Origin of the sequence: Brevibacterium sp. HMSC08F02 (assembly GCF_001807555.1) — a bacterium.
Lineage (GTDB): Bacteria > Actinomycetota > Actinomycetes > Actinomycetales > Brevibacteriaceae > Brevibacterium > Brevibacterium ravenspurgense.
In genome coordinates this window covers 74773-131428 of sequence record NZ_KV789366.1, presented here as the reverse complement: position 1 = coordinate 131428, position 56656 = coordinate 74773, and the positions used below count along the sequence as shown (strand labels likewise).

The 56656-nt window shown below is 62.4% G+C and carries 53 protein-coding genes, 1 tRNA gene, 1 other RNA gene and 1 pseudogene (1 of these 56 cut by a window edge); 42 read left to right on the top strand and 14 right to left on the bottom strand.

All coding sequences use genetic code 11. The annotated features are described in order from the left end of the window. Positions 1–775, bottom strand: the 5' end (the start) of a protein-coding gene (locus HMPREF3172_RS09435) for a hypothetical protein (RefSeq protein WP_070517033.1). 908 nt of this gene lie to the left of the window's left edge; 775 of the gene's 1683 nt are visible here — the first part of the coding sequence; its start codon is at positions 773–775; its stop codon lies off the left edge, out of view. 193 nt (positions 776–968) lie between these two features. Between HMPREF3172_RS09435 and HMPREF3172_RS09430 the strand changes: the two genes are divergently transcribed. The 3 genes from HMPREF3172_RS09430 (at position 969) to HMPREF3172_RS09420 (ending at position 3689) form a co-directional block, all read left to right on the top strand. After that, positions 969–1562 (top strand): peroxidase-related enzyme, encoded by a 594-nt coding sequence (locus tag HMPREF3172_RS09430; RefSeq protein ID WP_070517031.1) that lies wholly within the window; start codon positions 969–971, stop codon positions 1560–1562. 163 nt (positions 1563–1725) lie between these two features. Further along, positions 1726–3249: an acetaldehyde dehydrogenase ExaC gene (locus HMPREF3172_RS09425; RefSeq protein WP_070517029.1), complete on the top strand. Its 1524-nt coding sequence runs from the start codon at positions 1726–1728 to the stop codon at positions 3247–3249. A 2-nt stretch (positions 3250–3251) separates the two neighbouring features. After that, entirely contained in the window at positions 3252–3689 is a 438-nt protein-coding gene (locus HMPREF3172_RS09420) for a DUF779 domain-containing protein (protein ID WP_070428337.1), read from the top strand. A gap of 66 nt (positions 3690–3755) precedes the next feature. Here the strand turns inward: HMPREF3172_RS09420 and HMPREF3172_RS09415 are convergent, their stop codons facing one another. Then, positions 3756–5261, bottom strand: coding sequence for a L,D-transpeptidase (locus tag HMPREF3172_RS09415; RefSeq protein WP_070517027.1), 1506 nt, complete (start codon positions 5259–5261; stop codon positions 3756–3758). A 238-nt stretch (positions 5262–5499) separates the two neighbouring features. Continuing rightward, positions 5500–5595: signal recognition particle sRNA small type (ffs, locus tag HMPREF3172_RS09410), an RNA gene on the bottom strand. Positions 5596–5787: 192 nt separating this feature from the next. On the opposite strand from ffs, the gene HMPREF3172_RS09405 reads away from it, so the two are divergent. After that, positions 5788–5873, top strand: a tRNA-Ser gene (locus tag HMPREF3172_RS09405). Positions 5874–6032: 159 nt separating this feature from the next. Continuing rightward, entirely contained in the window at positions 6033–6740 is a 708-nt protein-coding gene (locus HMPREF3172_RS09400; protein ID WP_070517025.1) for a DUF1345 domain-containing protein, read from the top strand. Here HMPREF3172_RS09400 and HMPREF3172_RS09395 read toward each other — a convergent pair. Continuing rightward, positions 6718–7212, bottom strand: a complete 495-nt coding sequence (locus tag HMPREF3172_RS09395) for a hypothetical protein (RefSeq protein ID WP_070517023.1) — start codon at positions 7210–7212, stop codon at positions 6718–6720. The genes HMPREF3172_RS09400 and HMPREF3172_RS09395 overlap by 23 nt on opposite strands. Positions 7213–7390: 178 nt before the next feature. Between HMPREF3172_RS09395 and HMPREF3172_RS09390 the strand changes: the two genes are divergently transcribed. Further along, on the top strand, positions 7391–7732 hold the full coding sequence (locus HMPREF3172_RS09390) for a cupin domain-containing protein (RefSeq protein WP_141741627.1): 342 nt from the start codon (positions 7391–7393) through the stop codon (positions 7730–7732). A 25-nt stretch (positions 7733–7757) separates the two neighbouring features. Here the strand turns inward: HMPREF3172_RS09390 and HMPREF3172_RS09385 are convergent, their stop codons facing one another. Further along, a complete protein-coding gene (locus tag HMPREF3172_RS09385) occupies positions 7758–8294 on the bottom strand; it encodes a type 1 glutamine amidotransferase domain-containing protein (protein WP_019174446.1) in 537 nt (178 codons plus the stop codon). Between the two features lie 313 nt (positions 8295–8607). Between HMPREF3172_RS09385 and HMPREF3172_RS09380 the strand changes: the two genes are divergently transcribed. Then, positions 8608–8790 (top strand): CsbD family protein, encoded by a 183-nt coding sequence (locus HMPREF3172_RS09380; protein WP_062020123.1) that lies wholly within the window; start codon positions 8608–8610, stop codon positions 8788–8790. A 99-nt stretch (positions 8791–8889) separates the two neighbouring features. Here the strand turns inward: HMPREF3172_RS09380 and HMPREF3172_RS09375 are convergent, their stop codons facing one another. Beyond that, positions 8890–9447: a hypothetical protein gene (locus HMPREF3172_RS09375; RefSeq protein ID WP_062020124.1), complete on the bottom strand. Its 558-nt coding sequence runs from the start codon at positions 9445–9447 to the stop codon at positions 8890–8892. A 136-nt stretch (positions 9448–9583) separates the two neighbouring features. Between HMPREF3172_RS09375 and HMPREF3172_RS10705 the strand changes: the two genes are divergently transcribed. After that, entirely contained in the window at positions 9584–9718 is a 135-nt protein-coding gene (locus HMPREF3172_RS10705; RefSeq protein WP_256173393.1) for a hypothetical protein, read from the top strand. A 96-nt stretch (positions 9719–9814) separates the two neighbouring features. On the opposite strand, the gene HMPREF3172_RS09370 is transcribed toward HMPREF3172_RS10705, so the two are convergent. After that, positions 9815–10288 carry a flavodoxin family protein gene (locus HMPREF3172_RS09370; RefSeq protein WP_331711530.1) on the bottom strand — a complete coding sequence of 158 codons (474 nt, stop codon included), beginning with the start codon at positions 10286–10288 and terminating at the stop codon, positions 9815–9817. 8 nt (positions 10289–10296) lie between these two features. Here HMPREF3172_RS09370 and HMPREF3172_RS09365 point away from each other — a divergent pair, with 8 nt between their 5' ends. The 15 genes and pseudogenes from HMPREF3172_RS09365 (at position 10297) to HMPREF3172_RS09300 (ending at position 26377) form a co-directional block, all read left to right on the top strand. Further along, the gene (locus HMPREF3172_RS09365) at positions 10297–11169 is read left to right on the top strand and encodes a Sir2 family NAD-dependent protein deacetylase (RefSeq protein ID WP_070517020.1); all 873 of its coding nucleotides are present in this window, start codon (positions 10297–10299) and stop codon (positions 11167–11169) included. A gap of 74 nt (positions 11170–11243) precedes the next feature. Beyond that, positions 11244–11861 carry a TIGR03085 family metal-binding protein gene (locus HMPREF3172_RS09360; RefSeq protein ID WP_019174452.1) on the top strand — a complete coding sequence of 206 codons (618 nt, stop codon included), beginning with the start codon at positions 11244–11246 and terminating at the stop codon, positions 11859–11861. Positions 11862–11911: 50 nt separating this feature from the next. Next, positions 11912–14794: a DNA polymerase III subunit gamma and tau gene (locus HMPREF3172_RS09355; protein WP_070517018.1), complete on the top strand. Its 2883-nt coding sequence runs from the start codon at positions 11912–11914 to the stop codon at positions 14792–14794. After that, positions 14791–15393, top strand: coding sequence for a recombination mediator RecR (gene recR / locus HMPREF3172_RS09350; RefSeq protein WP_070424007.1), 603 nt, complete (start codon positions 14791–14793; stop codon positions 15391–15393). Before HMPREF3172_RS09355 ends, recR begins: the two co-directional genes overlap by 4 nt. Positions 15394–15450: 57 nt before the next feature. After that, complete coding sequence (locus HMPREF3172_RS09345) at positions 15451–16746, top strand: aspartate kinase (protein WP_070517016.1); 1296 nt, start codon at positions 15451–15453, stop codon at positions 16744–16746. Further along, complete coding sequence (locus HMPREF3172_RS09340; RefSeq protein ID WP_070517014.1) at positions 16743–17774, top strand: aspartate-semialdehyde dehydrogenase; 1032 nt, start codon at positions 16743–16745, stop codon at positions 17772–17774. Before HMPREF3172_RS09345 ends, HMPREF3172_RS09340 begins: the two co-directional genes overlap by 4 nt. A gap of 160 nt (positions 17775–17934) precedes the next feature. Then, positions 17935–18942 (top strand): metal ABC transporter solute-binding protein, Zn/Mn family, encoded by a 1008-nt coding sequence (locus tag HMPREF3172_RS09335; RefSeq protein WP_070517012.1) that lies wholly within the window; start codon positions 17935–17937, stop codon positions 18940–18942. Beyond that, positions 18833–19486: pseudogene (locus HMPREF3172_RS10800) on the top strand (metal ABC transporter ATP-binding protein); the annotation flags it as partial. The gene HMPREF3172_RS09335 and the pseudogene HMPREF3172_RS10800, both read left to right, overlap by 110 nt. Positions 19487–19770: 284 nt before the next feature. Next, positions 19771–20685: a metal ABC transporter permease gene (locus tag HMPREF3172_RS09325; protein ID WP_070517011.1), complete on the top strand. Its 915-nt coding sequence runs from the start codon at positions 19771–19773 to the stop codon at positions 20683–20685. A gap of 11 nt (positions 20686–20696) precedes the next feature. Then, positions 20697–21599 (top strand): metallophosphoesterase, encoded by a 903-nt coding sequence (locus tag HMPREF3172_RS09320; RefSeq protein ID WP_062020133.1) that lies wholly within the window; start codon positions 20697–20699, stop codon positions 21597–21599. Positions 21600–21661: 62 nt separating this feature from the next. Continuing rightward, positions 21662–23818, top strand: a complete 2157-nt coding sequence (locus HMPREF3172_RS09315) for a transglycosylase domain-containing protein (protein WP_256173389.1) — start codon at positions 21662–21664, stop codon at positions 23816–23818. An 86-nt stretch (positions 23819–23904) separates the two neighbouring features. Then, positions 23905–24063, top strand: coding sequence for a Sp36 family protein (locus HMPREF3172_RS10550; protein ID WP_019174463.1), 159 nt, complete (start codon positions 23905–23907; stop codon positions 24061–24063). Position 24064: 1 nt separating this feature from the next. Further along, positions 24065–24529 carry a RidA family protein gene (locus HMPREF3172_RS09310; protein WP_019174464.1) on the top strand — a complete coding sequence of 155 codons (465 nt, stop codon included), beginning with the start codon at positions 24065–24067 and terminating at the stop codon, positions 24527–24529. Continuing rightward, positions 24501–25538: an NUDIX hydrolase gene (locus HMPREF3172_RS09305; RefSeq protein ID WP_141738881.1), complete on the top strand. Its 1038-nt coding sequence runs from the start codon at positions 24501–24503 to the stop codon at positions 25536–25538. Before HMPREF3172_RS09310 ends, HMPREF3172_RS09305 begins: the two co-directional genes overlap by 29 nt. Continuing rightward, entirely contained in the window at positions 25535–26377 is an 843-nt protein-coding gene (locus tag HMPREF3172_RS09300; protein WP_070517007.1) for an MBL fold metallo-hydrolase, read from the top strand. The genes HMPREF3172_RS09305 and HMPREF3172_RS09300 overlap by 4 nt, the downstream gene beginning before the upstream one ends. Before the next feature lie 99 nt (positions 26378–26476). Here the strand turns inward: HMPREF3172_RS09300 and HMPREF3172_RS09295 are convergent, their stop codons facing one another. Further along, entirely contained in the window at positions 26477–27154 is a 678-nt protein-coding gene (locus HMPREF3172_RS09295) for a Crp/Fnr family transcriptional regulator (protein ID WP_026022688.1), read from the bottom strand. 170 nt (positions 27155–27324) lie between these two features. Between HMPREF3172_RS09295 and nth the strand changes: the two genes are divergently transcribed. Both nth and HMPREF3172_RS09285 read left to right on the top strand, forming a co-directional pair. Further along, complete coding sequence (gene nth / locus HMPREF3172_RS09290) at positions 27325–28071, top strand: endonuclease III (RefSeq protein ID WP_062020215.1); 747 nt, start codon at positions 27325–27327, stop codon at positions 28069–28071. Beyond that, positions 28068–28751 carry an NUDIX hydrolase gene (locus HMPREF3172_RS09285; protein ID WP_231863255.1) on the top strand — a complete coding sequence of 228 codons (684 nt, stop codon included), beginning with the start codon at positions 28068–28070 and terminating at the stop codon, positions 28749–28751. The genes nth and HMPREF3172_RS09285 overlap by 4 nt, the downstream gene beginning before the upstream one ends. 115 nt (positions 28752–28866) lie before the next feature. Here the strand turns inward: HMPREF3172_RS09285 and HMPREF3172_RS09280 are convergent, their stop codons facing one another. Together HMPREF3172_RS09280 and acs are read right to left on the bottom strand one after the other, a co-directional pair. Next, on the bottom strand, positions 28867–29274 hold the full coding sequence (locus HMPREF3172_RS09280; protein ID WP_070517005.1) for a phage holin family protein: 408 nt from the start codon (positions 29272–29274) through the stop codon (positions 28867–28869). Between the two features lie 159 nt (positions 29275–29433). Continuing rightward, on the bottom strand, positions 29434–31392 hold the full coding sequence (gene acs / locus HMPREF3172_RS09275) for an acetate--CoA ligase (protein ID WP_070517002.1): 1959 nt from the start codon (positions 31390–31392) through the stop codon (positions 29434–29436). 255 nt (positions 31393–31647) lie between these two features. Here acs and HMPREF3172_RS09270 point away from each other — a divergent pair, with 255 nt between their 5' ends. The 8 genes from HMPREF3172_RS09270 to HMPREF3172_RS09235 all read left to right on the top strand — a co-directional run bounded on the left by HMPREF3172_RS09270 (position 31648) and on the right by HMPREF3172_RS09235 (position 40311). Next, a complete protein-coding gene (locus tag HMPREF3172_RS09270; RefSeq protein ID WP_070517000.1) occupies positions 31648–33516 on the top strand; it encodes a hypothetical protein in 1869 nt (622 codons plus the stop codon). Further along, positions 33516–34355 carry a Fic family protein gene (locus HMPREF3172_RS09265; protein ID WP_070516998.1) on the top strand — a complete coding sequence of 280 codons (840 nt, stop codon included), beginning with the start codon at positions 33516–33518 and terminating at the stop codon, positions 34353–34355. Before HMPREF3172_RS09270 ends, HMPREF3172_RS09265 begins: the two co-directional genes overlap by 1 nt. Before the next feature lie 180 nt (positions 34356–34535). Then, positions 34536–35552 (top strand): septum site-determining protein Ssd, encoded by a 1017-nt coding sequence (gene ssd / locus HMPREF3172_RS09260; RefSeq protein ID WP_062020151.1) that lies wholly within the window; start codon positions 34536–34538, stop codon positions 35550–35552. Further along, positions 35549–36775, top strand: coding sequence for a TadA family conjugal transfer-associated ATPase (locus HMPREF3172_RS09255; RefSeq protein ID WP_062020153.1), 1227 nt, complete (start codon positions 35549–35551; stop codon positions 36773–36775). Before ssd ends, HMPREF3172_RS09255 begins: the two co-directional genes overlap by 4 nt. Continuing rightward, positions 36772–37494, top strand: coding sequence for a type II secretion system F family protein (locus HMPREF3172_RS09250; protein ID WP_070516996.1), 723 nt, complete (start codon positions 36772–36774; stop codon positions 37492–37494). Before HMPREF3172_RS09255 ends, HMPREF3172_RS09250 begins: the two co-directional genes overlap by 4 nt. Beyond that, positions 37461–38135 carry a type II secretion system F family protein gene (locus HMPREF3172_RS09245; protein ID WP_141737954.1) on the top strand — a complete coding sequence of 225 codons (675 nt, stop codon included), beginning with the start codon at positions 37461–37463 and terminating at the stop codon, positions 38133–38135. Before HMPREF3172_RS09250 ends, HMPREF3172_RS09245 begins: the two co-directional genes overlap by 34 nt. A gap of 648 nt (positions 38136–38783) precedes the next feature. Further along, entirely contained in the window at positions 38784–39881 is a 1098-nt protein-coding gene (locus tag HMPREF3172_RS09240) for a DUF3238 domain-containing protein (protein ID WP_231863256.1), read from the top strand. After that, a complete protein-coding gene (locus HMPREF3172_RS09235; RefSeq protein ID WP_231863257.1) occupies positions 39868–40311 on the top strand; it encodes a hypothetical protein in 444 nt (147 codons plus the stop codon). The genes HMPREF3172_RS09240 and HMPREF3172_RS09235 overlap by 14 nt, the downstream gene beginning before the upstream one ends. An 87-nt stretch (positions 40312–40398) precedes the next feature. Here HMPREF3172_RS09235 and HMPREF3172_RS10795 read toward each other — a convergent pair whose 3' ends face one another. The 3 genes from HMPREF3172_RS10795 to HMPREF3172_RS09225 form a co-directional block, all read right to left on the bottom strand. Further along, positions 40399–40806 (bottom strand): peptidase inhibitor family I36 protein, encoded by a 408-nt coding sequence (locus HMPREF3172_RS10795; RefSeq protein WP_162131021.1) that lies wholly within the window; start codon positions 40804–40806, stop codon positions 40399–40401. A 135-nt stretch (positions 40807–40941) separates the two neighbouring features. Continuing rightward, positions 40942–41751 (bottom strand): hypothetical protein, encoded by an 810-nt coding sequence (locus HMPREF3172_RS09230; protein ID WP_019174481.1) that lies wholly within the window; start codon positions 41749–41751, stop codon positions 40942–40944. 169 nt (positions 41752–41920) lie between these two features. Next, complete coding sequence (locus tag HMPREF3172_RS09225; RefSeq protein WP_019174482.1) at positions 41921–42469, bottom strand: RNA polymerase sigma factor; 549 nt, start codon at positions 42467–42469, stop codon at positions 41921–41923. Between the two features lie 830 nt (positions 42470–43299). On the opposite strand from HMPREF3172_RS09225, the gene HMPREF3172_RS09220 reads away from it, so the two are divergent. From HMPREF3172_RS09220 to HMPREF3172_RS09200, 5 genes are all read left to right on the top strand, one after another. Next, positions 43300–43515 carry a DUF4244 domain-containing protein gene (locus HMPREF3172_RS09220; protein WP_019174483.1) on the top strand — a complete coding sequence of 72 codons (216 nt, stop codon included), beginning with the start codon at positions 43300–43302 and terminating at the stop codon, positions 43513–43515. A gap of 56 nt (positions 43516–43571) precedes the next feature. After that, the gene (locus HMPREF3172_RS09215; RefSeq protein WP_082790993.1) at positions 43572–43961 is read left to right on the top strand and encodes a TadE family protein; all 390 of its coding nucleotides are present in this window, start codon (positions 43572–43574) and stop codon (positions 43959–43961) included. Next, complete coding sequence (locus HMPREF3172_RS09210; protein WP_239232859.1) at positions 43958–44353, top strand: hypothetical protein; 396 nt, start codon at positions 43958–43960, stop codon at positions 44351–44353. Before HMPREF3172_RS09215 ends, HMPREF3172_RS09210 begins: the two co-directional genes overlap by 4 nt. Positions 44354–44446: 93 nt before the next feature. After that, positions 44447–46048, top strand: coding sequence for an SLC13 family permease (locus tag HMPREF3172_RS09205; RefSeq protein ID WP_062020159.1), 1602 nt, complete (start codon positions 44447–44449; stop codon positions 46046–46048). Positions 46049–46111: 63 nt separating this feature from the next. Further along, positions 46112–46915 carry a 3-oxoacyl-ACP reductase gene (locus HMPREF3172_RS09200; protein WP_244878104.1) on the top strand — a complete coding sequence of 268 codons (804 nt, stop codon included), beginning with the start codon at positions 46112–46114 and terminating at the stop codon, positions 46913–46915. Between the two features lie 92 nt (positions 46916–47007). Here the strand turns inward: HMPREF3172_RS09200 and HMPREF3172_RS09195 are convergent, their stop codons facing one another. Continuing rightward, entirely contained in the window at positions 47008–49485 is a 2478-nt protein-coding gene (locus HMPREF3172_RS09195) for a DEAD/DEAH box helicase (RefSeq protein ID WP_070516994.1), read from the bottom strand. A 171-nt stretch (positions 49486–49656) separates the two neighbouring features. On the opposite strand from HMPREF3172_RS09195, the gene HMPREF3172_RS09190 reads away from it, so the two are divergent. The 4 genes from HMPREF3172_RS09190 (at position 49657) to HMPREF3172_RS09175 (ending at position 56428) form a co-directional block, all read left to right on the top strand. Continuing rightward, on the top strand, positions 49657–51312 hold the full coding sequence (locus tag HMPREF3172_RS09190; RefSeq protein WP_256173387.1) for a DUF7059 domain-containing protein: 1656 nt from the start codon (positions 49657–49659) through the stop codon (positions 51310–51312). Positions 51313–51422: 110 nt separating this feature from the next. Then, positions 51423–54215, top strand: a complete 2793-nt coding sequence (gene topA / locus HMPREF3172_RS09185) for a type I DNA topoisomerase (protein WP_176746148.1) — start codon at positions 51423–51425, stop codon at positions 54213–54215. A gap of 124 nt (positions 54216–54339) precedes the next feature. Further along, positions 54340–54759 carry an ectoine synthase gene (locus tag HMPREF3172_RS09180; RefSeq protein WP_256173386.1) on the top strand — a complete coding sequence of 140 codons (420 nt, stop codon included), beginning with the start codon at positions 54340–54342 and terminating at the stop codon, positions 54757–54759. Positions 54760–55594: 835 nt separating this feature from the next. Beyond that, a complete protein-coding gene (locus HMPREF3172_RS09175; protein ID WP_070516989.1) occupies positions 55595–56428 on the top strand; it encodes a PDDEXK family nuclease in 834 nt (277 codons plus the stop codon). Positions 56429–56656 lie beyond the last annotated feature (228 nt).

The window sequence follows — 56656 nt, the reverse complement described above, 5'->3', positions numbered from 1 at the left end:
ACCCGATGGTCCGCTCGAGGCTTGATTTGACGGTCGCATCGGCTTCTGTGTCAACACTGCCGTTGGCCGAAACAGAAAGCTCGTTGACCAGAGTGACAGGGAAGTCATCGACGATGATCGTCACCGGCAGAGCCTGCTTGGTGAAGAGGTCTTTGTTCCAATCGCCCGGGTTCTGCAGCTTGAACTCACTGTCGAGGTTAAGGTCGGCTTTCGTCTCGAAGTCGATTTTGCCGTTTTCGGCGACCCTCATGTTGAGCGACAGGGTCAAAGATCCGGTGGCGTCGAGTTCGTCACCCGAATACGAAAAGATTTCCCCATCGCTCGCGGCCGGTGCCGCGTGTGCCGGTGCCGCGCCAAGCGGGTTCCCCTTGGACGGGCCGTGGTCGTCAAGCGTGTGATTGCCGTCCGGGTCGATGTTGATGTCGAGGTTGATATCGGCCTTTTTGATTGCATCAGTCAGAGCAGCCTGCTCAGTCTCGAGCACCATTCTGCCGTTGTGCTTTTTAACGGAGGTGACTTTGCGCAGGAAGCCGTTTTGAGAGGCTTGGCCTGTTCCTCCGGCGACGATTGCGCCTTCTGCGATCGAGCTGTCATCGTCGATAGTGACGCTGTCCTCGGTGACATCGTGGACGGCGAAGCCGTCTTTGCCACCGGCAATGTGCACGTTGGGCTTGAGCGTGAGTGTGGAGGGTTTCTTTCCGAGGGCGGCGAACATGACCCCGCCTACGACGAGTGCGACCACTGCCACGATCGCGATGATGATGCCTTTGCGCATGACCTTCCATTCCTCTGTGTGGACACGACGATCGCTGCTGAAAATCGCAGTTCAATAGTCAACAGTGACGGCGGCGAAGATTTCTGCGCGATACCCTTCCTCAATTCTATGCCAATTTCGAACCAAATGGCCCAGATCTCCGGATGTGAAACGTTGCCTTCCAAACCACGTGACCGCATGTAACCTGGCTCACATGACTGAGCGATTTCCTGACGCAGTTCTGACAGACCTGCCCGACGACATCCGACAGCGGATCGAAGCAGAAGCCGAAAAGTCCGGTTTCGTTCCCAACGTATTCATCAAACTGGCTCGCCGACCCGCAGAGTTCCGCGCGTTCTTCGCCTACTACGACGCGCTCATGGACAAAGACACCGGCAGCCTGACAAAAGCCGACCGCGAAATGATCGTGACAGCCACCTCGTCAGCCAACGGGTGCCTGTACTGCGTCGTCGCCCACGGGGCGCTGCTGCGCCTGTTCAAGAAAAGCCCGGACATTGCAGACAAAGTGGCCGTCAACTACAAGCATGCCGACCTTGAACCCCGCGAAGAGGCCATGCTCGACTTCGCCATGAAAGTCTGTACCGACCCCGCAGACATCAGTGAAGACGACTTCACCCGTCTGGCCGAGCACGGCTTCGATGACGAAGACGTGTGGGACATCGCCGCCATCACCGGGTTCTTCGGCCTGTCCAACCGCATGGCCACAGTGTCGGGAATGCGGCCAAACCCCGAGTTCTACACGCTCGGCCGGGTGCCGAAAGACGTCTACCAGCAGCTCAACAGCTGACCGAAGCGCACGAGGTGGGGCTCACCTAGCAAGGTGAGCCCCACCTCGTGCGTCTGCTGCGGATTCTGAGACACCTCTTGTCTGCCCGCGGGCAGGTGCGTAGTTTAGGGGAAGGACACCGATGTCCTGCAGCACTGCACCTGAGATCTCAAAGGAGAGAATCATGACGGTCTACGCAGCACCCAATACACCTGACAGCAAGGTGACCTTCAAATCCCGCTACGACAACTGGATCGGCGGGCAGTGGACGCCGCCGAAGGCCGGCCGCTACTTCGAAAACCCCTCCCCGGTCACCGGCAAAGTCTTCTGCGAAGTCGCGCAGTCAGACGCTGACGATGTCGAAGCAGCACTCGACGCGGCACACAAGGCCGCACCCGCGTGGGGCAAAACAAGCCCTGCTGAACGTGCGCTCATCCTCCACCGGATTGCCGACCGGATGGAAGAGAACCTCGAAATGCTCGCCGTTGCCGAAACATGGGACAACGGCAAAGCGATCCGCGAACCGCTGACGGCTGATATTCCGCTTGCCATCGACCACTTCCGCTATTTTGCCGGCGCAATCCGCGCTCAGGAAGGCCGCCTGTCGCAGATTGACGACAACACGGTCGCCTACCACTTCCACGAACCACTTGGCGTGGTCGGCCAGATCATTCCGTGGAACTTCCCGCTGCTCATGGCGGTGTGGAAGCTGGCTCCCGCTCTTGCTGCGGGCAACGCGGTGGTCCTCAAACCGGCCGAGCAGACCCCGGCCTCGATCATGGTGCTCATTGAGCTGATCGGCGACCTGCTGCCCGACGGGGTGGTCAACATCGTCAACGGCTTCGGCGTGGAAACCGGCAAGCCGCTGGCGTCGAACCCGCGCATTGCAAAGATCGCGTTCACCGGTGAAACGACCACCGGCCGGCTCATCATGCAGTACGCATCGCAGAACCTCATTCCCGTCACCCTGGAACTGGGCGGCAAGAGCCCCAACGTGTTCTTCGAAGACGTCATGGCAGCTGATGACACGTTCCGGCAGAAGGCGGCCGAGGGCTTCGCGATGTTCAGCCTCAACCAGGGTGAAGTCTGCACCTGCCCGTCGCGCGCATTCGTGCAGGAGAGCATCTTCGATGACTTCGTCGAGCTCGGCCTTGAGCGCGTCCGCAACACCAAGCAGGGCAACCCGCTGGACACGGACACGCAGATCGGCGCGCAGGCTTCGAGCGACCAGCTTGAGAAGATCAAGTCGTACCTGCAGATCGGCAAGGACGAAGGTGCCGAAGTGCTCATCGGCGGTGAGCAGAACCACCTCGACGGTGACCTCGCCGACGGCTTCTACGTCCAGCCGACGGTCTTCAAGGGCGACAACAGCATGCGGATCTTCCAGGAGGAGATCTTCGGCCCCGTCCTCGCTCTGACATCGTTCACCGACTACGACTCTGTCATCAAGGAAGCGAACAACACGCTCTACGGCCTGGGCGCTGGTGTGTGGTCGCGCAACGGCGGCATCGCGTACCGTGCGGGTCGTGACATTCAGGCCGGCCGCGTGTGGGTGAACAACTACCACAACTACCCGGCGCACGCTGCGTTCGGCGGCTACAAGTCGTCCGGCATCGGCCGTGAGAACCACCTCATGATGCTCGACCACTACCAGCAGACCAAGAACCTGCTGGTCAGCTACGACGAAAACCCCATGGGATTCTTCTGACAATGGCTGACGACATCACCGGAGACCAGGACGGCACCACAGTGACCGCGCAAGTCGAAGCGCGGCCTGAGATCGATGGTGAACAGCGCTCGCGCGTGGGGCTGAGCCCGGCGGCGGTGGAGCTGCTGCAGAAGCTCACACAGCAGCATGGCCAGCTGATGTTCCATCAGTCCGGCGGATGCTGTGACGGGTCTGCTCCCATGTGCTATCCGGAAGGTGAGTTTCTCACCGGAGGGTCGGACGTGCTTTTGGGCACGTTCACTCTGCCCGATGTGCCCGCAGAGTCTGCGGAGATCGGCTTCTGGATGTCAAAGGAGCAGTTCGAGTACTGGAAGCACACCTACCTGCTGGTTGATGCAGTGCCCGGCAGGGGCGGTGGCTTCAGCATCGAAAGCCCCACGGGGCTGCGGTTCCTCATCAGGTCGCGGCTTCTGGACTGACCCCAAAGCACGAGGTGGGGCTCACCTGGGAAGGTGAGCCCCACCTCGTGCTTTGTGTGGAGAAGGTCAGTCGGTGCTGTCCTCGGTGGCCGATTCGCTGGGAGCCGAGGTGCTCTCCGTGGAGGAGGCGGTCGCGTCAGCCGACGGTGATGCCGAGGCGGCGTTGTCCTTCATGGCTTCTTCGGCTGCTTCGCGCTGGTCAGCCGGGATGGCCGACAGGGCGGTCCAGTCGTCCCATTCGTAGGTCCAGTCCGCAGCATCTCCCGAGGCGGGGCTGAGCGAAACGCTAGAGCCCTTGATTTCGACGGGGTCGCCGTAGAGGGCGGAGTTGAAGTACTTCTGCGCGCTGCCCGGTGCGAGGTTGACACAGCCGTGCGACACGTTCGCCGATCCCTGCGAGCCGACCGACCACGGTGCGCCGTGGATGAACTCGCCGTTGTTGTGGATGCGCACAGCGTGCCTGGTGGGGGTTTCGTAGTCCCACTGCTGGCTGCGCATGACGTAGTACTCGTGCTTGGACATCACGATGTGCGTGCCGTTGTGGGTTTCCGTGCGCGAACCGGCACGGCCGAAGGACGCGGGGAAGTCCCACTTGGTTTCGCCGTTTCGCTTGACGACCATGCGGTGGGTCTTGGTGTTGCCCTCAACCACCTGGTTGCGGTCGACCGTGAACTTCAGTTCGACGTCCTTTTCGCCCTTCTGCCTCTTGCCCATGGGGACGTCCTTGAGGTTCATTCGAAGGTCAACGTCGGTGTGCTCGGGCCAGTATTCGCGCGGCCGATAGTGGATGCGCGAAATTCCGTCGACATCGGGCAGCCAAGCCCAGGAGCCTTCGATGTCGCGGTCGTTGCCGTCAGAGTCTTTGAAGGTCAGGCCCAGGCGGCTTTCCACGGTTGCGCGGAACTCCTCCGGCACGGTGCTGCCGAAATTCACGATGATGGGTGCACCGACGCCGACCTTCTGGTTGTCGCCGATGAGGGTGCGGGCGCTGATCTCGGTGCGTTCGAGCTTGTCGGTGTCGACCGTGCCGGTGAGGGTGTGCTCCTTGCCGTCAGCATCGAGTGCCGAAGCGGTCCACGTGTAGGTCGAATCGCCGGCCAGCCGGTAGGAAGACTCCCACGCGGTCTGCTGATCGTCGGAGGTTTCTTCGCCGGTTGAAGCCGAGGGGGCAGAGGATGCGTCAGCCGACGGGTCAGTGGACGCGTCTGCCGAAGAGTCAGCGGAGGGGGTGGCGCTTTCCGAAGCGTCCTCTGAAGATTCGTCTGAATCTTCGGCTGCGTCAGTGGCGCCGTCAGTTGGTTCTTCTGAGGCATCGTCTGAGGGGTCTTTGAACTCGCCCAGGTCGACAAGAGAGCCTTCGGCGTCGTCGTCGATCAGCTGTACGTTTTCGAATGTGCCATCAGTGACTTTGAGCGCGAGCTTCTTTCCAGGCGCGTCCGCGGTCACTTCAACCGTGGGCTTGGGAACCTCTTTTTTGGCGATCGGATTCGTTTCGTCAACAACCGAGCATCCGCTGATGAGCAGAAGAGCTGACGTTGCCGCTGCGGCAGCGGACAAGAGGCGAAAACGCACGCGAGACCCCTTCGGAAAAGCTGGTATAAAGCGCTGTTGAGCAGTGATCGGGCAACGCGCTGATGCTGCCCGAGGTACGGTTTTGAGCTTCCGCGATTCTACCTTTCGCTTTTGGTTGCAATGTTGCATCTTGATTGCGAAAGGGTCACAGGCGATGTGTGCCCACCACCAGCACTGGTCCGCGCCGTGAAGGGAAGTTATAAGAAAGTGATAGACCGCGGTGGGGCGCCTTGAAGACGATAAGGGCCCTCCGCGCACCCAGTAGAGCTTGCTTACCCTTGCTACCTTCCGGTCCTGGGGGAGTTCACAAGATGCTGCCACGCGAAGGGCCTAAACGAGTATAGGCCATGTGGGAACGACAAAGCGAACGCGCAGGGGTGGAGTGGGGGAGTGCGCGCAGTTTTTAGGACCTCTATAGGACAGGCCCTCTTTTCGGGGTGCGGGCAGTGCGGTTTGCGCAGGCTGTGTTCATCTGCGGTTTACGGCTGATTCGTCCTTCTGCACAAACTTCTGTATGCTGTCTTGCGGAGGATTCGCATAGCGGCCTAGTGCGCACGCCTGGAACGCGTGTTGGGTTAATAGCCCTCAGGGGTTCAAATCCCCTATCCTCCGCGCGATGAAGAAGGCCCCTGACCATTCGGTCAGGGGCCTTGTTCTTGTTCTGGTGGAGCGTGTCAGCTCTGATGGTGGGCTGTAGTTCGATTCCGTGGCGCTCTTGTCTGGCTACACTGTTCTCAGCGCCGAATCTGCGATGCGAATGAGGGTAAGCCGTTGAAGACTGCGACCGATGCCGTCCGCTACTCCGTTTCGACCGTTTCGGCGATCCTCCTGACCCTGCTGATCGAAACGGCCTGGATTCTCCTGCTGCGCCCCGACCCGACGGGCAGATCGCTGCAGACTGAGCTCCTCGTTCTCTTCTACCTGCTGTTCTGGAACCTTTTCGTCCTCATCTACGTCACGTGGACGATACGGTGCTACAAGCACCTAAGCGGATCGGCGCTCATCGGACAGGTTCGTCGCGAAGTTCGGATGCAGAGTCGCTGGTGGGCGCGGGCTTTAGGGTTCAGCGGTGCGACGAACTTCGCTGTCACCGCTGCCGCCTTCGCCATCTTCCTGACCGTCGTGCTTGCCCAGACTGAGATGGTGCGCCAGTCGCCGCTTTACCTCGCACTCGGCGTCGTCGCCGTTGCCGCCTCCTGGGTGTTCATGGTTCTCGCCTTCGCCTCCGCCTACACGCACCTCAACGTGCTCGACGTCGAGAGGCGTCACATCGACTTCCACAGCGAACCGCCTGAGGAGTTCGACGACTACCTCACCCTTGCAGTGCTCGTCTCGACAATGGCCGCCGGCGTCTCAGCAGAGATCCGTACGAAGGCTGCCTGGAGGCAGGTGCGCACCAATGTCGTCGTCGCCTTCGGGTTCAACTCGCTCGTGCTCGCGATGATCGTATCGGTCGTCATCTCCGCTTTGACTCGGTGACGCCACCGCCGCCGGAGACACCGGCTGCGGCGGCAGGTGCGATGAGTGCTCGAGCTTGTACCCAGGTGAAGGCGGCGAGCACAAAGAACAGTGCCGCGTCGAGGGCTATGTAGATGACATGCACTGAACTGCCCGCTTCTGCAGTGCCGGCGAGCACGGCTTCGGTGCGCGCATTCAAGAGCGGGCGCACGAGTGCGACCTTGACGATCAGCAGTCCGGCGATCGTCGCCAGCAGTGTCCAGGCCGGGCGGATGTGCCGGGTCGTGACGACGGCTGCAATGAGGATGAGCGCGAGCACGCCTTCGGCGATGTTCATCGCAGTGAACACAAGCCGTCCGATGCCCAGCCCCAGCGGGATCGTGATGCCGGGGGCTTGGAACTTCAGCGGCGCCTCAATGAGGTCGATGGCGATGATGAGGCCCAGCCAGATGGCAGGGATGACAAGCCGGGCAGTTAGAGCGGCAGAACGCATGGCCGTAGTCTACGTCCAGTCGGCGCCGCTGCCGTCAGCTGACCAGCATGCTCAACCGATGATCCCAAAACGGCAGCCGGCTTCCTGGCAGTGCTTGATGATCGTCGGCTGACATGCACTGTGCGATCGGCATGACACCACCCTAGGGGAGGGCCTGGACTCTTCTAGACTCATGGGCATGTCCTTCTCGATCATCGACGTCGGCAACGAGCTGCTCGAACGCGCCGCCGACGAACCGACGAAGCTGGCGACCAAACGGATCCCCTCGGACAATGCCGCAATCGTGCGCATGCTCATCGCGATGCGCGCGGGCGCGCAGCTGTCCGACCACCCCAACCCCGGTGAGGCGGTCATCACAATCCACCGCGGAGCCGCCACCCTGACCGGCGCATCCGGTGAGACGATCGCCCTCGACTCCGGTGAGACCGCGGACATCCCACAGGAGACCCACCGGCTTGATGCTGACCGTGACACGATCGCTGTGCTCACTCTCGTCCACCGCAGCCGCCTGCAGTCCTGAACCATGGCTGGTCAGTAGCTGAACGTCACTTCGAGAGGGCCTCGATGAGTGCGGCGTTGAAGACCTCCAGATCACCGGGGTTGCGAGAGGTGATGAGGTTGCCGTCGACGACGAGTTCGGAGTCCTCCCAGGCTGCCCCAGCGTTCTGCATGTCGACCTTGATCGATTCGTACGAGGTCAGCTTGCGTCCCTTGGCCAGACCAGTCTGGGCAAGGATCCAGGGAGCGTGGCAGATCGCAGCGACAGGCTTGTCGGCTGCGAAGAACGCCTCAACGAGTTTGCTTGCATCTGCATCAAGGCGCAGTGAGTCGGCGTTGAGCGTGCCGCCGGGCAGTACGAGCATGTCGTAGTCATCGGCATTGGCATCCGCGACCGGGACGTCGACGTCGAAGACCTCGGCGTGCTCCCAGTCGCCTTCCATTGCCTGCAGAGTTCCCTCGCTGGGGGACACGATGAATGTCTGGGCGCCGGCTTCGTCAAGCGCCTTACGCGGGCTGGTGAGTTCGATCTGCTCGACGCCGCGCGTGAGCAGGAATGCAACTTTCTTATCGGACAGGGCCATGGTGCTCCTTCCATTGGGTGCGTTCACCACATCTGGCACAACGGCGCAGCCCAGGCGGGTATTCCGCGCCCGAGGCAGTGCCCCGCCTCTGGTGCAGATTCACGCTTTAATGCCGAGTCACGCGTTGTTGCAGCGCATTAACGCGTGAATCTGCATTACCGCGCAAATCTGGCGTGTTTGGCCACAGCCTGGGAAAAGCCTTGGCGTACCGCCGCATCCAGCGACATCGCTTGAAAGCCGACCGCTTGTGCGAAAAGGTGGAAAGTACCAGGTGCCGTATCCTCGGCGCCGCTGACAGCTCAAGGAGAAGACTATGGGTCTCGGAGACGACATCAAGAGCAAGGCTGAAGAACTCAAGGGCCGTGCCAAGGAGGCTGTCGGCGCTGCATCTGACGACAGCGAACTCAAAACCGAAGGCAAGGGCGACCAGGGCAAGGCCAAGGTTGACCAGGTTAAGGGCGACATCAAGGACGTCGCCGACAACTTCAAGAACTGACCGGCTGAACACAGCCGCGGTGTTCATTACCGCCTAGATCACGAGGTGCCGCTCACCTGCGAAGGTGAGCGGCACCTCGTCATTTGGGGCGGGCCGGGATCAGGCCTCGGCGTACCACTCCGCGTTGCCCACAGCGGAACCGCGATCGGCGATGAGCATGCGCACGGGCGAAGCCGCTGCGTCGTCGGATGTGGGCGGGGTCGAGAAGAAATCGAATGAAAGATCGTCCGGGCGCTGGGAACCGTGCAGCACATTTGTGTGTGCCAAATAGTTAACGGCGGGACCGGTGATCAGATATGAGTGTGCGTTGGAAAGTTCGACGATGAGGACATCGGGATTGTGCCCGTGCACAGCATCGACATCCAGATGGGCAATCGGCGTCACGGCCTTGCGCAGGCGACGCAGAGGAATGATCCGCGCCAGGCCGATTTTGATGAAGTAAATGCCAGGCACAACGATCAGCAGCGACGCGAGCGCCGAAATCGTCTTGGCAGGGCCCGAAAGCGGCGAGGTCAGGACCGTGTAGACAAGACCGGCGGAGAAGAAGAAAAAACCGAAGCCGCTGATGAAGTTCCAGCTGGGCTGATTGATTTCAGAGGTGATCCACAGCTGGTCCTCCTGGCGCAGCTGCGGACGCTCCGCGGGATTCGTGGTCACAAGTGCCTTTCTACGGGGCTTCTGTGCAGGTCAGTTTATCGGGGTCTTCTCAGCTGAAGTTCACCTGCTGAGCTTTACAGGCCGGGGGCAGATGCGAAAGTGTGGAAGAGTAGTCGATACGAAAGGAGTCTGAACAATGGGACTCGGAGATAAGTTCAACGACGCCAAGGACAAGTTCAACGACGCGAAGGACACCGTCAACGAACACCAGGACGACATCGACAACGCCAAGGACAAGGTGAACGAAGTCAAGGACAAGTTCAACAAGTGACTTCGTTCGGAACGGTCCGGTAAGTCCGGACCTGTCCGGCAAACCAAAGGGCGACTGCGGTTATCCACCGCAGTCGCCCTTTGGTTTGCCCGTGGCTCAGCCCATGACTGATGCGGCGACAGTTGCCGCGGCCTCTGTCAGTTGTTCTCTGCGCTCGTCGGTGACGTCGCCGGTGAAGACAACCGCGGGCGCTGCGAGCTTCCATCCCAGGCCAGTGGTGATCTGCTCCATTGCCCTTTCAGCGCCGGTCGTGTCGAATCCGCCGCGGATCCAGTACGTGAAGGGGCGGCCCTTGGTGGGTTCGCGCACATCGTCATACACGGTGTCGAAGAAGTGCTTGAGCGCGCCGGAAATGTAGCCGAAGTTCGCGGTGGTGCCCAGCACGTAGGCGTCAGCGGCAAGAACATCGTCAACGGTCGCCTCGAGAGCCTGACGCTCAATGAGTTCAACGCCTTCCAGCTCTGGCATGCATATGCCCGCCCGTGCCGCCTCGGCAAGTGGTGTGACCGTGTCGGTGGGGGAGTGGTGGACCAAGAGTACGGTAGCCATACGGCCACTGTATCGCCGCAAGGAGCCACATGAGCATTATTCGCGACCCGCTGCGCGGGATCGTCCGCCCGGAACCCAGCCACACGGACGAAGAGATCCTCGACGTGCTGTGCTCCCGGCCGGTTCGCGACTGGGCCGTTCTCACTGGAGCCGGGTTCAGCACGGATTCGGGGCTGCCGGACTATCGAGGCCCATCGTCGGTCAATCGTCGTCCCATGACGTTTCAGCAGCTGACCGCATCCCGGGAAAACCACACCCACTACTGGGCGCGATCCTGGATGGGGTGGTCCTTCATGCGTGATGCCCAGCCCAATGAAGCGCATTTGTCGTTGGCTCAGCTTTCCCCGGCGGCACTCCTTACACAGAACGTCGATGGCCTGCACCAAAAGGCAGGTTCGCGGGGAGTTCTCGATCTCCATGGCCGCTTGGATCGCGTTGTGTGCCTGGACTGCCGGGCGATGTACGACCGCGAATGGGTGCAGCAGAGGCTCGATGAGGAAAACGCGGCCTTCCTGCGCGATCACAGGGAAGTCATCGACATGATTGAGATAGCTCCCGATGGCGATGTTCCGCTGAGGGACACCGCCGACTTTCGCATGATCGACTGTCCCGCTTGCGGAGGTCTGCTCAAACCCGATGTGGTGTTCTTCGGCGAAACAGTGCCCAAGGAGCGCTCCCTGGATGCCACTGCCGCGGCCGCAGCGGCGCCGGGCCTAATAGCGGCCGGCACATCCCTGGCTGTGATGTCCGGCCTGCGCTTTGTGCGCCAGGCGGCTAAAGAGGGCAGGCCGGTGGTTATCATCACCGATGGGCCGACCCGGGCAGATGAACTGGCCGACTACCGGTCGCTCAGTCGGGTGGGGGAATTCTTCCGGGCTTGGAAAGACAGAGTGCTTAGGTGATGCGCCGCTTTTGAATGGAGCTTCTGCGTCTTTGGGCGTATCCAAATCCGCACTGTGTGACTAGGCTGGGACACATGACGAATTTCGCCCGTTCCGAGAGGCTCACGCTCGCGGCTCTTCTCCGCGAAGTCGGCCCAGATGCCCCTACTCTCTGTGACGGCTGGAGCACGCGCGATCTTGCCGTCCACATCGTCATCCGCGACCGCTACCCGTCCGCCATGGCGGGCGAAGCGACCGAGACGACCGCCAAAATTCCGTTCCTGAGCAAGCGCTCTGAGCAGCGCCGGCGCGAACTCAGCGAACTCGACTGGAAGCAGCTGGTCGGGATGGTCGCAGAAGGCCCCGGGGTGCTGTCTCCGGTCGGCTGGGGTCCAGGTGAAATCCTTGCGAACACAGTCGAGTTCTACGTGCACGTAGAAGATGTGCGCCGGGCTCGCCGCGGGTGGACCCGCCGCAACATCCTGCCCGAACTCGAACAGCAGCTGTGGTCGGCGCTGCCGACCATGGTGCGCCTTCCCCCGTGGCGGCCGGAAACGGCAGTGAAGTTCATTGCCCCGGGAATTGGGGAGTTCTCGTTCGGCAAGACCGACGTCAAGTCGAAAGTCGTCTCCGGCAAGCCCTCTGAAATTGTGCTCTATGCGCTTGGGCGACAGGAGCAGGCTCAGGTCGAGGTGCGCTCGGAGAAGATCTGAATGGGGCCTGGCGCAGATCTCATGTCAGTGCCTCCCAGTAGGCTGTAGACGTGTCAACAGCTCTGTATCGTCGCTATCGCCCCGACACCTTCGACCAGGTGATCGGGCAGGAACACGTGACCGACCCGCTCAAGGCCGCTTTGGCCGGTGGTCGGGTCAACCACGCGTACCTGTTCTCCGGCCCACGCGGCTGCGGCAAAACCACCAGCGCGCGTATCTTGGCACGCTGTCTCAACTGCGCGGAAGGCCCCACGCCCACGCCGTGCGGTGAGTGTGCCAGCTGCCGCGATCTCGCCACTGGCGGTCCGGGATCGCTGGACGTCGTGGAAATCGACGCCGCTTCGAACTCCGGTGTTGACGATGCGCGTGACCTGCGTGAACGCGCTGTCTACGCGCCGGCTCGAGACCGCTACAAGGTGTTCATCCTCGACGAAGCCCACATGGTCACCCCGCAGGGCTTCAACGCGCTGCTCAAACTGGTGGAAGAACCTCCGGAGCACGTCAAATTCATCTTCGCCACGACCGAACCCGAAAAGGTCATCGGCACTATTCGCTCGCGCACGCACCACTACCCGTTCCGCCTGGTGCCGCCGGACACCATGACCTCGTACCTGGATCACCTGTGCCAGCAGGAAGGTGTGCCGGTGGGCAAGGGTGTGCTGCCGCTTGTTGTCCGCGCCGGCGGCGGTTCAGTGCGTGACTCCCTGTCCGTTCTCGATCAGCTGATCGCAGGGTCAGGGCCAGATGGAATCGACTACGGACGGGCCACGGCTCTTCTGGGCTACACGCCTGATTCGCTGTTGGGTGACATCGTCGATGCCTTCTCGGCGGGCGACGGTGCGGCTGTCTATCGCGTGGTCGATCGGGTTATCGAATCCGGGCAGGACCCCCGCCGTTTTGTTGAAGACCTCCTGGAGCGCATTCGCGACCTCCTGGTGATCAGCACCTCCCCGCAGAACGCTCGCGCCTTCCTGCCGCAGGCTCCCGAAGACCTCCTGGAACGGCTCGTCCAGCAGTCACAGACCCTCGGCCCGGCAGAACTGTCCCGCGCCGGCGACCTCCTCAATGCCGGTCTTTCAGAAATGACCGGAGCGACATCACCGCGCCTGCAGCTCGAACTCATCTGCGCGCGCATCCTGCTGCCGGCCATGGACGGCGCGCGCAGCTCCGTGCTGTCCCGTGTCGAACGCATGGAACGACGGGTGGGCATGCAGGCATCCGGAGCCGTTCCGGGTATGCCCCAGGCGACGGCTGGACAAGCCGCTATGCCGGCAGTCGAACAGCCGAGCGCCGAACAAACGGAAGCCGGCAGCCAGCAGGCTGGACAGCAGAGTACGCCTGCTTCGCAGAACGCTGTCCAGCAGGGAAGTCGCTCCGGCCAGCCGACATCCTCGGCTCAGCAGGAGTCGCGTGACTCCTGGGATGATCTCGACGATCTCGCCGATGTCGCTTCGCAAGCTGAAGCGCTCGCCTCCGGACAGTCCGAACCGCAGCAGGAAAGCCAGAAGGAATCGGCTCCACAGGCGGCTCCAGCACAGGAATCCTCACCGGTGCCACAGCGTGACGGCGGCACCCGCAGTGAACAGCGCGGCGAACAGCCGGAACCGCAGGCAGCGGCGGCCGCAGAAGCGCCACAGGGCCAGCAGCAGAACCGCAAGCCGCAGCCCAGTGAGCCGCAGCGAGCAGCTGTTCCGGCCTCGGCGCCGCCGACTGCCGAACAGCCTGCTCAACCGCAGACGGCAGCAAGCCCCGCGGGGCAGGACATCGACGCCATCCGCCGTTCGTGGCAGGCAATTCTCGACGTGGTCGGCCGCAGCGCCAAACTGGCCCGCGCAGTACTGGCGGGCAACGCCGTGCCGCAAGATCTGCAGGACGGCCGACTGCTCCTGGCCTTTAACAACCAAGGTGCGGTCGGTGCGTTCACGCGCGGATCCAATCCGCAGGCCCTCGAAGCCGCCGTCAGCGAAGTCCTCGGACTGACGGTGAAAGTCGACATCGGGCAGGTGGGCGAACACGTCAACCTGCGCATGGACGCACCCGCATCCGGGTACCAATCGCCCTCAACCCACGAAAACCCCAGCGGCCAGCACCACCAGCAGGCGCCTCGGGAAAGCGGGAGCCGCGAAACCCGGCCGCCCAGCCGGCCAACAGAAGCACAGATCCAGGCGGTCGTCGGTCAGCAGGCTATGGACCAGGAAGTCCCCGACCGCGAACAGTACTGGCAGCAAACCTCCGAAGACGACGACCAGGAGGGCGATCAGCCGGCCGTCGATTACGGTGAGCCCGCGCCGGAACCAGAACCTGACCCTGCCCCGGCGGGCAACGAAACGGCAGAACCGGAGCCTGCCCGCGATGGGGCAGCGGAAGCCGACTACTCCTCGGCTGGCAACTGGGAAGCGGAGTCTGAGCCCACTTCGTCAGACAGCTGGGACGCTGAGCCGGAAGACGCCGGCACGTCCTGGGGCGATGGTGCCGTCGAAGCCCCGGCGGTCGTCGTGCCGCCGCCAGCCGACATCGACGACACACCAGAACAGCAGGACAGCCCCGCGGAAGAACGCCAGCCCGCGGAGGAAAGCTCAGCGGCTGACGACTACGACTTCATCGGCGCCTACGCCGACGAAGACATCTTCGCAGGCCCACCCACATCGACAGTGCAGGAACAGGCCCCGCAGCAGCGGGAAAACCCGTACGCCTACGTGGGCAACATGGGCCGGCCCGACAGCGTGGATCAACCGGCTCACGTCGACCCCGCTAACAGCTGGCAGGACACCGGCCAAACCCCAACGGCTGACGGCTGGGGTGAGGCCGCAGAATCCGATTACCCCGACTTCAACGTCGACGAAGACCTCGATGTGTCTGAATCCCCAGAAGTCGGCATTCCCGTCGTCCAGCGCCTGCTGGGCGGAGTCATCCTCGAAGAGATCACCGAATGAGTGTTTACGAAGGCGCACTTGCCGACCTTGTTGAAGAGTTCGGCAAGCTGCCCGGCATTGGCCCCAAATCCGCACAGCGGCTGGCTTTCTACGTCATGCAGTCACCGCGCGAAGACGTTGATTCGCTCATCAGCGCTCTCACAAACGTCAAAACACACGTCCGCTTCTGCGACCAGTGCGGCAACGTGGCAGAAGGCGAACTGTGCTCCATCTGCTCTGATCCGCGCCGCGACAGCAGCCTCATCTGCGTTGTGGAAGAACCCAAAGATGTTGTCGCACTCGAACGGACACGCGAATACCGCGGGCTGTACCACGTTCTCGGCGGCGCAATCGATCCCATGTCCGGCATCGGGCCCGACGACCTGCGGATCCGCGAACTTCTGCCCAGACTGCAGAGCGACGACGTCCAAGAGTGCATTCTCGCCACCGACCCCAACCTCGAAGGCGAAGCAACAGCCACGTACCTCATCCGCCTGCTGTCCTCAATCGGCGTCACCGTCTCAAAATTGGCCTCCGGCCTGCCAGTGGGCGGTGATCTCGAATACGCTGACGAAGTCACATTGGGAAGAGCGTTCCAAGGCCGCACAAAAGTCAGCTGAACGCCGTCCTCTAAACTGATCAGCGGTAAACAGCGCTGCCGGGAGAAAGTGTGTGAAGTGAGCCTAGTCGTCCAGAAATTCGGCGGGTCCTCCGTAGCTGACGCCGACGGCGTCAAGCGCGTTGCCAAACGGATTGTCGAATACCGCAAAGCCGGCCACGACGTCGTAGTCGTCGTATCCGCAATGGGCGATTCGACAGACGACCTCATCGACCTCGCAAAAGAAGTCTCGCCGCTGCCGCCGGCCCGTGAACTCGACATGCTGCTGACCGCGGGAGAGCGCATCTCCATGGCTGTGCTCGCCATGGCAATCGCAAACTTGGGCTACTCCGCGCAGTCGTTCACCGGCTCCCAGGCCGGTGTCATCACCGACGAAGCATTCGGGCGCGCACGCATCATCGACGTCACCCCCGGCCGCATCCAGGAAGCCATCGACAAAGGCAACATTGCGATCGTCGCGGGCTTCCAGGGTGTTTCCCAGAACACCAAGAACATCACCACGCTGGGCCGCGGCGGGTCTGACACCACGGCGGTGGCACTCGCGGCGGCACTGGGCGCTGACGTGTGTGAAATCTTCTCCGACGTTGACGGTGTCTTCACCGCAGACCCGCGAATCGTCCCCACCGCCAGCCAGATCGGCACCATTTCCTACGCCGAAATGCTCGAACTGGCCGCCAGCGGGGCCAAAATCCTCCACCTGCGCGCCGTTGAATACGCACGCCGCTACGGAGTGCCGATTCACGTGCGCTCCAGCTTCAGCCCCCACCCGGGCACCTGGGTGACAGACGAACCCGTACCACCCGAATTCGCAGACGACGTAAAGAAGGAAGCCATGGAACAGGCCATCATCTCCGGTGTTGCGCACGACCGCTCCGAAGCCAAGCTGACCGTGGTCGGCGTCCCGGATATTCCGGGCAAGGCCTCGGAGATCTTCCGGATCGTGGCCAGCGAAGAGATCAACATCGACATGATCGTGCAGAACATCTCGACCACGAAGAACGGCCGGACCGACATTTCCTTCACCCTCCCCATGTCGGACGGGGCCAAGGCTATGAAGGCCCTCGAAGCGCAGCGCGACAACGTCGGCTTTGAAGATCTGCGATATGACGACCAGATCGGCAAGCTCTCCGTGGTCGGCGCCGGCATGCGCTCACACCCCGGTGTGACAGCAACGCTGTTCGAAGCGCTCAAAGACGCCAAGGTCAACATCGAAATGATTTCGACGTCAGAAATCCGCATCAGCGTGGTGACCCGCGCAGACGCCCTCGACGACGCCGTGCGCGCCGCACACACCGCATACGATCTCGACGGATCTGAAAGCGAAGCAATTGTCTACGGAGGTACAGGACGATGAGCCTTAATGTCGGCATTGTCGGGGCTACCGGCCAGGTTGGCGAGGTCATCCGCGACATTCTCGAAACCGAACCCGGCTTCGAAATCGCGAGCGTTCGCTTCTTCGCCTCGGCCCGTTCGGCAGGCACAACTCTGCCGTTCCGCGGCGAGCAGATTGTTGTAGAGGACGCCGCCGAAGCTGACCCCGCGGGACTGGACGTGGCGCTTTTCTCCGCGGGTGGAGCGACTTCGCGGGCACAGGCCGAGCGCTTTGCCGCGGCCGGTGTGACCGTGATTGACAATTCATCGGCGTTCCGCGGTGACGACCAAGTGCCGCTTGTGGTTTCGGAAGTCAATCCGGAAGCCCTCGACTCGATCCCCAAGGGGATTGTTGCCAACCCCAACTGCACGACGATGGCTGCCATGCCGGTCCTCAAACCCCTCCACGACGAGGCGGGGCTTGTGCGCCTGAAGGTCGCCACCTATCAGGCGGTCTCGGGTTCCGGACTGGCCGGTGTCAACGAGCTCTACGGTCAGGCTGAAGATGTTCTTCCCGACTCCAAGCAGCTTGTGCGAGACGGTTCTGCCGCGCGCTTCCCGGAGCCGAAGGTGTACACCGACCCGATTGCGTTCAACGTTCTGCCGATGGCGGGTTCGCTCGTGGATGACGGTTCGGGTGAAACCGACGAAGAGCAGAAGCTGCGCAACGAATCCCGCAAGATTCTGGGTCTGCCCGAACTGCTTGTCGCCGGCACCTGCGTGCGTGTGCCGGTGTTCTCCGGCCACTCGCTGGCAATCCACGTGGAGTTCGAAAACGACATCACACCGCAGCGCGCCGAGGAAATCCTTGCAGAAGCCGCCGGTGTTGAACTGGCGGACATTCCCACACCGCTGAAGGCCGCGGGCCGCAACCCGTCGTTTGTCGGCCGCATCCGAGCTGACCAGTCCGCGCCGGCGGGCAAGGGCCTGGTTCTGTTCGTGTCGAACGACAACCTGCGCAAGGGCGCTGCTCTGAACACGGTTCAGCTGGCAGCTCTGCTGGATCGCTGACGCGCACAGTCGCCTGAGTTCACAGCGGGTGGGTGCGGTTGAAATGGCCGCACCCACCCTGCTTTTGCATGCCCGCGTGCGCATATGTCTATTGGTAGATGTTCGAGTGCGAAACCTACATTGAGGTCATTTGCCTTCTATTCAAAGGAGTTGCACGCTCATGAAGTCTGTGCGCATTGCGGCCATTGCCGCTGCTGCGGGTCTGGTTCTTGCCGGCTGCGGAACTGGTGACGCCGAATCGACGGATTCGGGTGACAAGCTCAAGGTTGTCACCTCGACGAATGTCTACGCCGACCTCGCGTCTCAGGTTGCCGGTGACGCTGCTGACGTCGAGCCGATCATTTCGGATGCATCAAAGGACCCGCACGACTACGAAGCGACGTCGAATGACCAGCTCAAACTGTCGAAAGCCGATGTTGTCATCGTCAACGGCGGCGGCTACGACGCGTTCATGACCACCCTGCTTGAAGCAGCGGACAAAGACCCGAAGGTCGTCAACGGCGTTGAGGTCTCGGAGCTGCCGGGAGCAGAGGAAAACTCCGCGAACGAACCGCACGACCACGACCATGGCGAAGAAGGCCACGGGCACGACCATGACCACGGTGAAGAGGGCCACGACCACGAACACGGTCATGACCGCGGCGCGTTCAACGAGCACATCTGGTACTCCGTCAGCGCTATGAAGAACGTCGTCGACTCAATCGAAGAAACTCTGTCTGAAGAAGATCCGGACAACAAAGCTGCTTACGAAGAGAATGCCGATAAGCTTCAGGGTGAGCTCGACGGTCTCATGAAGAAAGCTGATGAGGTCAAAAAGACCGGTGAAGGCAAGAAGAGCGCGGCAACCGAACCGGTTGCACTGTGGCTGTTCGAAGACCTCGGTCTGGAAACCATCACTCCGCAGAAGTTCCTGTCGGCAGTTGAAGCAGGTTCGGACGCAGCACCCGTGGTTCTCAAGCAGGCCCAGGACCAGGTCAAGAACAAGGAGGTCGCTGTCCTCGGCTTCAATCCGCAGGCAGTGAACGAGCAGGCTGAAACCCTGCGCAAGTCCGCTGACGATGCTGGCGTGCCGGTTGTCGAACTGCCCGAAACCCTCAACGAGGGCGAAACCTACGTCGACTGGATGGGATCGCACATCGACGACGTGGAAAAGGCCCTTAAAGGCTGATCAGACCCAGCCCTCCGAAAGGACGTGTTCCCTCATTTCCAGTCCCGCACTGTCGATCACTGACGGCCAGCTTCGCTTCGGCGAAAGGGTGCTGTGGCATCACCTGTCCATTGACGTTGAGCCCGGAGAATTCATTGCCGTGCTCGGCCCCAATGGCACGGGTAAAACCTCGCTGCTGAAAACCCTGCTGGGGCAGTACCGACTGTATGAGGGGACCGTCGAAGTCAACGGCCACGCGGCTTACCGCGGTGACGCGGATGTGGGCTACGTGCCCCAGCAGCGGGGTGTCGACCGTGACACCCCGCTGCGGGCTCGCGACCTCGTCCGCTTTGGAATCGACGGGCACCGTTTCGGCTTCGGCTTGCCCAACCGCAAAAAGGAGCGGCGGGTTGATGAGCTCCTCGCTCAGGTCGGGGCGACTGATTTCGCCGACAGTCCCGTCGGCATCCTCTCCGGCGGTGAACTGCAGCGTCTGCGGCTGGCCCAGGCACTGGCCAGTAACCCCAAGCTGCTGCTGTGCGATGAGCCGCTGCTGAGTCTCGACATCAACCACCAGCACCTGGTTGCCCGGCTGCTGGATGAAAAACGGCGCGAACGGAACATGGCGATTCTGTTCGTCACCCACGAAATCAACCCAATTCTGAAGTACGTGGACCGGGTTCTGTACATTGCCGGTGGCCATTTCCTGGTGGGCACCCCGGACGAGGTGCTGACCTCCGAGGCTCTCAGCTCACTTTTCGGCACCAAGATCGAGGTGGTGACCGTCGGCGGCCAGCTGGTTGTGGTCGGCACGGAAGCCGACCATCACCACCCCGAGGAGGCTGGACTGTGAACGGTGTGTTCACATTCGAAGACTACGGCGAACTGCTGTCGCTGCTGTCGAATTCGATCATCGCGGCAGCCCTTTTGGGCGTTGTCGGCGGTGTCGTCTCGGTTTTCGTCAAAATGCGCGACATCGCCCTGGCCGTGCACGGCATCGCCGAACTGTCTTTTGCTGGAGCCGCCTTCGCGCTGTTCATCGGCTACGACGTGGTGTACGGCTCGATCATCGGTTCGCTGGTGGTGGCATTCATCATCGGCATCGGCAGCATTCGGTCCTCAGAGGCGAACTCGATGATCGGCGTGCTCATGCCCTTCGGCATCGGCTTGGGAATCCTGTTCCTTGCGCTCTACGACGGGCGCTCAGCCAATAAATTCGGCTTGCTGACCGGACAGATCGTCGCCATCAGTCCCAACCAGACCAAACTGCTCATGGTGTGCGCAGTTGTTGTTCTGGCTGTCATCTTCGTCATCTGGCGACCCCTGCAGTTCGCATCTGTCGATCCTGAGATCGCCAAGGCAAAAGGCGTTCCCACCGGCACTCTCACTGTCGTGTTCATGGTGACGCTCGGCCTGGCGGTTGCACTGTCTGTGCAGGTGGTCGGCGTTCTGCTGGTCATGGCCCTGCTGGTGACCCCGGCGGCGGCCGCCATGCAGCTGTCCTCCCACCCGATTGTCGTGCCGATCCTGTCGGTTGTCTTCGCCGTGACGTCATCGGTCGGCGGGATCCTCATCGCACTCGGATCTCCGGTCGTGCCCATCAGCCCGTTCGTGACGACTATCAGCTTCCTCTTCTACATCATCGCCCGGATGATCGGCGGATACCGCACCAAACACCAGCTCGAGGCGCGCAACCGCCGTCTGGGCGACCTCGACAAGCACCCCCACCTTGCGGAAGGGCGGGACGTCCCCGCGGCCGACTAGACTTCGGCACTATGACACGTTCTGCTGCCCGTCCTCTCCGCCGTGCGGCACTGGGGCTGAGCGCTGCTGCCGCGGCGACCGCCGCCTACGGTGTGCTGGTCGAACCGAACATGTTCGCTGTCCGCCGCGAACGAATCCCGGTGCTGCCGCCGGGCCGTGAACCCGTGCGGATTCTGCACATATCGGACCTTCACCAGACGGCGTGGCAGCGACGCAAGCCGCGTTGGGTGCGCAGTCTGGCAGCCCGTCTGCAGCCGGATTTCGTCCTCAACACCGGCGATAACTACGGCGGTTCGACCAAGTCGATCGTGCTTGACAGCCTTGATGAGCTGTTGGACATCCCAGGCGCATTTGTTCTCGGTTCGAATGACTTCTGGGCGCCGAAGATCAAAAATCCGGCCCGCTATCTTCTGGGCCCGTCGAATGTAGCAAAGGCCCACAGCAATCCGCCGGATCTCGACGCTCGCGGGCTTATTGATGCCTTTGAGCAGCGCGGCTGGACACAGCTGGACAATCGGAGCGCTGTCATCACCATCAAGGGAACGCGGATCGGTCTGTCAGGTTTGGGTGATGCGCACATGAAAGCCGATGCGCCCGAAGCTCCCGCTTTTCCGGACGGTTCAGAAGTGAAGATCGGGGTGACGCACGCTCCGTACTCGCGTGTGCTCGATCGTCTTGCGGGTGCTGGGGCGCAGCTGATTGCGGCCGGTCACACGCACGGCGGGCAGATTCGAGTGCCGTTCTACGGTGCGCCGGCCACCAACTGCGACCGTCCGCGCGACGAAGCCCGCGGTCTGTTCCGCCGAGGCGGGGCGCTTGTCAACGTCACCGCTGGGGTCGGGGTGGCGCCGATGGCGCCGATCCGCTTGTTCTGCAGGCCCGAGGTGTCGGTCCTGGAACTCATCAGCCGCTGACCGGCCCGGCCGGGGCCCTGTATTGAGTGCCCGTGTCAGGGGTCGCCTGTACGATATTGGGCATGGTGTCTTCAGAATCAGCGTCTGCGGCATCGACTTTTACGGCATGGATGCAGTTCATTGCCGTCAGTGTCGTTGCCGGAATCGTCGGTGCAGGTCTTGCGATCCCATCCGTGGGTGTGGCATCCATCGGTGCGAATAACGCTCTCAAGGTGTTCAACGCCCTGCCCGCGCAGCTCGACGAAAGGCCGTTGGCCGAACAGTCGCGCATGCTCGATGCCGACGGCAAGCAGATTGCGAGCTTCTACTGGCTCAACCGCAAAGAAGTTCCGCTGGACAAGATCTCTGAGCCCATGCAGGAAGCCACGGTGGCCATCGAGGACTACCGTTTCTTCGAACACGGCGGTGTCGACTTCCAGGGCATCGGCCGTGCTCTCGTGCACAACCTCGTGTCCTCCTCCAAACAGGGCGGATCGACGCTGACCCAGCAGTACGTGAAGAACGTGCTGGCAGAAAACGCGCACGCGGATGCTGACGAAGAAGGCGTACAGGCGGCCAAAGAAGCTTCCGGTATGGCGGGCTACGCCCGTAAGCTCCGCGAAGCGAAGCTAGCAGTGGCGGTTGAAAAGAAGTACGACAAAAAAGAGATCCTCAACCGCTACATGAACATCAACAACTATTCGGGCTCCCCGAATGTCTACGGTGTCGAAGCGGCTGCGCAGCACTACTGGTCGATTCCGGCTTCCAAACTCAACTACGCTCAGGCCGCAACCCTGGCCGGCATTGTGAAGAACCCAAGCGCATACAACCCCGAACGTTTCCCGGAAAACGCGCTGGATCGTCGCAACGTGGTGCTTGCCCGCATGCACCAGCTGGGCAAAATCTCTGACGAAGAATACGAAAAAGCCAAGAATTCGGGCCTTGACCTCAAGGTGACCAAGATGTCTAACGGCTGCATGGGTGCAGGCGACATGGGCTTCTTCTGCGACTACGTGCAGGCCTATATTGAAAACAACGAGGCCTTCGGCAAGACCAAGGACGAACGGCGCAACCTCCTGCAGCGCGGTGGTCTGACCATCAAGACGACCATCAACCCCAAGCTGCAGAAAGCCGCTTTCAAGGAGGTCAAGAAGCGCGTTCCAATCGGCGATCCTTCGGGTGCAGGCCATTCGATCGTGACGGTCGAACCGGGCACCGGGAAAGTCCTTGCCATGACGCAGAACCGCAACTACTCCGTCACGGAGGGCAAGAAGAACAAAGACACCGCGATCAACTACAACGTGCAGAAGGCCTACAACGGAGCAAACGGCTTCCAGGTGGGCTCAACGTGGAAGCCCTTCGTGTTGGCTGAATGGCTGAAAGAAGGCCACAGCCTCAACGGCTCTGTCGACGCCACAAAGCGCACCTTCTCGGCGGGCTCATGGCGGTATGACGGCTGTGACAGCTACGGCTCCAACTGGTCGCCGAACAACGCCGGTGACTCCCGCGTAACCCAGAAGATGACCGCACTGGCGGCCACGAAGAACTCGGTCAACACCGCCTACGCTGCAATGGCCAACCAGCTCAACATGTGCGGCATCATGAAGACTGCCGAAGCTCTTGGCATCAAGTACGGCAACGGTCAGTCGCTGGAAACCGTCCACGAACAGCTGGGTGTTGTCGAAGCGCTCTTGCCGTCCTCGGTTCTCGGCATTGTGCAGGTTGCACCCATCGACATGGCAAACGCCTATTCTGTGTTTGCCTCCGGCGGCATGCTGTGCCAGCCCACTCCCATCGAGGAGATCACGGACGGCGAGGGCAAGAAAGTCAAAATCCCGGACTCCGACTGCCACCGTGCACTCGATGAAGACGTTGCTCAGAACGTGGCCTACGCACTGTCGCAGACCTTCAACGGCGGTACCACCACGCGGTTGAAGATCGGCGCTCCTGCCGGAGCGAAGACCGGTACCACCAACTTCGAGGTCGGATCCACGTGGCTTGCGGGCTTCACCTCCAATATGTCGACAGCCGTGTGGACCGGCGACCCAAACGGTTCGCGCGACTGGCGCAAGAACGGCAAGGGCGTTGTTCGCGGCCGTGTCTACGGTGCCACCTACTCCGGTGCCACGTGGCAGAGGTACATGAACCAGGCGGTCAAGATCGTCAAGGACAACAAGGGCATCGGCGGCCCTGTTGGAAACAGCGCGAAGAAGCCGAAGAGCGACGAAGATGACGACTGACACGCGCCCGTCGCGTCTATGACGCGCACCGTGCCGGCAGCACCTGCGGCTCGTACAATTGAACCCGTCCACCGAAAGGGGAGAAAATGCAGAAGTGGGAGTACGTCACCGTGCCCCTCATGATCCACAACACCAAACAGATCCTCGATCTGTGGGGTGAGGACGGCTACGAACTCGTCCAGGTAGTGGAAGGTCCCCAGGGCAACGGGGGACTCGTTGCCTACATGAAGCGTCCGAAAGGCTGATATGTCGAAGATCGAAGACCGCCTCAATGAACTCGGCTTCCCGCTGCCGCAGCTCGCAGCGCCCGCCGGCTCCTACCTGCCCGCAGTGAAGTCGGGTGACCTCGTATTCACCTCGGGCCAGCTGCCGTTCCGCGACGGCGAACTTGCCAACCCCGGCCGCCTCGGCGACAACGTGACCGTCGAACAGGCCCAGGAATCCGCCCGCTACTCGGTGCTCAACGCACTCGCCGCAGCCAAGAGCGTCATCGGCGACCTCGACAAGATCGAACGCGTGGTCAAGGTCAACGGTTTCGTGACCAGCACCGATGACTTCAAGCAGCAGCCCGAAGTCATCAACGGCGCATCGGACTTCCTCGCCGACATCTTCGGCGAAGCCGGTCAGCACGCACGCTCGGCACTGGGCACCAACGCCCTGCCCAAGGGCACCTGCGTCGAGATTGAATTCATCTTCCGCGTCCGCGACTGACGCTCAGCCGGCGCAGAAGTCTGCGCCGAGTCTTCAGGCGGGTGGGTCGAACAGGCCCACCCGCCTGATTCGCGCCTCCAGCGAACTGGTGCGCACCATCGAGCTTTTCCGCTCCGCTGACACACAGCCCAACCCCGACTATCCGCGCAGGGCGGTCAGCCTCGTGCTGGTGCGTGACACCGAGAAGGGACTCGAGGTGTTCATCACCCGGCAGGCCGACCAGCGCGGCGTCAGTGACCGCAACAGGTTTTCGTTCCCCTTCAGCGTGGTCCGCCCGGAGGATTCTCGCCAGCTTTCAATGGGCGATTGGACATCAGAGCGCTGCGCCAGGGCTCTGCGCTTGAACCGTTCCGGCCGCGCTGTTGCGTTTTTCTCCGCTGCCGGCCGGCTGGCCCTGCAGAACATGGGCATCACCTTGGCTGAGGGACACGACCTGCGTGTAGTAACCGACATCGAACCGCAGTTCCTCCACACCGCGGGGAAGAAGCTGCGCGATCACCGTGTGTCCTTTCCCGCGGTGCTGCGCAGCCGTGACGTTGAGTTCCGGCCCGACCTCCTCAAACCGTGGATGCGGTGGGTCAACACCTCGTGGCAGCTGCGCCGCTACGACACCGTGTACTTCGTGTGCGTGGTCCCACCCGGCCAGCACGTGGACTTCGTATCAATCAACCAGTCGTGGGGCGGATGGATGACCCCACAGGAAATCCTGGGTGCCGTCGATGTGTGGGAAGAGGGCCAAGGCGCCTCAGCCCAGTTCATCAGCGTGGCAACGCGCCTCGTGCTGGAATCCCTGCGCACTGTCCCAAGCGCGGCCGCAAGTATGCTGAAGATTCGCGATCTCAGGCCCCTGCAGCCGACAGTCCTGCAGCACAAGGGCGACTGGTACATCAGCATTGACAACCAGACCGACCACGCAATTGACGAACTGTCTCAGCTGACAACTGAAAGTGAAGAAGAAGATCCGACAACGCTGTCGGAATCAGAAAGCGAACCACCAGAAGAAGAATGACGACACCAGACCAGCAGGCGGCACCTCGTTTTGTTCGCCGCACAGCAGACAACCCCAGCCCCATGACGCTGGACGGCACGAACTCCTATGTGCTGTTCACGGCCGATGACACAGCCGCCGTCATCATCGACCCCGGCCCTGAACTCGAAGCGCACCTGCAGGAACTGGGCGAGCTCGTGGGGGACCGTGAGCTGCGAGGCATTGTGCTCACCCACCACCACTGGGATCATTCAGACCTGCTGAAGACGGTCGACGGCTGGGCGCCGCAGACACCTGTTTTTGCTGTTGACAGCAGGTTCGCGCGCTTCGTTCCCGCTCTGGTGCACGACGATCTGCACGGAGACGACGCGGTCCTCGAGTTTGGTCCAGCAGAGGACGACCGCATCCAGCTGATCCCAACGCCGGGGCACACGCTCGATTCGATCAGCGTGCTGTTCGGCAGTGTGCTGTTCTCCGGTGACACCGTGTTGGGGCGCGGAACAACCGTCATCATGCACGGTGACGGTTCGGTCGAAAAGTACCTGGATTCGCTCACGCGCCTGCGCAGCATGGTGGACGAGGGGCTTGTCACCGAGATCCAGCCAGCTCACGGGGACGCCATCACGGACCCGGGCGAGGTTCTGGACTACTACATTGCCCACCGCCGCGAGCGGCTGGACGAAGTGCGTGCGGCTCTCAAGGAGCACGAGGCGGAGCTCACCGGGGTCGAAATCTCACCTGAGCACGAACTGACTGAGAAGGTGGGCCGGACCGTGTATGCCACGGCACCGCAGAACATGCGGGAGACCGTCAACACGATTGTGGCCGCCCAGCTGGAATACGTGCAGAAGCATGGCTGAGCTGCCGCGGCTGAGCAGCGCCAGAGGGCACTGAAGGCCCGCCCAGTTTGTCTGGGCGGGCCTTTTCAGCCTTCACCGGCAGAGCCGGCGGCTGGTGGATCAGTGTGCGCGGTTGTGCAGGCGATCCATGTCGAGGATGACGACAGCGCGTGCTTCCAGGCGGATCCAGCCGCGCTGTGCGAAGTCAGCCAGAGCCTTGTTGACGGTTTCACGCGATGCGCCGACAAGCTGGGCGAGTTCTTCCTGTGTGAGGTCGTGCTGCACCAGGCTGCCGTCCGGTGCGGGGCGACCGAAGCGGCGGTTGAGGTCCAGGAGTGCCTTCGCGACACGGCCGGGAACATCGGAGAACACGAGGTCGCCGACGGTTTCGTTGGTGCGGCGCAGACGCTGGGCGAGTGCGCGCAGCAGGTTCATTGCGGCCCGCGGGCGGCCTTCCAGCCAGGCCATGAGGTCTTCGTGCTTGAGGCTGAGCAGTTCGGTCTGGCTGACAGCGGTGACGGTCGAGGAGCGTGGGCCCGGGTCGAAGAGCGCGAGTTCGCCGATGATTTCGCCGGGGCCGACGACCGACAGGAGGCTTTCGCGGCCGTCGTCGGATTCGCGGCCGACCTTGAGCTTGCCGGAGGATACGATGTAGAGCTCGTCGCCGGAGTCTCCTTCGTGGAAGAGGACGGCGGCACGGCGCAGGCTGCGCGGCTTCATGTACTTGACAAGGGCGTTCGTCGATTCGTCATCGAGTCCTGCGAACAGGGTCGCGCTGCGGACTACTTCGATATCCACGTCTGTACCTCCAGGTTGCTGTTCTGCGACGTTGGGACGCGGTTCTTCGGCCCAGTCAACTTCTGCCGCAATGTGATTCAGCTCAATCCTAGCAATGCTCACCGGGTGTGGCACGGGTCCGTGTTCTATGCTGACCAGCAGATAAAGGAGTGTGTGTGGCGCAGAAGAGCATGCTTGAGCGCAGTCAGCGTCGCTTTGCCGAGGAAACTCAGTTGGGCAGGGTCCGCAGGGCGCGCAAGATCGACCGGATGCTGCAGAAGGTGTTTCCCGATGCGCGTGCGGAGCTTGATTTTCGCAATGCGTTTGAACTGCTGATTGCGACGGTCCTGTCTGCGCAGACTACGGATATTCGGGTCAATCAGGTGACCCCGGAGCTCTTTGCAGCTTATCCGGATGCAACGGCGCTTGCGCAGGCTCGCCTGGAAGACGTCGAGGAGATTGTCCGGCCCACGGGCTTCTACCGCTCGAAGGCGAAGAACATCATCGCCTTAGCTCAGCAGCTGGTCGAGGACCACGGGGGCGAGGTGCCTGCCGACCAGGCCGCGTTGGTTCGCCTTCCCGGGGTTGGGGTGAAGACTGCGAACGTGGTGCTCGGCAATGCCTTTTCAACCCCCGGGCTGACGATTGACACTCACGTGGGGCGTTTGGCCAGGCGGCTGGGCTTCACGACCGAAGACAATCCCGACAAGGTGGAGGCTGATCTGCTTCCGCTGTACAAGAAGTCTGATCTGACGATGGTGTCGCACCGGCTGATCTTCTTGGGCCGGCGCATCTGCCACGCGCGCGGGCCCGCCTGCGGTGTGTGCCCGATTGCCCGCCTGTGTCCGAGTTTCGGCACCGGTCCGCTTGATCCTGCCGAGGCCGAGGCGAAGCTCGCCTACGGCCTGCAGGTTCCGGACGGCGGGTGGCAGCTGTGAGCGATGATCGCCTGGTGGAAGCTCTCAGCGGGCTGGCCCAGTCGGATATTTCCGATCACTGGATTCACCATCGCAGGCCGAAACAGGACGATTCTGTGCGCCCGGCGGCTGTCCTCATGCTGTTCGGCCGCGGCACGCAGCCGCGTACCGAAGCGGGTCTGCGCGAACAGGACCGGCTGGGGGATTTCGGCGATGTCGATGTCGTGCTGCTCAAACGGGCCGAAACTCTGCGCAATCATCCCGGCCAGGTGGCGTTCCCGGGTGGGCGCAAAGACCCCGAGGACGCAACCGCGATTGATGCCGCTCTGCGAGAAGCACAGGAAGAGACGGGAGTTGACCCGGGTCGTGTGGACGTCATCGGCACGTGGCCGTCGCTGTGGGTTCCCGTCAGCAGGCACAGTGTGACGCCCGTGATCGCCTCGTGGGACGGTCTGCAGTCGCTGCGGGCCGTGGACCAGGCGGAATCGTCGTCCGTGTACCGGGTCCCGGTGGCCGATCTTGTGGCACCGGACAACCGCGGGGTGTTCGAGGTGCCGAAAACCGGGTGGCATTCGCCGGTTTTCGACGCTGGCGTTCTGCGGTCCTGGGGGTTCACAGCAGGGATTCTCGACAGTGCGTTCGAGGCTCTCGGCTGGTCGCGGGAGTGGGACCGGTCCAATCGTCTGCACATCGACATGTGAACCCACCTGATCCACCTCGGGAGGATGTTTGAGCTCCCCGGGCATGAAGAACCGAAAACGACAAGAGGGGCCAGTCCGTCTGGACTGGCCCCTCTTGTGTTTGGGGTTCAGAGATTCACACGCGCGGACCCGATGGGTTGGTCAGTGCGGTCTTTACCGCCGCGATGACCGACTTGCCGCGGTCAATGGCGCGAGTCGGCGTGGGGTTGCCCTTCTTGAGCAGCGGTACCGCAATTGCGATGAGAATCGAGGCGATCACCACGTAGATGCCGAACACGATGAGCGTGCTTGCCCACCAGCCCCATCCGGCGAAGTCGTGGAAGATCGCGACGAAGAACGCGGTGAGGACGAACAGGGACATGATGAGGATGCCCAGGCCGACGACCGTCAGACCGATGGCGGTGCCGAGCTTGACGGAACCCTCTTTGATCTCCTGCTTGGCCAGTGCGGCTTCTTCTTCTGCCAGAGCCTTCGTGTCGGCAGAAATGTCCCGCACGATTTGCGCAATGGAACGATCAGACATGGGGCGTTGTCCTCCTAGAAATGCAGGCCTTTGTCACGATACTAGTGGGAACTGTTCATCAGCACCAACGATAGGTGGGGATGAGATGACCCTCACAGGCGCCTCGGGAGGGGCAGAGGAGTCCCCGCCCGCCCCGAAGCACTCGTGCATGAGCCCTGCTCAGGAGTTGTGCGCCCGATCAACGGCCGCCTGGATGCTCGTCATGACGGAAGCGTCGGCCAGCGTCGAGGAGTCCCCGCCGTCTTTGCGCTCGGCGAGGTTTTTCAGCAGTCGGCGGACAATCTTGCCCGAACGGGTCTTGGGAAGGTCATCAACAAAGTAGATGCGCTTGGGCTTGGCAATCGGCCCGATTTCGCGTCCGACGTGCTGCCGCAGCTGTTCTTCTGCCCCTTCGTCGTCAGCAAAATCACCGCGGGTGATGACAAAGGCCATGACGGCTTGGCCGGAAGTCGGGTCGTCCGCTCCGACGACAGCAGCTTCGGCAACAGCGTCGTGCGACACCAGAGCCGATTCGATTTCCGCGGTCGACAGGCGGTGGCCGGATACATTCATGACGTCGTCGACGCGGCCGAGGAACCAAATGTCGCCATCGTCATCGAAGCGCGCGCCATCACCGGCGAAGTACATGTTCTCGAACCGCGACCAGTACGTGTCCTTGTAGCGCTGGTCATCGCCGTAGACACCGCGCAGCATCGACGGCCACGGTTCTGTGATGACGAGGTAGCCGGCCTGGTTCTTCCCGATGTGCTCACCTTTGTCGTCGACGACATCGACGCTGATTCCCGGCAGCGGGCGCTGTGCCGATCCGGGCTTGGTCGAGACAACACCGGGCAGGGGCGCGATCATGTTCGCACCGTTTTCGGTCTGCCACCACGTGTCGACGATCGGGCAATTCTCACCGCCGATCACCCGGTGGTACCACATCCAGGCCTCCGGGTTGATGGGTTCGCCCACCGAGCCCAGCAGGCGCAGCGACGAAAGATCGTACTTCGCCGGGATTTCCTCGCCCCATTTCATGAACGTGCGGATGGCGGTGGGGGCGGCGTACAGCTGGGTGACACCGTGCTTTTCGACGATCTCCCACCAGCGGCCCTGGTGCGGAGAGTCCGGGGTGCCCTCGTAGATGACCTCTGTCATGCCCATGGCCAGTGGGCCGTAGGCGATGTAGGTGTGCCCTGTGATCCAGCCGACGTCCGCGGTGCACCAGAAGACATCGGTTTCCGGTTTGGCATCGAACACGTATTTCATGGTGTACGCCGCCTGGGTCAGGTAGCCGCCGGAGGTGTGGAGGATGCCCTTCGGCTTTCCGGTGGTTCCCGAGGTGTAGAGGATGAACAGCGGCTGTTCGGCTGGGAAGAACTCGGGGGAGTGTTCGGTGGACTGGCGGTCGACGACATCGTGGAAGTACTGGTCGCGGCCTTCGACCATGTGGGCGTCTTTGCCGGTTCGCTGTGCGACGAGCACGTGACGGACAGGGGTGTCACCGTGGGCCAGGGCTTCGTCGACCGTGGCCTTGAGGTCGCTTGGCTTGCCGCGGCGGTAACCGCCGTCGGCTGTGATGACGACTTCTGCTTGAGCGTCCATGATGCGCGAGTGCAGGGCATCGGGGCTGAAACCGCCGAACACCACTGAGTGCGCGGCACCCAGACGGGCGCACGCGAGCATCGAGATGACTGCCTCGGGGATCATCGGCATGTAGAGGGCTACGCGGTCACCGCGGCTGACTCCCAGTTCTGTCAGGGCGTTGGCCGTCTGGTTGACGCGGCGTGAAAGCTCCGCGTACGTGATGTCCTGGGTGTCTCCGGGTTCGCCCACGAAGTGCAGGGCCACGCGGTCGCCGTTGCCGGCTTCCACGTGCCGGTCCACACAGTTGTAGGCCACATTGAGTTCGCCGTCCTGAAACCATTTGGCAAAAGGAGGGTTGGTCCAGTCGAGGACTTCCGTGAATTCTTTGTGCCACGAAATGAGTTCTCGGGCCTGGTCAGCCCAGAAGCCCAGGCGATCGGCTTCTGCGCGCCGGTAGAGGTCTTCGGTTCCGTTGGCCTGGTCTGCAAATGCCTGCGGGGGAGCGAAGGTGCGGTCTTCTTGCAAAAGGCTCTGTGTGTTCTCGTCTGCCAAAACATCCTCGTTTCGTCGGTGAGTCCCGACCCCGTGAGCTTCTTTGCGCACGCGGCGGCTGTGATCTTCACACTAACGCCGGCAGCACTCGGTGCAAAAGGGGTGAATGTATTCGCGGCGCGATCTGCAGAGGCAGATTGTGTCTTGTTCAGTTCACGTTCATGCCGCCGTGTGAAAACATAGCCGTTGTGCACTGACGGGGCCCGCCCGGTTTGCAGGCTCGCCCTCCAACCGCGAACTAAGGAGTCATTGAGCATGAGCAGTCCATACGGCAATCAGCCGCACTATTCCGGCGGTGATTCGCAGCCCGGCCCCTACAACAGCCCGCAGGATCCTCAGGCCGCGCAGCAGGCTTTCAGCCAGGGACAGCCGTACGGGGCGAGCCCGGCTGCAAGCCAGCAGGCCTTCAGCCAGGGACAGCCATACGCCGCGAGCCAGCCGGCGTTCAGCCAGAACCCGCCCGCCGGTGCAGCGCCCGGAGCAGCGAACGCATCCGCCCCCGGGGCAGCCAGCGGTCCTGCCGCCGGTGGCGCCGGAGGGTTCGGACAGCCTCAAGCACCCAAGCAGCCTTCCGCGTTTGGGCTTCGCGAAATCCTTCTGGCCGTCGGCGCATTTCTGGTTTTCGTCTCCATGTTCCTGCCTCAGTACAAGTGGGGGACGGACTCGTTCTACTCGGACAGCTATGAATGGCTCTGGTCGTTCAGCCTGAACGGCTCGGGTGTTCTGATGCTCGGAGTTCTGCCGGTCCTCGCTGCCGGTCTCATCGGCGTTCTCAACAAGACTGTCCGTTCGTTCCCGCAGCACATCGGATCATTCAGCCCGGATCAGTTCGTCACGGCCCTGGCTGTGTCCGGTGCGGCAGTGCAGTTCGTGCGGTTCATCCACCTGTTTGCCTTTTCCACTCCGTCGTGGGGTGCGTTCATTGGTCTGCTTGGCGCCGGACTGGCGGCGTTCGTCACCGCATTCACCATGATTCCGGCACTCGGAGCTTCTGAATTCGACGCCCGCGAATCCGTTCCCGCGCACCCCAAGGCCCGCCCCGTGCGTCGCGCCCCGGCGCAGGCTCCCGCTGTGCAGCCAGGTTTCGGTCAGCCCGGACCTGTACCGGGTGCCCCTGCTCAGAACGGTCAGGTTCAGGGCGGACCGGCACAGCCCGGTTTTGCCCAGCAGAGCCAAGAGTGGCCCGGCTCCGGCCAGCACGTGCAGGCACAGAGCGGACCGGCACACCCTGGTTTCGCTCAGCCCGCACCCGCTGAATCTGCGCCCGCTCAGCAGGAGCCGAACCAGAGCGACGCCGCGCGTGGCTCGCACGCCGGTACAGGACACATCGGTGCGTATTCGCAGCCGTCAGCCAGCAGTGCGCAGTCGCAGTCGGCAGACGCTGCACAAGCGCTGGCCCCCACGGGCGAAAACTCGCAGGCAGAAACCGCGAAGCCCGCGGCTGCTGCGGCATCGGAGACAGCAGATCCCGTTGCGCCCGCTGCATCGGAAACAGCAGAGCCTGCTGCACCGGCTGCCGATGTCGCCGCAGCGTCGGCCGCTCCGGCAGACTTCACGCCCGTTCCTGAAGACCCGGTCTCGCCTTCTGCTGAGGAAACTTCCCCCTCGGAGGCTGCGGGTCTTTCCACCACCGCCGACTCCACCGGAAGCGAAGCGGAGAAGTACTACGGCCGCGAATCCGATCTGACCGCTTCGGAAGACGGCGCTCGCCGGCGGGACACGACCGAGCTCAGCGGCACCTCGGCAGACGAGGGCAGGCAGGAGCAGCCCCAGCCGGAACGGGAAGAGCCCGTTCAGGAAGAGACTCAGCTGTTCCAGGCGTTCCCCGCGTCTCAGTCCGAGCAAGCCCAGCCGGAACAGGAAGAACCGGCCCAGCAGGAACCGGTGCAGGAAGAGACCCAGCTGCTCGAGCAGTCTCAGCGCCCCCAACCGCAGCAGACCCCGTTCTGGTTTGCGGTTCCGGAACCGCGCGTGGCCGTTGACCCAGCCGGCAACCCGGCGTTCCAGCTGGAGCCCGGAAAGTGGATTCTGGCGATGGCGGACAACGGCGATTCGTTCACGGTGCAGAGCGAAGACGGTCGGATCGGCGAACTGCGCAACGTCCATGGAGTTGAGCGCGGCTGATGACGGATCTTTCACAGGCCCTGCGCGCATTGGCGCAGGTCCCGGCGGTCGAAGAGGCCGTCGAGCGGGTCCGCACCGCCTGCACGCAGCTGCGCTGGCACAACGCGCTGCGCAAGCGGATGGCGGAATGCCGCGCCGAAGCGACAGTGCGGGCTGCGCGCACCTCGGCCGCGTTGGAGGGCGCTCGCTACCCGCTGAACTATGTGCGCGAGGTCATCGGCGCTGGGCGTGAAGTCACCGACGACATGTCGGGTGTGCAGCTGACCGCCGCGGTGCGGGTGGCTGCCGTCGCCGACGAACTGTCACAGACCCCGGACGCTCTGCGCTCTGGTTTTATGGGTCACCTGGCCAGGCTGAGCCTGGCGGCCGGGGCGGGCCTGGCTGACGACGATCAGCTGGGCAGGCCGCGCCGCGCCGGCGAAGAGCCCGGTGACATGGGCGGACTCCCCGCAGCCCCGAGCCCTGACGAAGTCCAGCAGCGCCTGGCCGACCTCGAAGCGCTGCTGCAGGACGAAAGCCTGCCCGGCTTCGTGGTTGCGTGCATTCTGCACGGAGAGATCCTCGCGATGCGCCCGTTTGTGATCGGCAACGGACTCATTGCCCGCGCCCTGTTCCGCATCCACATGGTGTCCTCAGGCGTTGATGTGACGGGTGTTGGAGTGCCGGAAGCGGCGCTGCTGTCCGATGCCGCAGGCTATGGCGAAGCCGGCGCCGCCTACACGAGCGGTCGGGACGTGATCGGCTGGATCACTATGAACGCAGAGGCTGTGGAAAAGGGCGTCGGCGAAGGTGTGCAGATCTGCCAGAGCGTGCAGGCCGGCCGCATTCCGCGTACCTGAGTTCGCGGCAGCTGTCGGCGGCCGTGCCGCCGCATGACAAAGGCCGAGGTGGAACTCCTGGGGAGCTCCACCTCGGCCTTTTCTGTGACTGGTGTGCTGCCGGCTGTGGATAGGGGAGCGTTTGTCCACAGCGGGTTTTTGTGGGTGTTCGGGGCTGAGAGACGGCGCGATCGTGGAGGCATGAATCGACCTCGTGTAGTGCTCTTCACCCGAGTGCCCAGCCTCATTGATCACTGTGCCGCGCTGGCAGACGGCATAGGCCTGGGCCTCGATATTCGTCTGCCGGAAAACGGCGGCTGGCAGGATGCCGCACTCGTTCTGATCGGCGATGACATCACAGAAGCCCCGGACGTCGGCAACGTACCGACCGTCCTTGTGACGCTGACGCAGTCCAACGCGGTGTGGGCGACCGCGGCGCGGCTGGGGGCTGACACCGTGGCTGTGCTGCCCGCCGGTGCGGAATGGCTGACTATCCGCATGATCAACGCCGTGGAACCCCCGGCAGAGCCCGCGCAGACGTGGGGTTTCGTCGGCGGAGTTGGGGGAGCGGGCACCTCGGTGCTCGCCTGCGCGGTCGCTCGCAGTGCCGCCGCGCAGGACATCGACACGGTGCTGCTTGATGCCGATCCGCTGGGAGGCGGGCTCGACCTCGTTCTGGGTGCAGAGGGCAAAGACGGCCTGCGCTGGCCCAGCCTGGCGGCTTCCCGCGGCAGACTGCGGCCGTCGACTCTGCGAGATTCACTGCCGCGCACTGAGGGACTGGCGGTGCTGTCGTGGGATCGGACGGGAACGGAAGAGCTCACCCCGGAAGTCTTTGAGGCCGTTATGACTGCCGCGCAGCAGGCCTTTGAGCTGGTGGTCGTCGATTTACCGCGGCATGCGCCCGTGCAGTGGGCGCGCATGTGCAGCGAACTCACGGTGGTGGTGCCCGGGAGGGTGCGCGCCGCGGTTGCGGCATCGCGGGTCGCCCGGCGTCTGGAAGCGGTCAATTCGGCCGTGCGCATCGCTGTGCGCGACGCCGGCAGGGGAGGCGTGCGGCCCGAACTCGTGGCCGACACCATCGGACTGCCGCTGGTGGGTGTCATCAAGGACGACCCACAGGCAGCGGCCGCCGTTGACCGCGGTGAAGGCCTGCCGATTGCACGCACCCACGTGGGGCGTGTGGCCGAAAAGATCGTGGAAGGCGGTTCGCTGTGACTCTTGACGGTCAATGGCTCGATGCGGAGCTCATCCGCGATGTCAGAACCCACCTGCTGGAAAACCCCGGGCCGGTGACAGCGGGATCTGTTGCCACCGCGCTCGCCCGCAGTGGCCGGGTGGTCGGATCGGCTGAGCTCCTGGAGCTGGTCAGCCGGATCTCGGCTCAGCTGGGTGGGGCCGGTCCGCTGCAGTCACTGCTCGATGAGCCCGAAACGACGGACGTCTTCGTCAACAGCCCGCAGGACGTGTGGGTGGACAGGGGAAGCGGGCTGGTGCCCGTACCGCTGTCCTTGGGAACCGAAGATGATGTGCGGGCTCTCGCTGTGCGCTTAGCAGCACTCGGCGGGAGGCGCCTGGACGACTCCCAGCCCCTGGTCGACGTGCGCCTGCCCGACGGAGTGCGGCTCAACGCACTCATCCCGCCGCTTGCAGGGGAGCACACCGTGATGTCGTTTCGCGTGCCCCGCAGCAAAGGCTTTCGACTGTCAGAGCTCATTGAGCGGTCTTTTCTTACCGCGGAGATCGCCGAGGTTCTTCTGGAGCTGCTGGAAGTGCGGGCCAACATCCTCATATCGGGCGGAACCGGGTCGGGGAAAACAGTTCTGCTGGGCGCGCTTTTAGCCGAAATACCGGCTGACCAGCGCATTGTCATCGTTGAGGACTCACGTGAACTCAATGTGCGCCACGATCACGTGGTTCAGCTGGCAGCCCGACAGGCAAACGTCGAGGGCATGGGCGAAGTGTCAATGGCTGACCTCGTGCGCAATGCCCTGCGCATGCGGCCGGACCGGCTGATCATCGGGGAGTGTCGAGGGGCTGAGGTCCGCGACATGCTCACCGCGCTCAACACCGGTCACGAAGGCGGGTGTGCCACTATTCACGCGAATACCGCGTCGGCGGTCCCTGCCCGTCTTGAAGCACTGGGGGCGCTTGCGGGTATGAGTCCGGAGGCTGTGCGCTCCCAGTCGATGACGGCAATTGATGTCATCCTGCACATCACCCGCAGACGTGACGGGCACAGGAGGCTCGCCGAAATCGCCGCGCGCACAAGCGCCGAGCACACTGCCCCTACCGAACCCCAGACTTCTGGTGAGGTGGCGGCGGAAGCCGGCGGCACCTCGGCGGACTTGGCAACAGTGTGGAGCGTTGAACACGGGGCTGGTGCCGGCTGGGATGGTTTTGTGGACTGGTTGAGGCGGAAGCAGGGGGAGCGGTCATGATCGTGCTCGCTGCGCTGCTGGCCGCCGCGGCGGCCGGGCTGTGGGTGTGGGACCCCGCCGAAAGGCGGCTGAATAAGCTGCTGCCGCGCGATGATTCGGATGGGCCTCGGACGCGTGCGGGTGATGGTCTGCAGGGGCTGGTGCGGCGGTTCCGCAAGTCGGACGCAGCTGATGACGAACATGCGGCGGCCGCTATCGCCGTCATTGACCGGGCTGCGGAACTGCTGCGTGTGGGCGCGGCACCGGCGGCGGTGTTGGAACACCTGTCGAAGCTGCCCGGGCCAGAGGACCTGCAGGCAGCTTTGGCTACGGCGGCGCGTTCTGCTGAGCTTGGGTCTGCTCCGCATCAGGCGATCTCCGCGCAGGCCGAAGGTCTTCCCGCGCAGTCGAAAGACATTCTGCTTCACATGGCGTCGGTGTGGTTCGTCGCCGAATCTGCGGGAGCCCCTGCGGCAAATCTGCTCGAGCGGTTTGCAAAGACCGCGCGGATGCAGACGGATTCAGCCCGCGAGCGGGCCATTGCGCTGGCCGGACCCCAGTCGACCGTGAAGGTGCTCACCGCGCTGCCGCTTCTGTCACTTGGCCTGGCGGTGCTCATCGGCGCTGATCCGGCGGAACTCCTGACTTCCGTTCCCGGTGCGGTCTCGTGTGTCAGCGGGGCGGTTCTTTTGGTGGTCGGTCGACTGTGGATGCGCCGGATGTTGAAGAGGGCACTGTGATGGCCGGGGTGGTCGCCGCGGTTCTCATTGCTGCTGCCGTGTGGCTGTGGATCGGGGATGCGGATGCGCGGCTCAAGCGGGTGCTTGATGGCGGAGTCGGCCTTGGTGATCGAGCCGGCGCTGATACGCAGAACGCGGGCTCGGGCGAAGAAAAGAGGTCCTCAGGTTTGTTGGAGGGTCTGCTGGGGCTCAGTCGTGAGCAGAAGAGCGACCCCGGCGAATCTGATGTTGAGGCGCTCGCCTTCGACCTTGAGCTCACAGCTATTTGCCTTCGCGCGGGTTTGCCGATTGGTCGGGCGTTGGCCCTTGCCGCCGCAGCCGGCGGTGACCGGTCGAATCTGGGTGCGCTGAGCCGAGCCCTTGAGCTGGGACAGACGGATTTTGAGGATCAGCATCTGAGCGAAGTCATTGTGCTCATCCGCTTCTCTGCCCAGACCGGAGCGGCACTTGCCGGCCTGCTGTCCGCTATGGCCTACGACCTACGCCGGGCTGAACATCAGCGCCGGAGGCTGGCGGCGGCGAAACTTGGAGTGCAGCTGGTGATTCCGCTGGGGGCGTGCATTCTGCCGGCGTTCATTCTGCTGGGCGTTGTTCCCGTGGTGCTCACCCTCATCGACGACATGTCGGTGCTGTTCGGGTGAAGGGCTCCTGCTGGTCGACATCGATCCGCTCGCCGAACTCGTCGGAGTCGTGGACGCCCGTGCGTGGTGGAACGATGAGGAGTGAACGCTCTCGCGTCTGCGTTCAGTGGTGGAGGCGCTCATGACGGTCATCATTCACCCTGTTGGATACGTCAGGCGAGGCACCACCCTTGAGTCTGCCTCCGATGTCGTCGAGATTGATTGGAAGCGCCGTGAGCAGCGCTGAGCTAGCCGAGGTTCTGTAAACGCGCCTACCTTTCACACGAGTAGGAAGGTGGAGCCAGGACATGGGCCACGAAGAGCAGGAACAGGCTGCGGGATCAGCATCGTCGTTGCAGGCGGTGGTGTACGTCAGGATCAGTGACGACCCTGAGGGCACCGAGCGTGGAGTGGAACGGCAGGAGGCTGGCTGTCGTGTCTACGCCACAGCCCGCGGTTGGGAGGTCGCAGGGGTGGCCGTGACAGGGATGTGGTGGTCGACGTGGCGGGGTGTAACGCGGAGCGCAGGTCGGCAAATAAGACCAGTGAGGGCGCGTGGGACAGTCCCGCGCGCCAGGAGACTCCGGAGGTGGAACAGCCATGAGACCACGAAGACGAGTTGTGTGGACGTGTGCGTCTGCGATCGCAGCGGGGGTGTTCGTAGCGGGCATGGTCGCGCCAGCGCATGCAGAAGGTCCGAACGGTCAAGACGCTGAGTACACGCTCGACGCGCTGTCCAGCGGTGACCTTGTCATCGATGGTGCCGAACCCGATGGGAATTTGGGGCGTCGAGCGGCACCGAACGCTGACATCACCGATGGGGTGCAGCTCGGCACGTTCAAGGGCGATGAGACAGTGATCGTTGATGCTTCTCTCGCCGATCATGGAGCGCTCGCGGCGGTGGACACGGAGCACGTTGATCTTTCCTGGGAGGGTGTCGACGCGTCACGCAGCTATGCAGTGTTTCGCGACGATGAACTCCTCGCAGAAACGTCTGAGCGGTCGTTCCGCGACTCGGACGCGGTCCCGGGCGTAATCCATCATTATCGGGTGGAGACCATCCTTCCTGAAGGGGCAGCCCCTCTTCACGACGACGAGGTGACGATCCAGGGGTTCGACGTCGTGGTACCTGACTCGACGGACCTGGCAGCAGAGGCTGCGGAACATAACACCCAGATTGAAGCAATGGCCGCTTATACGGGATCGACGGTGAGATACAGGACGTTCATTCCGCAAGCAAAGCTCAGTGCACCGCGGGCAGGTTGCGGCAGCTATAGGAGCAGCTACAAGTTCGGTGGGGACAACCGCGGCTTCGGTGCCAGTTCAGGCACGTCTCGCACGAGTATGAACGCGAACGTTCGATGGGACGGCCGGGGACTCATCGGGAGTTCCAAGAACGTCGGCGCAACGAAGGTTTACAACTCCAAGGGAAAGCTTGTGGCTACGAAGACAGCTTCTACAAAGGATATGTCTATCAAGCAGCTCGGAAAAACGAAGACCGATGTCGATCTTCGCTTCCGGCTAAAAGCGGGAAACCCGTTCTGTAAGTACAACTCGATTCAGGGTGCTTTTACGATCACGATCACCAAAAACGGGTCGTACAGCATCATTTCCGGCAGTCATCGTCAAATGCCGAATCACGAGGTGTACGTTTCTTCGATCAGTGGAAAGTGGAAGACTGTCTACCAGCGGAAGTACGCAAGTGCCGCGTGCCTGGTGAGTTGGTTGTGCCCCGAGGCGCAGATGGTGGGTTATGGAAAGTACTGATCGGCTGCACGGATCTAAGGTCATGTTGCGGCGTCGCGCAATCATGGGAGGTGCGCTCGTGGGCGGGTTCGCCGCGCAGGCGCTTTACAGCCTTGCGTTCGCCGCGCTTCTGGAAGTCCCGGCGGATAGCCGGTGGCCGCCTGTCGTTGCTGCCGGTGTCATGGTCGTGGTTGTCGCGGTCGCGACCTGGGGACGGGAGAGACGGATTCGTCGCGTCGCCTGGTCTGCGGTCCTCGCGGCCGTTGTGTTCATCCTCTCGTACGCTCTACTCGGGGAGATCGGTGATGCTGTGGCCGAGCAGGTGCCCATGCGTGTGAGCGGAGCGCTGGAGAGAATTCACTACTTCTTCGGCCTCACGGGCGAGGCGTGGACATCTTTCATCATCTCGATGGTTGTAGCCGCCCTCGTCACGGCTCCACGCCGTGCCTGACGACAGTGCCCGCCGCGCAAAGATCTCTTTCTTCGTGCGGCGGGCACTTACTTTCCCCAGTCGATGCCACATGGAATCGATGTGCTGTCAGGAGCATCTGATCTTGGTGATGCGGGAAACGCTGCTGGCACCTCTGCCTGCTTTGACTGTTGCCTTCACCTGGGAACCAGCGTAGGCAAGCACTGTGCCGGAACTGCGGGAGTTCTTTACGGAACGCACCTTCCCATGGAGCGCAGCGAACGAGGTATATGTTGCAGGGCAGGTCGCGTAACTGAGTTTGTTGCCCCGGAACCCTGCTGCGGAGTAGACGCAGTAGCGTCCCGATGCGCATTTGGCGGAGACCTCTCGCGCAGTCGCTGCTCTGGGAGTGGAGCCCGGCGCAGTGTCGGTGGGATCGAGAGTGAGCACGATCGCGCCTTCGCCCCAGGTAACCTCGTTCCAACCGGTTTGGGAGCCTCCGAAGTCCTCGATTACGTCATCGACGCGTTCTTGCATCGATGTGTCTGTCGGACCTGCTGCCCAGGAGCTCTGCGGGGCAAGAAGCAAGATCAAGGTCAAGGTGAGCGTGGCGGTAAGGCGAGATGCTCTTCGCATGTCGTGGTCACTTTCTTGTGAGAAAGACGAGACCGGTCAGCGGTCCCAGGCTACGTAATGGATGACAGATGGTGACGCAATGTCCGTACGGTCGTTGCCGATGTAGATGGTCTCAGCTGCGGTGATCGAGCCCGCGCGGGGCGAGATGATGAGTAGGTCTTCGACGTGTCCGGGGTCGCGGTCTGTGGCGCGGATGGCGATGCCGTCACGTCCGAGGCGGTCGGTGACGCGGCCCGCGACCTCCAGATTAGGCAGACCGCTGACGTAGGAGAGAAGCGCGCTCTCCTGGTCTCGAGAGAGGACGTTGCTGGAGAGAATGCTGGAGACCTCCTGGATCGTCTCTCCAGCTCCTAGCGGCTGTTCGCTTCCTGCCACTGTGGCGAGGTAGTCAGCGATCTCTGTCGGTTCAGTCGGCACTGCTTCGGGGTAAGGAGTGTCAAATTCGCCAGGTGCGAACGTCTCGTCTGACAGCACCGTCCCCGGCGTGGCCAGATGCTCGGTCTTTTGTCCAGGGAATGGGGGCGCAACGGTAACTACGACGTGTACGTTCCCGTCGCCGACGAACGTGATCTCTTCGTGCCGCGGTTCGACGGACGAGGAGATAATAGTGCCGTTGGCGTCGATTTCGGTGTTCAGCACCCAGGTTTCCATCCGGATCCTGTTCGGCGGCGGGTCGCGCTGCAACATCAACTTTGCTGACTCGTCGAGAATTTCTTCCGCGGAAGCATCTATGTGATCGGTGACGAGCAGTGGTGGGGTCGCCGCTGATGCCGGTGTGTCGGGGAGAATGTTGAGTGTGACGCCCCCGGCTATGGCGAACGCTGCAAGGGAGGATGCGATGAGCATCAGCCGCCGGCTGAATCGTCGAGGGTGACCCGGGCTGGGCCCGAGTCGTCGACTCGCTGGTGGGACATTTGGGGAGGAGAGAACCAAGTCAGCGAGTTCTTGTTTCGCGCGCCCCGTCAACGGGAGGTGTCGGTGCCCACTCAGTGGTCGCGCATCGCGGATGCGTCGTTCAAACTCGTCCATCCTTGACCTCCTCACTGTGAGCGTCCTCGACGGCGTTGTACAGCAACGCTTTGAGCGTCTGTCGGGCACGTAACAGCCGTACCCGCACGGTCACCGTCGATATCCCAAGGATCGACGCAATCTCCGCACGAGTGAGGTCTTCCCAATAGGCCATGTAGAGAATCTCGCGGTCGGTTTCTCTCAGTCCTGCCAGAGCCCGGCGAACATCCAGTGCATCTGCGGTCTCCATCCTGTAGGAGCTATCGCCGCTGAGCCCACCGATCCGGCTAAACAGCTCCGTCGAACGAGCCACGCGCTGGTACTCGTTGCCAATGATATTGCGCAACACTTTGTACACCCAGGGCAGAGAGAGATCACCTCCGGACTGATGGTGAGCCCACGTGATCCGGAAGGTCTCCGCTGCCACATCCTCGGCATCGGCGACTCCCGATAGACGTTGCTGGGCAACCGTGAGGACGAGGCGATAGTGTCGAGCATAGAAGTGCGCGAACACCTCGGCGTGCGCCACGCTGTCGCCGTCGGCTTCCTGCCTCACCTCGTCTCCTTCCGATCGATCGGATCGATGCCCTCCGAACATCACTCCTCGGCACGATGAGAGACTTCAGAACAGCTTCAGATACGACCGCCCTGATCGCTATCATGCCCGCCCCATCTGGCTCGTCCCAATCGCACCTCTCACAGTTTTCTATTTGCTGACAGCGTCCCCGCGTTACATCCCAAGCGAGCCGTGCCACCTGTCCTCCACGGCCAGGCGTGCACCACACAGAGTCAAGGAGCCCACCACCACCATAAATGTGATCTGTATAACACGATGTAGTGCGGGTTTGTGCTCAGAAAATAGCGAAGGTAGAGGAAGCCGCTATAGCTCACAGTTGGAGTAGCGTCCTCGCGGGGCGGGGACAGCGGCAGAGGGGAGTCGGGTGAACGGGGGTGCGGCAGGAGTCGGGATTGTCGTCACCTCCAGCTGCCTTTCCTCTGACGTGTGTAGTCCTCGCAACGAGACACCAGCTCAATGACGGTCCGTCAGCATTCATCGACATCGCAGTGAACCGACCCTTGAAGGCAGTCAAGTCATGACTTGATCACAGATTTCACGAATCGCGAGCGGGTGCCTGCCGCGCTGAAGCTCAGGGAATGAGGGTCATTCGAACTCGGAGGGTTGATCCCCACGGTTGACTCCAGACAGACGAATATGTCGGTGCTGTTTGGGTGAAGGGCTCCTGCTGATCGACGCGGCTGAAACTGGACTGCAGTTCTGAAGCCTGGGGATAACTTCGCGGTTGTCCCCAGGCTTTTCTTCTCTCTTCTTTCGGGTGCTCCGCACCTGCACGCTGGAAGCGCCATCTGAAGAAAGGAAGGGAAAAGATGGACAACGAAGTTCAGGAACTCGTTCCGATGGAAGAAGAAAAGAAACCCGTGCGCCTGCGCAAACCAGACAGGGGAGCGACAACGGCAGAGTATGCGATCACAACACTCGCCGCGTGTGGTTTTGCCGCACTGCTCGTTGTGGTGCTGAAATCCGAGGGCATCCAAACTCTCATCACAGGTGTCATCTCCAAAGCGCTCAACATGGGCGGGTGATGGCAGTGCCCACTTCGATGTTTCGCCCAGGGAGCCACACTCGTGACGCTGCTCGTATGTCAAACGCTCTCTGCCGGAAGCGGACCGCAGGAAAGGACTGCGGTGCCGTCACGGCCGAATTCGCCATGATCATGCCGGCTATCGTGCTCGTCATTCTTATGGTCATCGGAGTGGGCACCCTCGGCCTCGCGCAGCTTCGCACCTACGAAGCTGCGCGGGCCGGCGCACGCGAAGCCGCCCGCGGCGAACCCACCGCAGAAGTGCGCCGCAGTGCGGAAAGCAAAGCCGGCCCCGGTTCCGCCGTCACAATCGGCAAAGACGGCGAATACACGGTCGTCACCGTCACCGTCCCGACACCGAAGACCATGCGGAAGCTCATCCCTCGCGTGCAAGCAGTGCAAAGAGCGCGCACGGAAAGCAGCGCGCAGTCCGGAGACGCACAATGAGCACACAGCAAACGCGGCAAGCTCAGCGGCACCGCCGGGCAGATCGCGGGTCCATGCCCGCAATCGCAGTCAGCCTCATGGGGTTAGCGGCAGTGCTCATTGCAGGGCTTGGACTGACCAGCAAAGTCATCCTCGTATCCGCGCGCGCAGACGGCAGTGCCGACCTTGCAGCCCTGGCAGCAGCTGACGCTGCGCGGGGAATCCGTACCGGCGACCCCTGTGACGTTGCAAAGAAACTCATCGAAGCCGACGGCTTCACAATGGACGACTGCATTGCCCGTCCTGACCTGGGACGGGCGAAAGTCACCGTCAAAGCGAAGCTGCCAGCCCCGTTTCCCGCAGTGAAGCGCTCAGCCGTGGCAGGTGGGCCGCAGCCGCACACAGCCGGTTGAAAACCCAAAACGGGGCAGTTCATGCAGTGTTTGCAACAGGGGGGTACCGTCGAATGTGAACATTGCACTTTGCAGCACACTGATTGGAGCGCTATGGCCAGCTCAGGCAAAAGCCCCCTCCGCAAACAGGCCGAACGGCGATCACGTGACGCAGAATCCGCCAAGCGAGAAAAAGCGGTTGTCGCCCAGGCACAAGAAGCTGACTCCGGCAAACACCCCGACGGCTTCCTCGCTCACCTGAACCTCAAACCAATCTGGTTCTTCATCGCTTTTGCAGCACTCATCGGAGTGATGTTCATTCCCACCGGTGACGACCTGACGTTTGCTGGGAAAATGGGTCTGGCCGTGCTGGCCTTCGCAATCGTCATGTGGGTGACAGAAGCAGTTTCCTACACGGTCTCGTCCATCCTGATCGTCGGAATCATCACCGTCATGCTGTCCTTCACGCCAGCACTCGACGGTGAATCCCCCGAGGCGATGGGCACAACCGAATCAATCAAACTGGCACTGAGCGGATTCTCCAGCGCCGCCGTTGCGCTCGTCGCCGCAGCACTTGCGCTCGCGGCCGCGATGCAGGCCACCGGCCTGCACAAGCGCCTGGCCCTCTTGGTACTGAAAGTCGCCGGCGAAAAGACCAGCAGCGTGCTCATCGGCGCGATCGTCATTTCGACGATCCTCGCGTTCTTCGTCCCCTCCGCAACAGCCCGCGCAGGTGCCGTCGTGCCGATTCTTCTGGGCATGGTCGCTGCCTTCGGCCTGCCCACCAACTCACGACTGGGCGCCCTGCTCATCATCACAGCAGCCCAGGCCGTGTCCATCTGGAATGTCGGCATCAAAACCGCAGCAGCACAGAACCTCGTGGCCACAGGCTTCATCGAAACCTCCATGGGCCAGTCGATCTCCTGGGGGCAGTGGTTCTTGTGGGCCGCCCCGTGGTCGGTTCTTATGAGCATCGCGCTGTTCTTCATCATGCGCCGCGTCATCAAACCCGAAGTCGATCACATACAGGGTGGCCGGGCAGTTGTTGAAAAAGAACTCGCCGAACTCGGCCCCATCACCGGAAAAGAAATCCGCCTGGTCATCGTCGCCGTGTGCCTGCTGTTCCTGTGGGCAACCGAAGAAGTGCTGCACCCGTTCAGCTCGGCAACCGTCACCATCGTCGCCATCGGCTTCCTCCTGCTTCCCCGCGTGGGAGTGTTCTCCTGGAAGACCGCAGAAAAGCTCATCAACTGGGGCACGCTCATCGTGTTCGCCGTCGGAATCTCGCTCGGCTCGCTCCTGCTGAACACGGGAGCGGCAACGTGGCTGTCAGAGAAAACCTTCGGCGCACTGGGTGTGACCGACATGCCGATGCTCGCCATGATCGCCCTCGTCGGCATCTTCACAATCCTCATCCACCTGGGATTCGCATCGGCAACATCCCTCAGCTCCGCGCTCATCCCGGTGTTCATCGCACTCGCCCAGTCCATCCCCGGTGCGGCAGGCGGCGGAATCGGGTTCGTCATCATCCAGCAGTTCCTCATCTGCTTCGGATTCCTGCTTCCCATTTCCGCCCCGCAGAACATGCTCGCCTACGGAACCGGCGCGTTCACGGCCAAGCAGTTCCTCAAATCGGGCATTCCGATCACCATCGTCGGCTACCTGCTGGTCCTGCTTCTGTCCGCCACCTACTGGAAGTGGATAGGCCTGGTCTGAGGACCGGGTTAGGGTGGAAGTCCACGCAGTTTGACCATGGCGGTCAATACCCAGGGAGGTTCAATGACGAACGCACAAGCTCACACAACAGCAGCCATGCCCGTGAGCGAACAGCTGGTGCTAGTCACCGGTGCCGCACGCGGGCTGGGCGCTGCTCTCGTCAAAGCCTTCCACGCCGAAGGTGCGGCTGTTGTCATCAACTACCGCAACTCGGAAGACCAGGCGGTTCGCCTTGCCGAACAGATCCGGGCGCAAGGCGGCGAGGCGCTGGCCGTGCGCGCGGACGTCACTGACTTCCGCGAGGTCAAGGCCATGTTCGATGCCGCACGCGAAGAATTCGGCAGGCCCGTCACCACCGTGGTCAACAACGCGCTGGTCGACTTTTCATTCAACGGCGACGAACGCCCGGACGCGGACTCCATTTCCTATGCCGCTTTTGACGACCAGTTCCGCGGCACCATCAGCGGCGCGGTGCACGTCATCCAGGCGGCTATGAACGGGTTCCGGGAAATCGGCTCGGGCCGGATCATCAACATCGGGACCAACCTGTTCCAAAACCCCGTCGTGCCCTACCACGACTACACAGCCGCCAAAGCTGCCCTGCTGTCGCTGACCCGCACCTTCGCAAAGGACCTCGGCCCTCTGGGCGTGCGCGTCAACATGGTCTCCGGCGGTCTGCTGCGCACCACCGACGCTTCGGCCGCCACTCCGGACGAAGTCTTCGACGCAATCGCAGCAACAACACCGCTGGGCCACGTGACCACACCGGAGGAATTCGCCTCGGCCGCCACGTTCTTCGCCCAGCCGGCATCGCGCGCGGTCACGGGCCAGAACCTCGTGGTCGACAACGGCCTCGTCATGGACTGAGTTCGGCAGGGGAGCCCGGGGCCCGGTGGGCGAGGCGTAACACGGCTGCCCTCGTCTCCGGGGCCGCCGCCCCACTTTTGGGGCTGTCGCCCTCACCCCAGCATCTGCTGCAGCAGCCGGCGGGCGGCGTCTTTGTCCAGCGGCTCATTGCCGTTGCCGCACTTGGGGCTCTGCACGCAGCTGGGACAGCCGCTGATGCATTCACAGCTGGTCAAAGTGTCCAGAGTGGACTGCCACCACCGGCGGAACTCAGCGAAGCCACGTTCGGCAAAGCCCGCCCCGCCGGGCTGACCGTCGTGCACGAAGACCGTCGCCATGCCAGTGTCGGCGTGCCTATCGGATGACACCCCGCCGATGTCCCACCGATCGCACCCTGCAAACAGCGGCAGCAGGCCGATCGCGCAGTGCTCAGCCGCGTGAACCGCACCTGGCAGATCAGCTGCCTCCACCTCGGCATCGGCAATCAGCCCCTCCGGGGCGGTCCACCACACAGCCGAGGTCTGCAGGGTGCGAGCCGGCAGGTCGAGCTCGAATTCGCCCAGCCGGACTCCAGTGCGCTTCTGTTTGCGCACAAACGAAGTCACCTGGTCAGTCACATCGACGATCCCGCTGAAAACCCGCACGCCGCTGGGCAGGGCGAACTGGTCGTGGGTTTCGACAATGCTGATTTCCGTTGTCGACTGCGCCTGCGTTGTGAAGTCGACGGAAACCTGCTGAACCATGGCGACCGAGTTGTCCAAATCGAGGTCCATCACCTGATATTCGATGCCCTGGTGGACGTAGATCGCGCCGGTGTGTGTCTGCGCGTGCGCGCTGGCATCGTCAACCGTGCCCAGAAGCTGGCCGGTTTCCTGTTCCACCAATCGCACCTGTCCTCCGCCGGAACCGCGGATGTCGGTCAGCGCTGCCGCCGATTCCGCTTTCGTCCAGAACCAACCGGTTGGGCGGGCCCGCAGCATTCCGTGTTCGGTCAGCTGGGCGACAAGCTGGGCTGCCTGGGATGACGCGGCGCCGCCCGGTTCCTCTGTCTGTTCCGGCTGGTCACGGCTGGGGTGGTGGGCGTTTGGGTGAGTATGGGCGTCGAAACGGGGGAAGTCGGCGGTGGTCAGCGGCAGTTCGGCGGCTGCGGCCAACAGGTGACCCGCTAGGACATAGGGGTTGGCGGGGTTGATGACGCCGGCGTCGACGGGGGTGTCGAAGATCGCCTCGGGGTGGTGGACCACGTAGGTGTCCAGTGGGTCATCGCGGGCGATGAGAACCGCGGACCACTGCTGGCCGGAGCGGCCGGCCCGTCCCGCCTGCTGCCACAGGGCGGCCAGGGTGCCGGGCCAGCCGGCCATGACGACCACATCGAGCCCGGATATGTCGATGCCCAACTCCAGCGCGTTCGTCGACGCGACGGTGCGCAGCTTGCCGTTGCGCAGGGCGGTTTCCAACATGCGGCGCTCTTCTGGCAGATAGCCGCCGCGGTAGGCCGCAATCGTCTTCGTCAGTTCCGGTGCGATGGTTTCGACTTCCTGGCGGATGGCCGAGGCGAGGGCTTCCGTTCCCTTTCGCGATACGATGAAGGCAATCGAGCGGTAGCCGGCGCACGTGGTGTCGGTGAGCATGTCGGCGGCTTCGGCAATCGTGGAGCGGCGGGCTGCGTCTGCGGGGAGGGCGTCGTCGGCGTCGTCGGACCCGGGCGGCGAGGTGTCAGGGGTATTTGCTGGATCGGTGGGTTCCGGTGTGGTCGGTGCGGTGGAGGGAATTCCGAGGTTCCCGTCGTCAGAGCCTGGCAGCAGCGGTGGTTCCCACAGGATGAATTCTCCGGCGGCGCGCGGGGAGCAGTCCTCGGTGATTGCCGTGGTTGGCCGACCGGTCAGCCGGGAGAAGGTTTCTGCGGGTTCGCTCATGGTGGCGGATGCGCCGATGACCACCGGCTGAGCGCCGTAGTGTTCGGCTATGCGCAGCAGTCGCCGCAGCACGAGTGCCACGTGCGAACCGAAAACACCCCGATATCGGTGCGCTTCGTCGACGACGATGAACCGCAGAGACTTGAACCAGCGGGCATAGCGGGAGTGGGCCGGCAGGACTGAACGGTGCAGCATGTCCGGATTGGTGAACAGCAGGTTGGCCCACCTGCGTGCCCAGTCTTTCTGTTCGCGTGAGGCGTCACCGTCGAAGGCCGCCGGTCGCAGTCCCTGCAGGGGCAGGTTCTTCGCTGCCGTCAGCTGGTCGTGGGACAGGGCTTTCGTCGGCGCCAGATATATGGAGGTCGCCGGCCGGATGCTGTCGCGGGTGCGGGCTATGGAATCGAGGATCGGCACCAGGAAGGTCAGGGACTTACCTGACGAGGTGCCGGTTGCCACCACTGTGTCAGTGCCTGATGCAATGCTGTTCACAGCTTCGACTTGGTGCTTGTACGGCTTGGTGATGCCCGTACCGGCGAATACCGCGGTGACGTCGTCGTGCACCCAGTCGGGCCAGTCACCGGTAACTGCTTGCCGCTGCGGAATGCTCTTAATGTGCGTCACGCGGTCGGCACGTTCGCTAAAGCGAGTGAGGAGGTCGGTAAGAGCGGACGGCATGCGCGCATTCTCTCATGTGCCTGGTTGTGCGTAGGCTTGATATGCGCTGTCTGCCGCCTGCTGTTGGAAGGAAATATGCGAAGCTCGCTGCCCGCTGTGCCCCGGATTGACTCTGCAGGGGCTGCTGGAACGTCCGCAGGCTGTGAAACATCAGGGGGTTCGGGAGCGACCGTGGCCGGTGGCCATGCTGCTGGCTCTGCATGGCCGGCGCGCCTGCGCTTGGCGCTGGAAGGTCTGGAGTACACACAGCCTGGCCTGAAAGCACTGTGGGGACCGGACGTCGACCAGGCGCTGCAGACAAACGATGCCGCGCCCGCCCTGTGGTTTGCGCGCACAAGCTCCGCACCGCTTGCTGTTGTCGCACGGCTGTTCCTGCTGGAGGATGCTGTTCCCACAGCCAGCGCTGAGGACGCTCTGGGCGCCGAACTCGTCAGTGCGCTGCAAGCTGCTGGCCTGCTGGTTTCACCCGATGCTGGTGAGCCCCACTCAGGTGACCCGAGCCCGGGTGAGTACTCGGAGGAAAGCGAGCGACGCCTCGTGAGTTCCGTGTCGATCGCCCCGTACTCTCTGCCCGTGGGTGTGCCGCGGCTGGCTGGCAGGCGCAAACCTGACACCCTCTACCTGGCATCGGATTTCGGGACGCTCACACGGCCGGAAGTGCTTGACGGCGACTTCGTGCTGGGACTCGGCGGAGCAGGGCGCACTCTCATCGAGATCACACCGCGCGAAGCCGTGACAACAGCGGCTGACATCGGCACGGGCTGTGGGATTCAGGCGCTCGCTCTGGCGCTGCACGCAGACACCGTCATCGCAACCGATATCTCTGAGCGCGCCCTGGAGTTCACGCGCCTGAACGCACAGATCAACGGGATCGGCAACATCGAAACCCGGCAGGGAAGTCTGCTGGAGCCTCTGCACGGACAGACGGTCGACCTCCTGGTGACTAACCCGCCGTTCGTCATCACGCCGCAGGCTGCCCGCGGGCAGTTTGAATACCGCGATGGCGGGATGCCAGGCGATCAGCTGATGCGCTCGCTCGTGCGCGACATTCCGCATCATCTGAGCGACGGCGGGCAGGCCGCCATGCTCGGCAACTGGGAGGTCGGCCAGCCGGATGCCGAGGCCGGTCCTGCTGCCTGGCACAAGGCGGCGCAGGATGAGGCCGCATCAGCAGACGAGGCGGCGGTTGGCACAGCTGCCGCCGGCCAGACATCGCTCATGGTGATTGAACGCGAGCAGCTGTCGCCTACCGCCTACGCGCACACGTGGATTCGCGACGGCGGTGTGGTTCGCGCCAGCGACAAGTGGAACGCAGATACCGCCGCCTGGCTTGACGACTTCGCTTCGCGCGGCGTCGAGCAGATCTCGTTTGGGTGGGTGCGGTTCAAAAGGGGTGCAGGCAGTGAGCCGGTGGTTGCCGCACATCGTGTCAGCGGGCCTCTCGGGGCGAATTCGGCAGGGGTGGCGGCGTTTCTCGACACCCGTATGGCAATGCTCGAATGGCTTGCCGGTGCCGAAGACTCGGAAATAGCCGACACGGCTTTTGTTCGCGGCTCCGACATCGTCGAACACCGGCACCACACACCGGGCACCGAAAATCCCTCCGTCATCGAAATGGCGCAGGGAACCGGTTTCGGGCAGACGCTGACAGTTGACACCGCACTCGCCGCGTTCATCGGAGTGGCCGACGGGACCATGACTCTGCGCACCGTGGCAGGGGCGCTCGCAGCCTTGCTCGAAGTGGATGCTGACAAGCTGTGTCAGCAGCTGGTAGAGCAAGTGCGCGACATACTCCCGCTTGGATTCGTCTACCCTGTACTCGAGTAGGACCGTTACAGTCAGGTGACGGCTGCAAGAAGCCTGGATGTGGCTATCAGCATCAACGCCGTGTCAGTGCCCGGTGCTACATTCGCAGCGTATCCGTGGAAAGGAAAACTGTGGCTGAGAAGAAACCACGTCGTTTGGTGATCGTCGAATCCCCGACGAAAGCGCGGACGATTGTCGGCTTTTTGGGCGACGGCTACACCGTCGAAGCCTCAGTGGGGCACATTCGGGATCTCCCACAGCCCTCTGAACTGCCCGCGGACATGAAAAAAGGGCCCTACGGCAAATTCGCAGTCGACGTCGAAGACGGCTTTAAGCCCTACTACCGGGTGGACCCTGACAAGAAGAAGAAAGTCACCGAGCTTCGCAAGCTGCTGAAAGAAGCCGATGAACTTTATCTGGCAACAGATGAGGACCGCGAAGGTGAAGCCATTGCGTGGCACCTTCTGGAAGTGCTCAAGCCGAAAGTCCCGGTTAAGCGCCTGGTGTTTCATGAAATCACCCCGGAAGCCCTTGAACGGGCACTCGAAAACACCCGCGAAATCGACTACGACCTCGTGTACGCGCAGGAAACCCGCCGCATCCTCGACCGCCTGTACGGCTACGAAATCTCGCCCGTTCTATGGCGCAAGGTCCGTGCGGGGCTGTCCGCCGGCCGTGTGCAGTCCGTTGCCACCCGTCTTGTTGTCGAACGCGAACGTGAGCGCATGGCGTTCGTTTCGGCTGATTACTGGGACCTCGACATCGATCTGCAGGCTCCCGGGCAGGCCGAAAGCTTCGCGGCGAAACTCACCGCCGTTGACGGGCAGAAGATCGCGCAGGGCCGCGACTTCACTGACGAAGGCACGCTGAAGCCGCGCACTAAGGCGCGCATTCTGGGCCAGCAGGACGCTGAAGAACTCGCTGCCAAGCTCAGCGGCGAAGCGAAGGACCGACTGTCGGTTACGGCACTTGAGACCAAGCCGTACTCGCGTCGTCCCGCGCCGCCGTTCACCACCTCGACCCTCCAGCAGGAAGCCGGACGCAAGCTGCGCATGAGTGCTCGTCAGGCCATGCGCACCGCCCAGTCGCTGTACGAAAACGGCTACATCACTTACATGCGTACGGACTCACCAGTCCTATCATCGGAAGCGCTTTCGGCTGCTCGCCGTCAGGTGGGTGAGCTCTACGGCCCCGAATTCGTGCCGTCGAAGCCGCGTATCTATGCCTCCAAGCAGAAGGGTGCGCAGGAAGCACACGAAGCCATCCGCCCCGCCGGTGACCACTTCCGCACGCCGGCCCAGGTGTCGAGTCAGCTGCGCGGTGACGAATTCAAGCTCTACGAACTCATCTGGAAGCGCACTGTCGCATCGCAGATGGCCGATGCCAAGGGTTCGACGGCGACCATGCGGATCAACGCGGACCTCGGCAGCGGCAGCAGTGCCGAACTGACCGCAAGCGGCACCGTCATCACGTTCAAGGGATTCCTCGCCGCCTACGAAGAGGGCCAGGACCTCGAGCGCTATGGCTCGGACAAAAAGGACAAGAGTCGTCTGCCGGACGTCAAAGAAGGCGACGCCCTGTCGGTCGACCGCGTGGAAGCCGATGGGCACACCACGGCACCTCCGCCGCGCTTTACGGAAGCCAGCCTGGTCAAGCGGATGGAAGAGCTCGGCATCGGCCGTCCTTCGACCTACGCGGCCATCATCTCCACCATCCAGGACCGCGGCTACGTCACCACGCGCGGCAACGCGCTCATTCCCAGCTGGTTGGCGTTCTCGGTGGTCAAGCTGCTCGAAGAGCACTTCGATGACCTTGTGGACTACCAGTTCACCGCCGGTCTGGAAGCTGATCTCGACGAAATCGCCAAGGGCCAGGAAGACAGCGCCGAATGGCTGCGCGATTTCTACTTCGGCAGCACGGCCGAGGACGGTCACGATGCGCCGGCTGGCATGGACTCCGACGTCGGTCACGCGGGGCTGAAGTCGATTGTCGACAACCTCGGAGACATCGACGCGCGTGAACTCAACACCGTGAACATTGCCGATGGAATCAACCTGCGCGTTGGCCGCTACGGCCCGTACCTTGAAGCCGAAGGCGACAACCCGGATCAGCCGAAGCGCGTATCGCTTCCGGACGATCTCGCACCGGACGAACTCACGGTAGAAAAAGCTCGTGAGCTCATCGAAAAGCAGGGCGACGGCGACCGTGAGCTCGGTGTCGATCCCGAAAGCGGATACACGATTGTGGCGAAGAACGGCCGCTTCGGCCCCTATGTCACCGAGGTTCTGCCGGAATCTGACGAAAAGCCCAAGCGCGGAGCCAAGAAGCCCAAGCCGCGCACAGCGAGCCTGTTCAAGTCGATGGATCTGAACACCATCGGTCTGGAAGAAGCGCTGAAGCTGCTGAGCTTGCCCAGGATTGTCGGCCAGGACGCCGAAGGTGTGGACATCACCGCGCAGAACGGCCGCTACGGTCCGTACCTGAAGAAGGGAACCGACTCCCGGTCTATCGAATCTGAAGAGCAGATCTTCACCATCACGCTTGAAGAAGCCGAAAAGATCTTCGCTCAGCCCAAGACCCGCGGACGCCGTGCTGCGAAGCCGCCGTTGAAGGAATTCGGCACCGATCCGAACTCCGAAAAGCCGGTTGTGCTCAAGGACGGACGTTTCGGCCCGTACGTCACCGACGGCACCACGAACGCAACTCTGCGCAAGGACGACACCGTCGAAGGCATCACCGCCGAACGCGCATTCCAGCTGCTGGCTGAAAAGCGCGCCAAGGGGCCTGCCAAGAAGAAGACGACCACGCGGAAGACAACGGCGCGTAAGACGACTGCGAAGAGCACTGCGTCGAAGACGAGTACGGCGAAGAAGCCGACTGCGAAGTCGAGTACGGCGAAAAGCAGCACCGCGAAGAAGTCGTAACGGCGGACTGGCTAGGCCGAGTGTCTTCCATGCGCGGCTGTTCCTCGACCGTCGGCGCAGAGAATCCTTGATAAGCCCTGAGAGCGCTCCTTGTGCCTTGTAGCGCAGGGAGCGTTCTCGTAGCGTGACTGATGTACGGATTTCTCAATACGACCTCATAGGAGGCGCCGTGTTCACTCGTTCCGTTAACGATGTCGAAGCTGTTGAGTGGGGTGCTGGAACCAGCCAGCGCGTCCTGACTGCAAAAGACAATATGGGCTTCGCCGTTGCCCGCACCGTTGTGCGCAAAGGCACCGAATCGAAGCTTGAGTACCGCAATCACCTGGAAGCCTGCTACTGCATTTCGGGCTCCGGCAACGTTGAGGACACGGAGGGCAACGTGTTCCCCGTGACCCCCGGCGTAATCTATGTCCTGGACAAGCACGACCCGCACTACCTGCGTGCGTCCGACCACGAAGACATGGAGCTGCTGAGCATCTTCAACCCGCCGATCGACGGCACCGAGAAACACGTGCTCAGTGAGGACGGTTTCTCGAGCTACTGAGCTGCGACAGACTGAGCTTGTAAAGACAGCGCCCGGTCAGCATGCAGTTGTGCATGCTGACCGGGCGCTTCTGTGTCTGGTTGCTGGGCGGGGCTGTGTGCGGTGGCGGGGTGGGGCTGAAGATCAGCCGCGGCGGCTCGGCTGGATTTACGCTTTAATGCGGATTCACGCTTTAATGCGGCGCATTAGCGCGTGAGGTTGCATTTAGGCGTGAGTTTGGCGTTGTTGGGCCGTGAAGGCTGCCGGTGCTGACTCGGGTCGGCAACGAGACTGGTTTTGCGCGCAGATGCAGATTCACGCTTTAATGCGGCGCATTTGCGCGTGAGGTTGCATTTAGGCGTGAGTGTGGTGTTGTTGGGCGCGTGAAGTATGCCCGGCGTCGGCTCATCCGCGCGGCCCTGCCCAGCCCGGCCCTTCAGCCGAGCTCAACCCTCAGCCCGGCCGGCGCCTCCGCCTCGTCCGTTCCTGCTGCCAACCTGGATTTACGTTTTAATGCGGATTTGCGCTTTAATGCGGCGCATTAGAGCGTGAGGTTGCAGTTAAGCGTGAGTTTGGCGTTGTTGGGCGCGTGAGGTTGGCGTTGTGGGATGCCCGCGCCCCCGCTAAAAAAGTTATCCACAGATTGCGAATGCCTCTTGTGGAAACGGTGCTGTTTCGGTGACATAAAAAGATGCATAGCGTATTCACCAACAACATGGCAGCGACCTGCGGCATCCAGATGGGAGAGCTGAGGTCAGCTGCCTCGTGCTGCGTCGAGCGATTGCATCGAGGGATGTACGCGGTCGTGAAGCTGTGCTCGAGACACCCGCTTTTTACACAACTCGCAGATCAGACGATGGTCGATTTGTTCGCCCGCGCGGATGCACAGAAGCGCAACCCTGCATGGCGAAAGGCGCAAACAAACCTCCACACGGCGAAAGCCGAACTCATTGCTGAGTCAGCACACCCGGACGATGTGCTCAGCCATTCCACCGCAGCCCTGCTACACGGTCTGCCTGTCAAAGCGGTGCCTGAAGCAGTTGAAATGATCAACCCCAACCTGTCGCGCGCAGGAGCCACTTTTCGCAGGCGGTATCGGCAGATCGGCGAAAGTGAAATCGATGACTGGCGCGGTTTCGCCATAACCAACCCCGTCAGAACCGCTGTAGATCTCGCCGCAGATGAGTCCATCGAATACGGCACAGCAGTCCTCGATGCGATCTTGCGCGAGGCACCTCTTCAGCGCGAACAGCTGCTTGCCCAGGCTCACGAAATCGCTGAAGCCTACGGCCGTCGGGCAGGATGCGCGCGTGTGCGCAGCGCCCTGAGCTTCGCCAACGGACTTGCTGAGTCCTACGGCGAAAGCGTGTGCATGGTGAAGCTGCGCATGCTTGGGATCGACAACCTCGAACAGCAAGTCGAAATCTTCGACGAAGACGGAATCTTCGTTGCCCGCGTTGACGGGCTGATCCGGGATAAGCACATCATCATCGAGTTCGACGGCGCCGTGAAATACCTATCCACAGCTGACGGCGGCTTCAATGGAGACGGCGACCAACTCCTGCGTGAAAAAGAACGCGAACATCAACTGCATCGGCTGGGCTACACGGTCGTGCGGATTATGTGGAATGACCTGTTGGGTCTCGACCGACTGCGCGCCCGACTCAAAGCGCTCGGCATTCTTTCCTGAGCCCACGCCGGACACGCGGGCAATCTGTGTACTGGTGAGCACCACCTCGTGCGCGGCAACGGGGCTGGTTTTGCGCGTAGATGCAGATTCACGCTTTAATGCGGCGCATTTGCGCGTGAGGCTGCATTTAAGCGTGAGTTTGGCGTTGTTGGGTGTGCGAATGGTGCCAGTGCTGACTCGCACCGGTACTCGGGCTGGTTTTGCGCGCAGATGCAGATTCACGCTTTA

Coding starts and splice junctions, on each gene's coding strand:
- HMPREF3172_RS09430 (WP_070517031.1), top strand. CDS start 969: ATGACTGAGCGATTTCCTGACGCAGTTCTGACAGACCTGCCCGACGAC.
- HMPREF3172_RS09425 (WP_070517029.1), top strand. CDS start 1,726: ATGACGGTCTACGCAGCACCCAATACACCTGACAGCAAGGTGACCTTC.
- HMPREF3172_RS09420 (WP_070428337.1), top strand. CDS start 3,252: ATGGCTGACGACATCACCGGAGACCAGGACGGCACCACAGTGACCGCG.
- HMPREF3172_RS09395 (WP_070517023.1), bottom strand. CDS start 7,212: ATGCGTTCTGCCGCTCTAACTGCCCGGCTTGTCATCCCTGCCATCTGG.
- HMPREF3172_RS09390 (WP_141741627.1), top strand. CDS start 7,391: ATGTCCTTCTCGATCATCGACGTCGGCAACGAGCTGCTCGAACGCGCC.
- HMPREF3172_RS09385 (WP_019174446.1), bottom strand. CDS start 8,294: ATGGCCCTGTCCGATAAGAAAGTTGCATTCCTGCTCACGCGCGGCGTC.
- HMPREF3172_RS09380 (WP_062020123.1), top strand. CDS start 8,608: ATGGGTCTCGGAGACGACATCAAGAGCAAGGCTGAAGAACTCAAGGGC.
- HMPREF3172_RS10705 (WP_256173393.1), top strand. CDS start 9,584: ATGGGACTCGGAGATAAGTTCAACGACGCCAAGGACAAGTTCAACGAC.
- HMPREF3172_RS09365 (WP_070517020.1), top strand. CDS start 10,297: ATGAGCATTATTCGCGACCCGCTGCGCGGGATCGTCCGCCCGGAACCC.
- HMPREF3172_RS09360 (WP_019174452.1), top strand. CDS start 11,244: ATGACGAATTTCGCCCGTTCCGAGAGGCTCACGCTCGCGGCTCTTCTC.
- recR (WP_070424007.1), top strand. CDS start 14,791: ATGAGTGTTTACGAAGGCGCACTTGCCGACCTTGTTGAAGAGTTCGGC.
- HMPREF3172_RS09340 (WP_070517014.1), top strand. CDS start 16,743: ATGAGCCTTAATGTCGGCATTGTCGGGGCTACCGGCCAGGTTGGCGAG.
- HMPREF3172_RS09335 (WP_070517012.1), top strand. CDS start 17,935: ATGAAGTCTGTGCGCATTGCGGCCATTGCCGCTGCTGCGGGTCTGGTT.
- HMPREF3172_RS09320 (WP_062020133.1), top strand. CDS start 20,697: ATGACACGTTCTGCTGCCCGTCCTCTCCGCCGTGCGGCACTGGGGCTG.
- HMPREF3172_RS09315 (WP_256173389.1), top strand. CDS start 21,662: ATGGTGTCTTCAGAATCAGCGTCTGCGGCATCGACTTTTACGGCATGG.
- HMPREF3172_RS10550 (WP_019174463.1), top strand. CDS start 23,905: ATGCAGAAGTGGGAGTACGTCACCGTGCCCCTCATGATCCACAACACC.
- HMPREF3172_RS09310 (WP_019174464.1), top strand. CDS start 24,065: ATGTCGAAGATCGAAGACCGCCTCAATGAACTCGGCTTCCCGCTGCCG.
- HMPREF3172_RS09300 (WP_070517007.1), top strand. CDS start 25,535: ATGACGACACCAGACCAGCAGGCGGCACCTCGTTTTGTTCGCCGCACA.
- nth (WP_062020215.1), top strand. CDS start 27,325: ATGCTTGAGCGCAGTCAGCGTCGCTTTGCCGAGGAAACTCAGTTGGGC.
- HMPREF3172_RS09280 (WP_070517005.1), bottom strand. CDS start 29,274: ATGTCTGATCGTTCCATTGCGCAAATCGTGCGGGACATTTCTGCCGAC.
- HMPREF3172_RS09270 (WP_070517000.1), top strand. CDS start 31,648: ATGAGCAGTCCATACGGCAATCAGCCGCACTATTCCGGCGGTGATTCG.
- HMPREF3172_RS09265 (WP_070516998.1), top strand. CDS start 33,516: ATGACGGATCTTTCACAGGCCCTGCGCGCATTGGCGCAGGTCCCGGCG.
- ssd (WP_062020151.1), top strand. CDS start 34,536: ATGAATCGACCTCGTGTAGTGCTCTTCACCCGAGTGCCCAGCCTCATT.
- HMPREF3172_RS09250 (WP_070516996.1), top strand. CDS start 36,772: ATGATCGTGCTCGCTGCGCTGCTGGCCGCCGCGGCGGCCGGGCTGTGG.
- HMPREF3172_RS09240 (WP_231863256.1), top strand. CDS start 38,784: ATGGTCGCGCCAGCGCATGCAGAAGGTCCGAACGGTCAAGACGCTGAG.
- HMPREF3172_RS09235 (WP_231863257.1), top strand. CDS start 39,868: ATGGAAAGTACTGATCGGCTGCACGGATCTAAGGTCATGTTGCGGCGT.
- HMPREF3172_RS10795 (WP_162131021.1), bottom strand. CDS start 40,806: ATGCAAGAACGCGTCGATGACGTAATCGAGGACTTCGGAGGCTCCCAA.
- HMPREF3172_RS09230 (WP_019174481.1), bottom strand. CDS start 41,751: ATGCTCATCGCATCCTCCCTTGCAGCGTTCGCCATAGCCGGGGGCGTC.
- HMPREF3172_RS09220 (WP_019174483.1), top strand. CDS start 43,300: ATGGACAACGAAGTTCAGGAACTCGTTCCGATGGAAGAAGAAAAGAAA.
- HMPREF3172_RS09215 (WP_082790993.1), top strand. CDS start 43,572: ATGTCAAACGCTCTCTGCCGGAAGCGGACCGCAGGAAAGGACTGCGGT.
- HMPREF3172_RS09210 (WP_239232859.1), top strand. CDS start 43,958: ATGAGCACACAGCAAACGCGGCAAGCTCAGCGGCACCGCCGGGCAGAT.
- HMPREF3172_RS09205 (WP_062020159.1), top strand. CDS start 44,447: ATGGCCAGCTCAGGCAAAAGCCCCCTCCGCAAACAGGCCGAACGGCGA.
- HMPREF3172_RS09200 (WP_244878104.1), top strand. CDS start 46,112: ATGACGAACGCACAAGCTCACACAACAGCAGCCATGCCCGTGAGCGAA.
- HMPREF3172_RS09195 (WP_070516994.1), bottom strand. CDS start 49,485: ATGCCGTCCGCTCTTACCGACCTCCTCACTCGCTTTAGCGAACGTGCC.
- HMPREF3172_RS09175 (WP_070516989.1), top strand. CDS start 55,595: ATGGTCGATTTGTTCGCCCGCGCGGATGCACAGAAGCGCAACCCTGCA.